Annotated in this window: 52 protein-coding genes (2 of these 52 only partly in view); 25 read left to right on the top strand and 27 right to left on the bottom strand. The window is 59.9% G+C overall.

What is annotated here, in order from left to right:
* The 4 genes from ACM6I6_RS20945 to ACM6I6_RS20930 all read left to right on the top strand — a co-directional run.
* Positions 1-373, top strand: partial view of a YgiQ family radical SAM protein gene (locus ACM6I6_RS20945; protein WP_274076807.1) — the 3' end only. Its footprint begins 1,931 nt before the window's first position; only the last 373 of its 2,304 coding nucleotides appear in the window; its start codon lies off the left edge, out of view; the stop codon is at positions 371-373.
* A gap of 381 nt (positions 374-754) precedes the next feature.
* Positions 755-4,030, top strand: coding sequence for a DUF2126 domain-containing protein (locus ACM6I6_RS20940; protein ID WP_414920662.1), 3,276 nt, complete (start codon positions 755-757; stop codon positions 4,028-4,030).
* 88 nt (positions 4,031-4,118) lie between these two features.
* A complete protein-coding gene (locus tag ACM6I6_RS20935) occupies positions 4,119-6,605 on the top strand; it encodes a circularly permuted type 2 ATP-grasp protein (protein WP_323607456.1) in 2,487 nt (828 codons plus the stop codon).
* Positions 6,605-7,492 carry a transglutaminase family protein gene (locus ACM6I6_RS20930; RefSeq protein WP_323607455.1) on the top strand — a complete coding sequence of 296 codons (888 nt, stop codon included), beginning with the start codon at positions 6,605-6,607 and terminating at the stop codon, positions 7,490-7,492. The genes ACM6I6_RS20935 and ACM6I6_RS20930 overlap by 1 nt, the downstream gene beginning before the upstream one ends.
* A gap of 78 nt (positions 7,493-7,570) precedes the next feature.
* Here the strand turns inward: ACM6I6_RS20930 and ACM6I6_RS20925 are convergent, their stop codons facing one another.
* Both ACM6I6_RS20925 and ACM6I6_RS20920 read right to left on the bottom strand, forming a co-directional pair.
* Positions 7,571-7,750 (bottom strand): hypothetical protein, encoded by a 180-nt coding sequence (locus ACM6I6_RS20925; protein ID WP_046819824.1) that lies wholly within the window; start codon positions 7,748-7,750, stop codon positions 7,571-7,573.
* A 69-nt stretch (positions 7,751-7,819) separates the two neighbouring features.
* Entirely contained in the window at positions 7,820-8,407 is a 588-nt protein-coding gene (locus ACM6I6_RS20920; RefSeq protein WP_274076811.1) for a TIGR00730 family Rossman fold protein, read from the bottom strand.
* A gap of 344 nt (positions 8,408-8,751) precedes the next feature.
* Between ACM6I6_RS20920 and azu the strand changes: the two genes are divergently transcribed.
* Entirely contained in the window at positions 8,752-9,198 is a 447-nt protein-coding gene (gene azu, locus ACM6I6_RS20915) for an azurin (RefSeq protein ID WP_274076812.1), read from the top strand.
* 151 nt (positions 9,199-9,349) lie between these two features.
* Here the strand turns inward: azu and nadE are convergent, their stop codons facing one another.
* The 3 genes from nadE to ACM6I6_RS20900 form a co-directional block, all read right to left on the bottom strand.
* The gene (gene nadE / locus ACM6I6_RS20910; protein WP_323607454.1) at positions 9,350-10,177 is read right to left on the bottom strand and encodes an ammonia-dependent NAD(+) synthetase; all 828 of its coding nucleotides are present in this window, start codon (positions 10,175-10,177) and stop codon (positions 9,350-9,352) included.
* A 4-nt stretch (positions 10,178-10,181) separates the two neighbouring features.
* Positions 10,182-11,396 carry a nicotinate phosphoribosyltransferase gene (pncB, locus tag ACM6I6_RS20905; protein WP_414920661.1) on the bottom strand — a complete coding sequence of 405 codons (1,215 nt, stop codon included), beginning with the start codon at positions 11,394-11,396 and terminating at the stop codon, positions 10,182-10,184.
* A 193-nt stretch (positions 11,397-11,589) separates the two neighbouring features.
* The gene (locus ACM6I6_RS20900) at positions 11,590-12,492 is read right to left on the bottom strand and encodes a LysR family transcriptional regulator (protein WP_274076815.1); all 903 of its coding nucleotides are present in this window, start codon (positions 12,490-12,492) and stop codon (positions 11,590-11,592) included.
* Positions 12,493-12,667: 175 nt separating this feature from the next.
* Here ACM6I6_RS20900 and ACM6I6_RS20895 point away from each other — a divergent pair, with 175 nt between their 5' ends.
* The 9 genes from ACM6I6_RS20895 (at position 12,668) to ACM6I6_RS20855 (ending at position 23,813) form a co-directional block, all read left to right on the top strand.
* Entirely contained in the window at positions 12,668-14,158 is a 1,491-nt protein-coding gene (locus tag ACM6I6_RS20895) for an aldehyde dehydrogenase family protein (protein ID WP_406592553.1), read from the top strand.
* A gap of 154 nt (positions 14,159-14,312) precedes the next feature.
* Entirely contained in the window at positions 14,313-15,596 is a 1,284-nt protein-coding gene (locus ACM6I6_RS20890; RefSeq protein ID WP_274076817.1) for an NAD(P)/FAD-dependent oxidoreductase, read from the top strand.
* Positions 15,597-15,958: 362 nt separating this feature from the next.
* Positions 15,959-17,092, top strand: coding sequence for a branched-chain amino acid ABC transporter substrate-binding protein (locus ACM6I6_RS20885; RefSeq protein ID WP_274076818.1), 1,134 nt, complete (start codon positions 15,959-15,961; stop codon positions 17,090-17,092).
* A 255-nt stretch (positions 17,093-17,347) separates the two neighbouring features.
* The gene (locus ACM6I6_RS20880) at positions 17,348-18,262 is read left to right on the top strand and encodes an ABC transporter permease subunit (protein WP_046819754.1); all 915 of its coding nucleotides are present in this window, start codon (positions 17,348-17,350) and stop codon (positions 18,260-18,262) included.
* A gap of 3 nt (positions 18,263-18,265) precedes the next feature.
* The gene (livM, locus tag ACM6I6_RS20875; protein WP_274076819.1) at positions 18,266-19,549 is read left to right on the top strand and encodes a high-affinity branched-chain amino acid ABC transporter permease LivM; all 1,284 of its coding nucleotides are present in this window, start codon (positions 18,266-18,268) and stop codon (positions 19,547-19,549) included.
* On the top strand, positions 19,546-20,418 hold the full coding sequence (locus ACM6I6_RS20870) for an ABC transporter ATP-binding protein (protein WP_274076820.1): 873 nt from the start codon (positions 19,546-19,548) through the stop codon (positions 20,416-20,418). The genes livM and ACM6I6_RS20870 overlap by 4 nt, the downstream gene beginning before the upstream one ends.
* On the top strand, positions 20,415-21,131 hold the full coding sequence (locus tag ACM6I6_RS20865; protein ID WP_274076821.1) for an ABC transporter ATP-binding protein: 717 nt from the start codon (positions 20,415-20,417) through the stop codon (positions 21,129-21,131). Before ACM6I6_RS20870 ends, ACM6I6_RS20865 begins: the two co-directional genes overlap by 4 nt.
* A gap of 835 nt (positions 21,132-21,966) precedes the next feature.
* Positions 21,967-22,737, top strand: a complete 771-nt coding sequence (locus ACM6I6_RS20860) for an SDR family oxidoreductase (protein WP_274076822.1) — start codon at positions 21,967-21,969, stop codon at positions 22,735-22,737.
* A gap of 170 nt (positions 22,738-22,907) precedes the next feature.
* The gene (locus tag ACM6I6_RS20855) at positions 22,908-23,813 is read left to right on the top strand and encodes a cation diffusion facilitator family transporter (protein ID WP_414920660.1); all 906 of its coding nucleotides are present in this window, start codon (positions 22,908-22,910) and stop codon (positions 23,811-23,813) included.
* 39 nt (positions 23,814-23,852) lie between these two features.
* Here ACM6I6_RS20855 and ACM6I6_RS20850 read toward each other — a convergent pair whose 3' ends face one another.
* The 7 genes from ACM6I6_RS20850 to ACM6I6_RS20820 form a co-directional block, all read right to left on the bottom strand.
* Positions 23,853-24,986, bottom strand: a complete 1,134-nt coding sequence (locus ACM6I6_RS20850; protein ID WP_414920659.1) for an AGE family epimerase/isomerase — start codon at positions 24,984-24,986, stop codon at positions 23,853-23,855.
* A gap of 158 nt (positions 24,987-25,144) precedes the next feature.
* On the bottom strand, positions 25,145-25,717 hold the full coding sequence (locus ACM6I6_RS20845; protein WP_323607446.1) for a HupE/UreJ family protein: 573 nt from the start codon (positions 25,715-25,717) through the stop codon (positions 25,145-25,147).
* Between the two features lie 29 nt (positions 25,718-25,746).
* Complete coding sequence (gene ureG / locus ACM6I6_RS20840) at positions 25,747-26,361, bottom strand: urease accessory protein UreG (protein WP_274076826.1); 615 nt, start codon at positions 26,359-26,361, stop codon at positions 25,747-25,749.
* Between the two features lie 23 nt (positions 26,362-26,384).
* Complete coding sequence (locus tag ACM6I6_RS20835; RefSeq protein WP_274076827.1) at positions 26,385-27,059, bottom strand: urease accessory protein UreF; 675 nt, start codon at positions 27,057-27,059, stop codon at positions 26,385-26,387.
* On the bottom strand, positions 27,056-27,556 hold the full coding sequence (ureE, locus tag ACM6I6_RS20830) for an urease accessory protein UreE (protein ID WP_323607445.1): 501 nt from the start codon (positions 27,554-27,556) through the stop codon (positions 27,056-27,058). Before ureE ends, ACM6I6_RS20835 begins: the two co-directional genes overlap by 4 nt.
* A gap of 187 nt (positions 27,557-27,743) precedes the next feature.
* Positions 27,744-28,376, bottom strand: coding sequence for a TetR family transcriptional regulator (locus ACM6I6_RS20825; protein ID WP_274076829.1), 633 nt, complete (start codon positions 28,374-28,376; stop codon positions 27,744-27,746).
* Between the two features lie 169 nt (positions 28,377-28,545).
* On the bottom strand, positions 28,546-28,926 hold the full coding sequence (locus ACM6I6_RS20820) for a hypothetical protein (protein ID WP_274076830.1): 381 nt from the start codon (positions 28,924-28,926) through the stop codon (positions 28,546-28,548).
* Between the two features lie 376 nt (positions 28,927-29,302).
* On the opposite strand from ACM6I6_RS20820, the gene ACM6I6_RS20815 reads away from it, so the two are divergent.
* Complete coding sequence (locus ACM6I6_RS20815; RefSeq protein WP_323607444.1) at positions 29,303-31,372, top strand: AsmA family protein; 2,070 nt, start codon at positions 29,303-29,305, stop codon at positions 31,370-31,372.
* Positions 31,373-31,444: 72 nt separating this feature from the next.
* On the opposite strand, the gene ACM6I6_RS20810 is transcribed toward ACM6I6_RS20815, so the two are convergent.
* The 3 genes from ACM6I6_RS20810 to ACM6I6_RS20800 form a co-directional block, all read right to left on the bottom strand.
* Positions 31,445-32,125 carry a hypothetical protein gene (locus ACM6I6_RS20810; RefSeq protein WP_274076832.1) on the bottom strand — a complete coding sequence of 227 codons (681 nt, stop codon included), beginning with the start codon at positions 32,123-32,125 and terminating at the stop codon, positions 31,445-31,447.
* Between the two features lie 70 nt (positions 32,126-32,195).
* Positions 32,196-32,957: a hypothetical protein gene (locus ACM6I6_RS20805; protein WP_323607443.1), complete on the bottom strand. Its 762-nt coding sequence runs from the start codon at positions 32,955-32,957 to the stop codon at positions 32,196-32,198.
* A 216-nt stretch (positions 32,958-33,173) separates the two neighbouring features.
* Positions 33,174-34,121 carry a LysR substrate-binding domain-containing protein gene (locus ACM6I6_RS20800; protein WP_414920658.1) on the bottom strand — a complete coding sequence of 316 codons (948 nt, stop codon included), beginning with the start codon at positions 34,119-34,121 and terminating at the stop codon, positions 33,174-33,176.
* A 119-nt stretch (positions 34,122-34,240) separates the two neighbouring features.
* On the opposite strand from ACM6I6_RS20800, the gene ACM6I6_RS20795 reads away from it, so the two are divergent.
* The 3 genes from ACM6I6_RS20795 to ACM6I6_RS20785 all read left to right on the top strand — a co-directional run bounded on the left by ACM6I6_RS20795 (position 34,241) and on the right by ACM6I6_RS20785 (position 36,183).
* The gene (locus ACM6I6_RS20795) at positions 34,241-34,879 is read left to right on the top strand and encodes an FMN-dependent NADH-azoreductase (protein ID WP_323607441.1); all 639 of its coding nucleotides are present in this window, start codon (positions 34,241-34,243) and stop codon (positions 34,877-34,879) included.
* Positions 34,880-35,185, top strand: a complete 306-nt coding sequence (locus tag ACM6I6_RS20790) for a DMT family transporter (RefSeq protein ID WP_046819737.1) — start codon at positions 34,880-34,882, stop codon at positions 35,183-35,185.
* Positions 35,186-35,292: 107 nt separating this feature from the next.
* Positions 35,293-36,183: a triacylglycerol lipase gene (locus tag ACM6I6_RS20785; protein ID WP_323607440.1), complete on the top strand. Its 891-nt coding sequence runs from the start codon at positions 35,293-35,295 to the stop codon at positions 36,181-36,183.
* 77 nt (positions 36,184-36,260) lie between these two features.
* On the opposite strand, the gene ACM6I6_RS20780 is transcribed toward ACM6I6_RS20785, so the two are convergent.
* Positions 36,261-37,148, bottom strand: coding sequence for a DMT family transporter (locus ACM6I6_RS20780; protein WP_323607439.1), 888 nt, complete (start codon positions 37,146-37,148; stop codon positions 36,261-36,263).
* Positions 37,149-37,243: 95 nt separating this feature from the next.
* On the opposite strand from ACM6I6_RS20780, the gene ACM6I6_RS20775 reads away from it, so the two are divergent.
* From ACM6I6_RS20775 to ACM6I6_RS20765, 3 genes are all read left to right on the top strand, one after another.
* Complete coding sequence (locus ACM6I6_RS20775) at positions 37,244-38,032, top strand: AraC family transcriptional regulator (RefSeq protein ID WP_274076838.1); 789 nt, start codon at positions 37,244-37,246, stop codon at positions 38,030-38,032.
* 73 nt (positions 38,033-38,105) lie between these two features.
* On the top strand, positions 38,106-38,414 hold the full coding sequence (locus ACM6I6_RS20770; RefSeq protein ID WP_323607438.1) for a PsiF family protein: 309 nt from the start codon (positions 38,106-38,108) through the stop codon (positions 38,412-38,414).
* A gap of 134 nt (positions 38,415-38,548) precedes the next feature.
* Positions 38,549-39,562, top strand: a complete 1,014-nt coding sequence (locus tag ACM6I6_RS20765) for an AI-2E family transporter (RefSeq protein WP_274076840.1) — start codon at positions 38,549-38,551, stop codon at positions 39,560-39,562.
* 114 nt (positions 39,563-39,676) lie between these two features.
* Here the strand turns inward: ACM6I6_RS20765 and ACM6I6_RS20760 are convergent, their stop codons facing one another.
* The gene (locus ACM6I6_RS20760) at positions 39,677-40,951 is read right to left on the bottom strand and encodes an Hsp70 family protein (protein ID WP_274076841.1); all 1,275 of its coding nucleotides are present in this window, start codon (positions 40,949-40,951) and stop codon (positions 39,677-39,679) included.
* 296 nt (positions 40,952-41,247) lie between these two features.
* Between ACM6I6_RS20760 and ACM6I6_RS20755 the strand changes: the two genes are divergently transcribed.
* Both ACM6I6_RS20755 and ACM6I6_RS20750 read left to right on the top strand, forming a co-directional pair.
* The gene (locus ACM6I6_RS20755; protein ID WP_274076842.1) at positions 41,248-42,192 is read left to right on the top strand and encodes a DnaJ C-terminal domain-containing protein; all 945 of its coding nucleotides are present in this window, start codon (positions 41,248-41,250) and stop codon (positions 42,190-42,192) included.
* Positions 42,193-42,215: 23 nt separating this feature from the next.
* A complete protein-coding gene (locus tag ACM6I6_RS20750) occupies positions 42,216-42,521 on the top strand; it encodes a chaperone modulator CbpM (RefSeq protein ID WP_274076843.1) in 306 nt (101 codons plus the stop codon).
* 29 nt (positions 42,522-42,550) lie between these two features.
* Here ACM6I6_RS20750 and ACM6I6_RS20745 read toward each other — a convergent pair whose 3' ends face one another.
* On the bottom strand, positions 42,551-43,345 hold the full coding sequence (locus ACM6I6_RS20745; protein WP_274076844.1) for an RHS repeat-associated core domain-containing protein: 795 nt from the start codon (positions 43,343-43,345) through the stop codon (positions 42,551-42,553).
* A 197-nt stretch (positions 43,346-43,542) separates the two neighbouring features.
* Positions 43,543-44,673 carry a sensor histidine kinase gene (locus ACM6I6_RS20740; protein ID WP_274076845.1) on the bottom strand — a complete coding sequence of 377 codons (1,131 nt, stop codon included), beginning with the start codon at positions 44,671-44,673 and terminating at the stop codon, positions 43,543-43,545.
* A gap of 239 nt (positions 44,674-44,912) precedes the next feature.
* On the opposite strand from ACM6I6_RS20740, the gene ACM6I6_RS20735 reads away from it, so the two are divergent.
* Together ACM6I6_RS20735 and ACM6I6_RS20730 are read left to right on the top strand one after the other, a co-directional pair.
* On the top strand, positions 44,913-50,132 hold the full coding sequence (locus ACM6I6_RS20735) for an NEL-type E3 ubiquitin ligase domain-containing protein (RefSeq protein WP_414920657.1): 5,220 nt from the start codon (positions 44,913-44,915) through the stop codon (positions 50,130-50,132).
* A 62-nt stretch (positions 50,133-50,194) separates the two neighbouring features.
* A complete protein-coding gene (locus ACM6I6_RS20730; protein WP_406591823.1) occupies positions 50,195-50,557 on the top strand; it encodes a hypothetical protein in 363 nt (120 codons plus the stop codon).
* Positions 50,558-50,638: 81 nt separating this feature from the next.
* Here ACM6I6_RS20730 and ureC read toward each other — a convergent pair whose 3' ends face one another.
* The 8 genes from ureC to urtD form a co-directional block, all read right to left on the bottom strand.
* Positions 50,639-52,339 (bottom strand): urease subunit alpha, encoded by a 1,701-nt coding sequence (ureC, locus tag ACM6I6_RS20725; RefSeq protein ID WP_274077513.1) that lies wholly within the window; start codon positions 52,337-52,339, stop codon positions 50,639-50,641.
* Between the two features lie 165 nt (positions 52,340-52,504).
* Positions 52,505-52,810 carry an urease subunit beta gene (locus tag ACM6I6_RS20720; protein WP_046819725.1) on the bottom strand — a complete coding sequence of 102 codons (306 nt, stop codon included), beginning with the start codon at positions 52,808-52,810 and terminating at the stop codon, positions 52,505-52,507.
* Positions 52,810-53,343: a GNAT family N-acetyltransferase gene (locus tag ACM6I6_RS20715; RefSeq protein WP_274077512.1), complete on the bottom strand. Its 534-nt coding sequence runs from the start codon at positions 53,341-53,343 to the stop codon at positions 52,810-52,812. Before ACM6I6_RS20715 ends, ACM6I6_RS20720 begins: the two co-directional genes overlap by 1 nt.
* A 4-nt stretch (positions 53,344-53,347) precedes the next feature.
* Complete coding sequence (locus tag ACM6I6_RS20710) at positions 53,348-53,881, bottom strand: GNAT family N-acetyltransferase (RefSeq protein WP_274077511.1); 534 nt, start codon at positions 53,879-53,881, stop codon at positions 53,348-53,350.
* Positions 53,882-53,890: 9 nt separating this feature from the next.
* Entirely contained in the window at positions 53,891-54,193 is a 303-nt protein-coding gene (ureA, locus tag ACM6I6_RS20705) for an urease subunit gamma (protein WP_007907366.1), read from the bottom strand.
* 137 nt (positions 54,194-54,330) lie between these two features.
* Positions 54,331-55,170: an urease accessory protein UreD gene (locus ACM6I6_RS20700; protein WP_406591820.1), complete on the bottom strand. Its 840-nt coding sequence runs from the start codon at positions 55,168-55,170 to the stop codon at positions 54,331-54,333.
* Between the two features lie 30 nt (positions 55,171-55,200).
* A complete protein-coding gene (urtE, locus tag ACM6I6_RS20695) occupies positions 55,201-55,899 on the bottom strand; it encodes an urea ABC transporter ATP-binding subunit UrtE (RefSeq protein WP_274077509.1) in 699 nt (232 codons plus the stop codon).
* 113 nt (positions 55,900-56,012) lie between these two features.
* Positions 56,013-56,709: the 3' portion of an urea ABC transporter ATP-binding protein UrtD gene (gene urtD, locus ACM6I6_RS20690; protein ID WP_274077508.1), read on the bottom strand. Its footprint extends 173 nt past the window's final position; only the last 697 of its 870 coding nucleotides appear in the window; its start codon lies off the right edge, out of view; it ends in the stop codon at positions 56,013-56,015.

Here is a 56,709-nt window from a genome sequence, read left to right as displayed (position 1 = left end):
TTATCACGACCCGAAGGGCTGGCCGATGCTGCGTGAAGCATTGACCCGCATGGGCCGCGCCGACCTGATCGGGCCGGGCAAGAACCAGCTTATCCCGCTGCACCAGCCGTCCACCGACAGCTACCAGAGCGCCCGTCGCAAGAACTCGACGCCGGCCGGCAGCCACAAGGTTGCAGGGGAAAAGACCACCAAGATCCTGACCCAGCACACCGGCCTGCCACCACGCGCCAGCGATGGCGGCAACCCGTGGGACAAGCGTGAGCAAGCCAAGGCGGCGGCATTCGCCCGCAACCAGCAGGCGGCCAAGGAGCGCAAGGAAGCGGCCAAAGGCAAAGGGCCCAAGCCTGCGCGCAAGCCGGTTGTGCCGCGCTAAGCTGCGCTTGAGCTGAACAGAACGCCAACCTTCGGGTTGGCGTTTTGCATTGCGTACTGCACTGATCCCTGAAATGTGTCGGGCGACTGGCCTCTTCGCGAGCAAGCCCGCTCCCACAGGTTCTGTTGCGAACACATAATCGCAGGCAAGCTCAACCACTGTGGGAGCGGGCTTGCTCGCGAAGAGGCCGGTACAGCCAACGCTGAAGCAGGGTGACTACCCCGATCGCCACATTTACGTGCAACTCTCTCAAACCAATTTCCCGCATCGCCCGATTTTGGTGCTGTACTGCCTCCTGCAACGGGAGAAAGCGCCAGCACTGCGCGATGGCATAAGTCTTGCGCGCTTTCCAATACGCTTAGGGCTCGCAGGAGGCACGCCGTGTCGATTCATGTCGCATTGCATCACGTCACACATTATCGCTATGACCGCGCTGTCGAGCTGGGTCCGCAGATTGTTCGCCTGCGTCCGGCCGCCCACAGTCGCACGCGGATACTCTCCTATGCGCTGAAAGTCTCGCCCGAACAGCATTTCATCAACTGGCAGCAGGACCCCCAGGGTAATTACCTGGCGCGGTTGGTGTTCCCTGAGAAAACCGACGAGCTGCGCATCGAAGTCGATCTGCTGGCAGAAATGGCGGTGTTCAATCCGTTCGACTTTTTCCTCGAGCCCTACGCCGAAAAGATCCCATTCGCCTACGCCAGCGACGAGCGCAAGGAATTGGCCCCGTACCTGGAAACCCTGCCCCTGACGCCGAAGTTCCAGGCTTATCTGGACGGCATCGACCGCACACCATTGCCGGCCGTGGATTTCCTCGTCGCGCTCAACCAGCGCCTGAGCGAAGACATCAACTACCTGATCCGCATGGAGCCGGGGGTGCAAACGCCCGAGCACACCCTGGAGCAGGCTTCCGGCTCCTGCCGCGATTCGGCATGGCTGCTGGTACAACTGCTGCGCAACCTGGGGCTGGCCGCGCGTTTTGTGTCGGGTTACCTGATTCAACTGACCGCTGACCTGAAAAGTCTCGATGGTCCTTCCGGGACCGACGTGGATTTCACCGACCTGCACGCCTGGTGCGAGGTGTATCTGCCCGGTGCCGGCTGGATCGGCCTGGATGCGACCTCGGGGCTGTTTGCCGGTGAAGGACACATACCATTGGCCTGTAGTCCCGATCCGTCCTCTGCGGCACCGATCAGCGGCTTGGTGGAACCGTGCGAGTGCGAATTCAGCCACGAAATGTCGGTGGAACGGATCTGGGAAGCTCCGCGGGTCACCAAGCCTTACACCGAAGAGCAGTGGCAGGCGATCCAGGCCCTTGGCCGGCAGATCGACGCCGACCTGCTGGCGGGCGATGTGCGCCTGACCATGGGCGGTGAGCCGACGTTCGTGTCCATCGATGACCCGGATGGCGCCGAGTGGAACACCGCGGCACTGGGGCCGACCAAGCGCCAGCTGTCCGCCGAACTGTTCCAGCGCATGCGTAAACGTTATGCCCCGCAAGGCCTGGTGCATTTTGGCCAGGGCAAGTGGTACCCCGGCGAGCAACTGCCACGCTGGTCGCTCAATTGCTATTGGCGCCGCGACGGTGTGCCGATCTGGCACAACAGCGCGCTGATCGCCGACGAGCAGCAGGATTATGGCGCCAATGGCGAATTGGCCGGGCGTTTCCTGGCGAGTGTCGCCGAGCGGTTGAAAATTCCGACACGTTTTGTGTTCCCTGCGTACGAAGACAATTTCTATTACCTCTGGCGCGAAGGCACTTTGCCGCAGAACGTCAGCGCCGAAGACTCGCGACTCGAGGAGCCCCTGGAGCGCGCGCGGTTGCGCAAAGTCTTCAGCCAGGGCCTGGACAAGGTGATTGGCCAGGTCCTGCCGCTCGCGCGCACCGCCAAGGGCGATCAATGGCAAAGCGGGCGCTGGTATCTGCGTGACGAGCACTGCCGGCTGGTGCCGGGCGACTCGCCGCTGGGGTATCGCCTGCCACTGGGTTCACAACCGTGGGTGAAGGCGGCGGAGTATCCGTTCATTCACCCCAACGATCCGAACCAGGATTTCCCGCCGCTGCCTGACACCGGGCAACTGCAGCGCCAGGGCACGGCGGCGCTGACTGAAGATCGGGTGCCGAAGGTCGATGAGTCCGCCGACTGGCTGACCCGCACCGCGTTCTGCGCCGAAGCGCGGGAAGGCCGGTTGTACCTGTTCCTGCCGCCGCTGGAGCGGGTCGAAGACTATCTGGAACTCGTCGCAGCCATCGAAGCCACCGCCGAGGAGCTGCATTGCCCGGTGTTGCTGGAAGGTTACGAGCCGCCGAGCGATCCGCGCCTGAGCAACTTTCGCATCACCCCTGATCCGGGCGTGATCGAAGTCAACGTGCAGCCTTCGGCGACCTGGGACGAACTGGTTGAACGCACCGAGTTTCTATATGAGGAAGCGCGCCAGACCCGACTCACCACCGAGAAATTCATGATCGACGGCCGGCATACCGGCACCGGTGGGGGCAACCACTTCGTACTGGGTGGCGCGACTCCGGCTGACTCACCGTTTTTGCGGCGTCCGGATTTGCTGCGCAGCCTGATCAGCTACTGGCATAACCATCCGTCGCTGTCCTACCTGTTTTCCGGGCTGTTCATCGGGCCCACCTCCCAGGCCCCGCGTATCGACGAAGCACGCAACGACGCCTTGTATGAACTGGAAATTGCCTTCGCCCAGATGCCCGAGGTGGGCGAGGAGTGCGCGCCCTGGCTGGTGGATCGATTGCTGCGCAACCTGTTGATCGACGTGACCGGCAATACCCATCGCGCCGAGTTCTGCATCGACAAACTTTATTCGCCGGATGGCGCGACCGGTCGCCTGGGCTTGCTGGAGTTGCGGGCCTTTGAAATGCCGCCCCATGCACGCATGAGCCTGGCCCAGCAGCTATTGCTGCGGGCGTTGGTCGCACGGTTCTGGCGCGAGCCTTATGCGCCGCCGAAACTGGCGCGCTGGGGCACGGAGTTGCACGACCGATTCCTGTTGCCGCACTTTATCGAACAGGATTTCGCCGACGTTATCGTCGACCTCAATGCCGCCGGTTATCAGGTGCGGGCCGAGTGGTTTGCGGCGCACCTGCAATTCCGCTTTCCCAGGGTCGGCGACTACGCCGTCAATGGCATCGAGCTGGAACTGCGCCAGGCCCTTGAGCCGTGGCATGTGCTGGGCGAGGAGGGCGCGGTCGGTGGCACGGTGCGTTACGTGGACTCGTCCCTGGAGCGCCTGCAGGTAAAGCTCAGCGGACTGCCGCCGCAACGCTACCTGCTGACCTGCAACGGCATACCTGTGCCGTTGCAGCCCACCGGGCGGGTTGGCGAGTTCGTCGCCGGGGTGCGCTTCCGTGCCTGGCAACCGGCCAACTGTCTGCAACCGACCATCCCGGTCCATGCGCCGCTGGTGTTCGACCTGCTCGACACCTGGATGGGCCGTTCGCTGGGCGGTTGCCAGTACCACGTCGCCCATCCGGGCGGGCGCAATTACGAGACCTTGCCCGTCAACGCCAATGAAGCCGAGAGTCGGCGAATGGCGCGTTTTTTCCGTATCGGACACACGCCGGGGAAACTTCCGATACCGAATATGGAAATTAACGACGAGCTTCCGATGACACTCGATTTGCGACGTTTCTAATTCGTACGCGACGCCCGGATTTTTCGTCTATCCGGGTGTCATGAGCGTGCGTTAGTCTGACCGTTCATTGCTGTCTGCCGAGCTTTCCATGCCAGACCTGCTAGACCGCTACCCGCTGACGGCGGGCACCTATCACGAATTGCTCGACGACAGCGGGGCCGTACGGCCGCACTGGCGTCGGCTGTTCGACCAGTTGCAGCGCAGCACGCCCGCGCAGTTGGTGCAGCGTCAGGCGCTGCTGGCCCGGCAGATCCAGGAAAACGGCGTCACCTATAACGTCTATGCCGATCCCAAGGGCGCCGATCGACCCTGGGAGCTGGACTTGCTGCCCCATGTGATTGCCGCCGATGAGTGGGAGCAATTGTCCGCCGGCATCGCCCAGCGTGCGCGCCTGCTCAATGCCGTGCTGGCCGATCTCTATGGCCCGCAACGCTTGATCGCCGAGGGGCTGCTGCCGGCCGAGCTGGTCTTTGGCCACAACAATTTCCTCTGGCCCTGTCAGGGCATCCAGCCGCCTGACGGCGCCTTTTTACATCTGTACGCCGTGGATCTGGCGCGTACGCCCGATGGCCGCTGGTGGGTAACGGCGGACCGCACTCAGGCGCCGTCCGGAGCTGGCTACGCCCTGGAAAACCGCACTATCGTGTCCCGGGCCTTCCCCGAGTTGTACCGTGACCTGAAGGTGCAGCACCTGGCCGGATTTTTCCGCACCCTTCAGGAGACCCTGGCCCGCCAGGCGCCCAGCGATGAAGAGGCGCCCCTGGTGGTCCTGCTGACGCCGGGGCGTTTCAACGAAAGCTATTTCGAACACCTGTACCTGGCGCGGCAGCTCGGCTATCCGCTGGTGGAGGGCGGCGACCTGACGGTGCGTGATGCCACGGTCTACCTGAAGACCCTGAGCGGCCTGCGTCGGGTCCACGCGATCATGCGCCGGCTCGACGACGACTTCTGCGACCCGCTGGAATTGCGCACCGACTCCGCCCTGGGTGTACCAGGGCTGCTTGAGGCCGTGCGGCAGGGGCGGGTGCTGGTGGCCAACGCCCTCGGCAGCGGGGTGCTGGAGTCGCCGGGATTGCTGGGTTTCCTGCCGAAGATCAATCAATTCCTGTTTGGCGAAGAGCTGATCCTGCCGTCCATCGCCACCTGGTGGTGCGGTGAAGCGCCTGTGCTGGCCCAGGCCCTGGAAAAACTGCCGGAACTGCTGATAAAGCCAGCCTTTCCGTCCCAGAGCTTTGCACCGGTGTTTGGTAGGGATTTGAGTGAATTACAGCGCGATGAGCTCGCCGAGCGCATGCAGGCGCGCCCTTATGCCTATGTTGCGCAAGAACTTGCCCAGCTGTCCCAGGCGCCTGTCTGGCAGGCCGAGGATGGGCAATTGCAACCCCGGGCCATCGGCATGCGTGTGTATGCGGTGGCCAGTCACGAAGGTTATCGGGTGTTGCCAGGTGGTTTAACCCGTGTGGCCGCCGAGGCGGATGCCGAAGTGGTGTCGATGCAGCGGGGCGGTGCAAGCAAAGACACCTGGGTGCTGGGGAATCGCCCACCCAGCGGCGAACAGTGGAAAACCCAACGCAACATCGGCGTGCATGATCTGGTGCGTCGCGATCCGTATCTGCCCTCGCGAGTCGTGGAAAACCTGTTCTGGTTCGGCCGCTACTGCGAACGCTGCGATGACAGTGCACGGTTGCTGCGCATCATGCTGGCGCGGTATGTCGACGGCGATGACCCACAGGCCCTGGACGCCGCGGTTGATCTTGGCGAGCGACTGAACCTGCTACCCGATGAAGGTGAACTGCCCGAACGGTTGCTGGCCGCGATACTCGGTGCTGACTGGCCGTTCAGCCTGCGTTCCAACCTGCAGCGTTTGCAATGGGCGGCCTCGCAGGTGCGGGGCAAACTCTCGCGGGAAAACTGGCAGGCGCTGGTGGAGTTGCAACGCGAAGCGATGGAACTCGAGACCGAGGAGCCAGACTTCGGTGAGCTGCTGGACTTCCTCAACCGGCTGGTGATGTCCCTGGCGGCACTGTCCGGTTTTGCCCTGGACGACATGACCCGGGACGAGGGCTGGCGATTCCTGATGATCGGCCGGCGCATCGAGCGCCTGCAGTTTCTCAGTGGCAGCCTGGCGGCGTTCCTGCGAGGCGCCGGGGCTTTCGATCAGGCGGGGCTGGAATGGTTGCTGGAGCTGGGCAACAGCAGCATCACCTATCGTTCGAGGTACCTCGCGGTGGCGCAATTGATCCCGGTGCTCGACCTGTTGTTGCTCGATGAGCAAAACCCGCATGCGGTACTGTTCCAGTTGAAATTGGTGACCCGCACGCTCAAGCACCTGTGCGACGATTTTGGTACCCCTCGCGAGGCGGGCCTGGCGCAGTTGGTGGAGCGTCTGGCGCGTTTCGACCTGGCCTGCCTGGAGAACCCGTTGTTTGGCGCCACCAGCGTGCGCGCCGCCATCGAAGGGCTGGCCGATCTGCTGCAAGAAATCGCCGATGCCAGCGGGCAGGTTTCGGATCGCCTGGCCTTGCGTCACTTTGCCCACGTTGATGATGTCAGCCAGCGCACGGTGTCCGTCTGATGAGCGCTCGCTACCAGATTTTCCACGATACCCATTATCACTACGACAGCCCGGTGTCCCTGGCCCAGCAGCTGGCGCATCTGTGGCCCAGGCCTTGTGCGTGGCAGCATTGCTCCGATCAGCAACTGCAGATCAGCCCGGACCCGACGTCGCGCCGCGATGAACTGGATGTGTTCGGCAATCCGCTGACCCGCCTGGCGTTCGAACGTCCCCATGATGAACTGCTGGTCAACGCCAGCCTGACGATCGAAGTGCTGCCCCGCCCCGTGGTCGACTTCAATCGGTCTCCAGCGTGGGAAGCCACCCGCAGCGCGCTGACCTACAGCAGCCAGCCGCTTGCGCCCGAAATGCTCGAAGCCTGCCGTTACCGGTTCGAATCCCCTTATGTGCATCTGAAGCGCAACTTCGTCGAGTTTTCCGAGAGCTGCTTTCCGGCAGGAAGGCCGCTGTTGCTCGGCGTCCAGGCCTTGATGGAGAAAATCTTCAGCGAGTTTACTTTCGATGCCGAAGCGACGCAGGTCGCGACACCTTTGGTGGAAGTGCTGGAACGCCGGCGTGGGGTGTGCCAGGACTTCGCGCACCTGATGCTCGCTTGCGTGCGCTCCCGTGGATTGGCCGCGCGTTATATCAGCGGCTACCTGCTGACCCAGCCACCACCCGGCCAACCGCGATTGATCGGTGCCGATGCTTCCCATGCCTGGGTGTCGGTGTATTGCCCGGTGTCGGGATGGGTGGATTTCGATCCGACCAACAATGTACAACCGGCGCTGGAGCACATCACCCTGGCCTGGGGCCGGGATTTCTCCGATGTGTCGCCGTTGCGTGGGGTCATTCTGGGGGGCGGCAACCATGATCCGGAAGTCCGCGTCACAGTGATGCCATTGTAGGAGCGGGGGTCAGCAGCAAAGCTGCCAACCCCGGTCACAGATCCGTGGGCCTGATCAGATCATCCGGCCCGGAGGGACTCAGGCGTCTGGCGCCTGATCTTTCGGTGCGTCAACATCGTCATCTGCCGCAACTTCACCGTCAGGGTTCAGTGCCGCTTCGTCAGCCATTGCTTTCTTGCGCTGAAGTTTTTCCTCTTTCTTCTGTTCCTTGGCCAGGTCTCTCTGACGTTTGGCGAAGGAGTAATTGGGTTTGGCCATGGGCGATCCTCTGGGGTCGAAGGTGAGGTTTGAGCGGCGCGTATTCTGCCCTGTATCGGTGCCAAGTCGTTAGTCGGGTTTTTGCTCGACCCACTTGGGCGGTACAGTCGGCTGCCAGCGATCGAGGGCGTCGAGCAGCGTCTGCGGCGATTCGCTCACCTGCAGCATGTCACGGTGTGCTGCGCGAACGAAGCCTTCGCCGACGATGTGATCGAGAAAACCGGTGAGTTTGCTGTAGAAACCATTCACTTCCAGCAAACCCAGCGGTTTGCCGTGGTAGCCCAATTGGCCCCAGGTCCAGACTTCGAACAATTCTTCCAGGGTGCCCAGGCCGCCGGGCAGAGCGATGAAGGCATCGCTGAGTTCGGCCATCCGCGCCTTGCGCGCATGCATGCCGTCGACCACTTCCAGGCGGGTCAGGCCGCTGTGGCCGATTTCCTTGTCCTTGAGACTCTGCGGGATGATGCCGATCACTTCGCCGCCGGCCGCCAATGCCGCGTCGGCAACAATGCCCATCAGCCCCACGGCGCCACCGCCGTAGACCAGGGTCAGCTTGCGTTCGGCCAGTGCCTGGCCGAGGGCCACGGCTGCTTCACGATAAGCCGGGTTGGTGCCAGTGCTGGCGCCGCAGAAAACACAAACGGATGCTAGAGACATGCTTTACTCCAGGGTCGATCAGGGCCACAGAGTAAAGGCAGGCGCGCTGCGCTCCAAGGGCTAAACTTCGCGCCTGGGCGTTTCGCAGGTTCCGCTGGCACCGCAGGCATAGGCGGCGAGCAAGCTGCACAACAGGCTGTTGATGGACATGACAGACGCTCCGAAAAATGAGGACGGTCTGATGATAGGGCCGGGGCAGACGCCTGGCTGGTAGATTGTCTCGATCGGTCTCATAGCCCGAAAGTTGTATACAATTTTTGCTTCAGGTCATAGGAACTTGCGAAGTTTTCAGGCAGTCTTCTGTTCATTCGCATTTTTCATTCACCCTGCCTTGGAGATTCACCATGTTTGCCAAACTTGTTGCGGTATCCCTGCTGACACTGGCCAGCAGCCAATTGATGGCTGCCGAGTGCGAGACCACCATTGATTCCACCGATCAAATGTCCTTCAGCACCAAGGCCATGGAAATCGACAAGAGCTGCAAGACCTTTACCGTCAAGCTGACTCACTCCGGCAACCTGCCGAAGAACGTCATGGGCCATAACTGGGTGTTGAGCAAAGAAGCCGACATGCAGCCGATCGCCACCGACGGCCTGAGCGCGGGCATCGACAAGAACTACCTGAAGGAAGGTGACGCGCGCGTTATCGCCCACACCAAGGTCATCGGCGCCAAGGAAACCGATTCTGTGACCTTCGATGTGTCGAAGCTCGATGCCAATGAAAAATACGGTTTCTTCTGCTCGTTCCCAGGCCACATCTCGATGATGAAAGGTACGGTTACCCTGAAGTAATCGAAATGCGTACAAAAAAAGCGTCCACCTGGGACGCTTTTTTTGTACTTGTAGGAGCTGCCGAAGGCTGCGATCTTTTGATCTTGCTCTTGAACAAAGTCAAAAGATCGCAGCCTCGTTTCACTCGACAGCTCCTACAGGTGTCGGCAGCTTACGGCGCAAACGGCATCACCCGCTTGTGATGGGTCTTGTTGTACGTATTGACGATGATCTTGAACGCTTCCTCACGCACCGGCTCACCGTGCAGGAAGGCGTCAATCTCGGCATAGGTCACGCCATGGGACGCTTCATCTGGTTTGCCCGGTGACAGGTCTTCGAGGTCGGCCGTCGGGATTTTCTCCACCAGCGATTCCGGCGCACCGAAGCTGCGGGCGATGGCGCGGACCTGGTTTTTCACCAGGCCGCTCAAAGGTGCCAGGTCGCAGGCACCGTCACCGAATTTGGTGAAGAAACCCATCACCGCTTCCGCCGCGTGGTCGGTGCCGATCACCAGGCCATGGGCTGCGCCAGCGATGGTGTACTGGGCGACCATGCGCATGCGCGCCTTGGTGTTGCCGAGCACGAAATCCACCGACACCGCGTGCTTGCCTTCGAACGCCGCGACTTCGTTGGCCAGGGATTTGACCGCCGGGCCGATGTTCACCGTGTGGCGCTCGTCCGGTTTGATGAAGTCCACAGAGGCCTGGGCGTCATGTTCATCGAACTGGGTTTCGTACGGCAGGCGCACGGCGATGAACTTGTAACTGTCGTCACCGCTACGCTCGCGCAGTTCACGCATGGCGCGCTGGGCCAAGAGGCCGGCGGTCAGTGAGTCGACACCGCCACTGATGCCCAGCACCAGGGTCTTGAGCCCGGAATTGACCAGGCAATCCTGGATGAAGGTAATCCGCCTTGCGACTTCCGCTTCGAGGGCGGCTTCGTCGGCGAACGGCGGTTGTACCTTGAGCTGTTCAGCAATCTCACGCTGTACGGCTTGCATGAATTCACTCCTTGCTAGAGGGGGCAGGAACTTGGAAAACATGTCGCAAATAGGCGACGAAATTCGGGTCTTTGCAGTGAGTCTTGCCGGGCTCGTCGGAGATTTTTGCCACCGGCGCGCCGTTGCAGGCGGTCATTTTAAGCACGATGCTCATGGGTTCAACACCTGGAATGTCACAGGTCAGGTTGGTGCCGATGCCGAAGCTGACATTGATACGACCCCGCAGCGCGCGGAATATTTCCAGTGCCCTGGGCAGCGTCAGGCTGTCGGAGAAGGTCAGGGTCTTGCTCATCGGGTCGATGCCGAGCTTGTGATAGTGGGCGATGGCCTTCTCTGCCCAGAGCACCGGATCACCGGAATCGTGGCGCAAACCGTCGAAGAGCTTGGCGAAAAACAGGTCGAAGTCGCCGAGGAAGGCATCGAGGGTAATGCAGTCGGTCAGGGCGATCCCCAGCAGGCCGCGGTATTCGCGGACCCAGCAATCGAGGGCGGCAATCTGGCTGTCGATCAGCCGCGGGCCGAGTTGCTGGTGGGCCATGATCCATTCGTGGGCCATTGTGCCCAGCGGCTTCATCTCCAGCTCCCGGGACAGGTGCACGTTGCTGGTGCCGACGAAACGCCCGGGGAAGTCGTGCTTGAGCACGTTCACAACCTCTTCCTGCACCCGGTACGAAAAGCGCCGGCGCGTGCCGAAGTCGGCTACCTGAAACTCGGACAATTCGTCGCCGCTGGCGTTGGCGGTCAGCCAGTCGAACTTGCGATAGAGCTGCTCGCGGGCCTGCTCCAGGACGATTTCCCGATAGCGATAGCGGTTACGCACTTCGCTGACGATCGCCAATATTGGCACTTCGAAGAGGATCACATGCAACCACGGGCCACGCAGGCGGATGAACAGTTCACCGTTTTCGATACCGGTGTGGAGGTAGCGCAGGTTGAAGCGAAACAGCCCGAGAAAGCGCAGGAAGTCCGGCTTGAGGAAGCTGATGCGCTCCAGGAAACCCAATTGGTCGGCGCTCAGGCTCAGCTCGGCCAGCCGTTCGATCTGGAAACGGATCTCCGCCAGATAGGGGCGCAAATCCTCGCTGTTACGGCAACGAAACTCCCATTCGACTTCTACGTTCGGGTAGTTGTGCAGCACCGCCTGCATCATCGTCAGTTTGTAGAAGTCGGTGTCGAGCAGGTTCTGCACGATGCGATCGGCAAACACACTCTCGCTCATAACGGGGGTTCTCCACATGGAATAAGGCTAGTGGCGCATAACGATGATAGGGATTGCCAGTAATTTTTTAGTCTGCATCGGATCCCAGTGGGAGCGAGCTTGCTCGCGATAGCGGACTGACAGTCAATTAAAGTGTTGAGTGTAAGTGACGTCATCGCGAGCAAGCTCGCTCCCACAGGGATGGCGTGCAACGCTAAATTTCCGGGCTATCAACCTGCTCCAGCATCCACTTCACGAAATCGCGCACCTTGGGCACTTCCGCCGAATGTTCGGGATACGCCAGGTAATAGGCGTCGGTGCTAGGCATTGCATGCTGCCAGGGAATGACCAGTTTGCCGTCGGCCAGTTCCTCTTCCACCAGGAACCGTGGCAGCAGCGCCACCCCGCAGCCGACCTGCGCCGCGCGGATGCACATGTAGAAAGTTTCAAAACGCGGGCCGTGGTAGCTGTGTTCAGTGTGGTAGCCCTGGCTGTCGAACCAGTCGTGCCAGGCCTGGGGGCGGGAGGCGTTTTGCAGCAGGACCAGGTCGGTGAGTTGCGTCGGGTCGGTGAACGGCGTGTCGGGCAGGCTGCCTGGCGCACACACGGGCACCAGCTCTTCGCTGAACAGTTTCAGGCATTCTGTACCGGGGCGTGAACCCTGGCCGAAGTAGAACGCCAGGTCGCTGCGCCCTTGCAGCAGGTCGTCGGCTTCCTGTTCGTTGCACAGGTCCAGGTGGATCGACGGATGACGCAGGCGCCAACCCTTGAGGCGAGGCACCAGCCAGCGTGCGCCGAAGGTCGAGGGTGTGGAGACGCGCAGGACTTCGGTTTCACCCCCGTAGGAACGCAGGTAATGGGTCGACATCTCGACCTGGGTGAGGATTTTTCGTACTTCCACCAGGTACAGATCACCGGCTGGCGTCATTTGCAGGCGTCGGCGAACCCGGCGAAACAGCAGGTGCTGCAACAGCTCTTCCAGTTGCGCCACCTGTTTACTGACGGCGCTCTGGGTCAGGTTCAGCTCTTCCGCGGCCCGGGTGAAGCTCAGGTGGCGGGTCACGGCCTCGAAACACTGCAGCGCAGCGATCGAGGGCAAATAGCGTTTGTTCAGCATGGGCGATCCTTTTTGCTTGTCTCTTTATTGCCAGCAATGCACAGCATGAATAAACGGAATGATATCTCTCTTAATGGTCGTTTGTTGAGTAACCTCGGGAGCGCTAAAACTACAGGTCTGATCAGTCGTGATTCGGCGGCTGCACACGTTCCGTTTTTTGCTTGAGGAGTGACCCATGGTTGCCGCATTGCTTGATCGTCTTGGTGTAAACCCGGCCCTGTACCAGAACGGCAAGGTGCCGGTGCATTCGCCGATCGATGGCAGCACCATTGCCAGTGTGAACTGGGAAGGTGCCGCTGAAGTCGAGCAGCACATCAGTCGTGCAGATCATGCATTCGAACTGTGGCGCAAGGTGCCGGCACCGCGTCGCGGCGAGCTGGTGCGTCAACTGGGTGACATCCTGCGCGAATACAAGGCCGATCTCGGCGAGCTGGTTTCCTGGGAAGCGGGCAAGATCACCCAGGAAGGCCTGGGTGAAGTTCAGGAAATGATCGACATCTGCGACTTCGCCGTCGGCCTGTCCCGTCAACTGTACGGCTTGACCATCGCCTCCGAGCGTCCTGGCCACCATATGCGTGAAACCTGGCACCCGCTGGGCGTCGTCGGCGTGATCAGCGCCTTCAACTTCCCGGTTGCGGTCTGGGCTTGGAACGCTGCCCTGGCGCTGGTTTGCGGCAACCCGGTGATCTGGAAACCGTCGGAAAAGACTCCGCTGACCGCACTGGCCTGCCAGGCGCTGTTCGACCGCGTGCTGAAGAACTTCAGCGATGCGCCGGCGGGTCTGAGCCAGGTCATCATCGGCGGTCGTGATGCGGGCGAAGCCCTGGTCGATGACCCGCGTGTCGCGCTGGTCAGCGCCACGGGCAGCACCCGCATGGGCCGTGAAGTGGCGCCGAAAATCGCTGCGCGTTTCGCTCGCAGCATCCTCGAATTGGGCGGCAACAACGCGATGATCCTCGGCCCAAGCGCCGATCTGGACATGGCCGTTCGCGCGATTCTGTTCAGCGCCGTCGGCACTGCCGGCCAGCGCTGCACCACGCTGCGTCGCCTGATCGCCCACGAGTCGGTGAAAGAAGAAATCGTCACCCGCCTCAAGGCCGCCTACTCCAAGGTGCGCATCGGCCATCCGCTGGAAGGCAACCTGATCGGTCCGCTGATCGACAAGCAAAGCTTCGACAACATGCAGGACGCGCTGGAGCAGGCACTGAGCGAAGGCGGCCGGGTGTTCGGCGGCAAGCGTCAGCTGGAAGACAAATTCCCCAATGCCTACTACGTTTCGCCGGCCATCGTCGAAATGCCGGAGCAGAGCGATGTGGTCTGCCATGAAACCTTCGCACCGATCCTGTACGTGGTCGGCTACAGCGATTTCAACGAAGCCCTTCGCTTGAACAACGCCGTGCCGCAAGGCCTGTCGTCGTGCATCTTCACCACCGACGTGCGTGAAGCCGAGCAGTTCATGTCGGCAGTGGGCAGTGACTGCGGCATCGCCAACGTCAACATCGGCCCGAGCGGGGCGGAAATCGGTGGTGCCTTTGGTGGCGAGAAAGAGACCGGTGGTGGTCGTGAGTCCGGTTCGGATGCATGGCGCGGGTACATGCGCCGTCAGACCAATACCGTGAACTACTCGCTGGAGTTGCCGTTGGCGCAGGGTATTACGTTTGACTGAATCTCGAGTCAAACAATGATCCCCTGTGGGAGCGGGCTTGCTCGCGAATGCAATCTGTCAGTCGACATTATTGGTGGCTGACATACCGCTTTCGCGAGCAAGCCCGCTCCCACACTGATTTGTGTGTTGGTTAGGTTTCTGTTGGAGTCTGGCAATGCCGTTACGCGAAGAGTGTCTGTGGGAAAAATTGACGCCACAAAGGCCCGACAATACGGCGCTCAAGGGTGAAGTGAAAGTCGATGTCTGCGTCATAGGCGCCGGTTTTACCGGGCTGTCGGCGGCGGTGCATCTGCTGGAACAGGGCAAGACAGTGTGTGTGCTCGAAGCCCATCGCGCCGGGCATGGCGGCTCGGGGCGCAACGTCGGGCTGGTCAATGCCGGCATGTGGATTCCACCGGACGAGATCGAAGCCGGGTTTGGCGAGGCGGTGGGCAGCCAGCTCAACCGCATGCTCGGTGCAGCACCGTCCCTGGTGTTCAGCCTTGTGGACAAATACAACATCGATTGCCAATTGCGCCGCGAAGGCACGCTGCACATGGCGCACAACGCCCGTGGCGAAGCGGATCTGCGCAGTCGTGAAGAACAATGGAAACGCCGTGGCGCGCCCGTCGAGCTGCTGACCGGGCAAGCTTGCGAGCAAGCGACGGGGACCAAAAAAATTGCCGCGGCATTGCTCGATCGCCGTGCCGGCACGCTTAACCCAATGGCCTACACAACGGGATTGGCCAAGGCGGCCATCGGCCTGGGCGGTCAGTTGTTCGATCATTCCCCGGTCACCCGCCTCGAACGCCAGGGACAGCGCTGGTCGGTGCAAACCGCGCAGGGTTCCGTCCTGGCCGAACAGGTGGTGATCGCTTCCAACGCCTACACCGAAGGCGACTGGACCGAGTTGCGGCGCAATTTCTTCCCCGGTTATTACTATCAGGTGGCCTCGGTGCCTCTGACCGAAGACGCCGCGCAACAAATCCTGCCCGGTGGCCAGGGGTCCTGGGACACCCGCCAGGTGCTCAGCAGCATTCGCCGGGACAAAGACGGGCGCCTGCTGCTCGGCAGTCTCGGCAATGGCAACCAGAAGCCGGCCTGGTTTCTCAAGGCCTGGGCCGACCGGGTGCAGCAGCACTACTTCCCCTACCTCAAACCGGTGGAATGGGAGTGCACCTGGACCGGGTGCATCGCCTTCACCCCCGATCATTTGATGCGCCTGTTCGAACCGGCGCCCGGTTTAGTGGCAGTCACCGGTTACAACGGCAGGGGTGTGACCACGGGGACGGTGGTCGGCAAGGCCTTTGCCGATTACTTGTGTAACGGAAATCCTCAAGCGCTACCGATTCCCTTCGCGCCCATGCAGCCATTGGCCGGGGTGGGGTTGCGCAGCTGTCTGTACGAGGCGGGATTTTCGCTGTATCACGCGGGCCAGTGCTTGCGGATCGTAATCTGAATGTTGATTTTTGTAGTCGAAAGCGGCGCTTTTTCGATCAGCAGCTAGCCTGTAATGGTGCGGGTTGTAGCAGTCCCGCACCAGTAGTGTGCACTTCGGTGACGCACGTTGTTACAGGCTGGTTGCACGTCGTTTACTGCCGCGGTTGCAATGATGGCGCAGGCGGGTTGCGCCTCAAAAAAATAATGGTTTTACCTTCCGCGGTTTAGACGGTTGCACGCCCAATGAAAATGGGCCCGAGACAGTCGAAATAATAATAAAGCAGCGACTTTTTTCAGAATAAAAAACCGATGGCACGGCCCTTGCTCTGAGCAGTCAGTGAAGTCGCAGTGCCAATTAAAAAAACCATGGAGCACCACCTCATGTCCCAGACGTTTTACAAGAAAGGTTTTCTGGCCCTCGCAGTGGCAGCTGCGTTGGGTGTTTCTGCGTTTGCTCAGGCCGACATCAAGATCGGCGTAGCGGGACCCATGACGGGCGCCAACGCGGCATTTGGCGAGCAGTACATGAAGGGTGCACAGGCAGCAGCCGATGCGGTGAACGCAGCGGGCGGCGTCAACGGGGAAAAAATCGTACTGGTCAAGGGCGATGACGCCTGCGAACCGAAACAGGCTGTGACGGTCGCCAAAGACCTGACCAACCAGAAAGTCGCCGGCGTGGTCGGTCACTTCTGCTCCTCCTCGACCATCCCGGCTTCCGAGATCTACGACGAAGCAGGCATCATCGCCATCACTCCAGGTTCCACCAACCCACAGGTAACCGAACGCGGCCTGAGCGCCATGTTCCGCATGTGCGGTCGTGACGACCAGCAAGGCATCGTGGCCGGCGACTACATCGTCGACGTGCTCAAGGGCAAGAAGGTTGTCGTGCTGCACGACAAGGACACCTACGGCCAAGGCCTGGCTGATGCCACCAAGGCCCAGCTGGTCAAGCGCGGCGTAACGCCAGTGCTGTACGAAGGCCTGACCCGTGGCGAGAAAGACTTCAGCACCATCGTGACCAAGATCCGCGGTGCCGGCGCCGACGTCGTCTACTTCGGTGGCCTGCACCCGGAAGCCGGTCCTCTGGTTCGCCAACTGCGTGAACAAGGCCTGAAAGACGTCAAGTTCATGTCCGACGACGGCATCGTGACCGACGAGCTGGTGACCACCGCTGGCGGTCCGCAATTCGTCGACGGCGTGCTGATGACCTTCGGTGCCGACCCACGCCTGCTGCCAGACAGCAAGACCGTGGTAGACGCCTTCCGCAAGGCCGGTACCGAGCCTGAAGGCTACACCCTGTACGCCTACGCTTCGGTCCAGACCCTCGCGGCGGCCTTCAACGGCGCCAAGTCCAACAAGGGCGAAGAAGCGGCTGCGTGGCTGAAGAAGAACACGGTCAAGACCGTCATGGGCGATAAGACCTGGGACAGCAAGGGCGACCTGAAAGTCTCCGACTACGTGGTTTACCAGTGGGACAAGGATGGCAAATACCACCAGCTGGAAAAACAGAAGTAAGGGCTGACCCGATCAGCTGAACCCCACTGATCCTTTGTAGGAGCGGGCTTGCCCGCGAATGCGCCCGTTCAGTCGACATCAATGTTGGCTGGAACACCGCTTTCGCTGCGATGCGGCGACCCGACAAGCCAGCTCCCACAGGGGGACGTGGTGTCCAGCCTGATCGTGATTGACATTGCTCCGACGTAAATCTGTATTTTCCTTAGAAGAACCGCACAGCCACATGTGCAGGTTCTCATTGCGTGAGATTGCGTTATGGATGGTATTTTCCTGCAGCAACTGGTCAACGGCCTCACCCTCGGGTCGGTCTATGGCCTGATCGCCATCGGCTACACAATGGTCTATGGCATCATCGGCATGATCAACTTCGCCCACGGCGAGGTTTACATGATTTCCGCTTACCTCGCGGCAATCAGTCTGGCTCTGCTGGCATACTTCGGGATTGAATCCTTCCCTCTGCTGATGCTCGGCACACTGATCTTCACCATCGTCGTCACGGCGGTGTATGGCTGGGTCATCGAGCGCGTCGCCTACAAACCCCTGCGTAACTCCACCCGACTGGCACCGCTGATCAGCGCCATCGGTATCTCGCTGATCCTGCAAAACTATGCGCAGATCGCCCAGGGCGCCAAGCAACAGGGCGTTCCCACGTTGCTCACGGGGGCCTGGCGTGTCGAGGTCGGCACAGGTTTTGTGCAGTTGACCTACACCAAGGTGTTCATTCTGGTCGCCGCGTTTGTCGGGATGGCCGCGCTGACCTACATCATCAAGTACACCAAGCTCGGCCGCATGTGCCGTGCAACCCAGCAAGACCGCAAGATGGCTTCGATCCTGGGGATCAACACCGACCGGGTGATTTCCTATGTGTTCATCATCGGTGCAGCGATGGCGGCCCTGGCCGGCGTGCTGATCACCATGAACTACGGCACGTTCGACTTCTATGCCGGCTTCATCATCGGCATCAAGGCGTTCACCGCCGCGGTGCTCGGCGGCATCGGGTCTCTGCCAGGCGCCATGCTCGGCGGGATCATCCTCGGGATTTCCGAGTCGCTGTTCTCGGGCCTGGTGAACTCGGACTACAAAGACGTTTTCAGTTTCTCGCTGCTGGTTCTCGTTCTGGTCTTTCGGCCCCAAGGCCTGCTCGGCCGTCCTCTTGTGTCGAAGGTGTAAGCGATGTCCTCAACCACTAAAAAAACCATTGATCTCAAGAAAAGTCTGGTTGACGCGATTCTTGCCGGCCTGATCGCCCTGATCGTGTTCGGGCCGATTGTCGGGGTTGTCCTCGATGGCTATGGCTTCAATCTGGAAACCAGCCGCGTGGCGTGGATTGTCGCCATCGTCATGGCCGGTCGTTTTGCCTTGAGCATGTTCCTGCAAACCCCCAAGGGCTTGAGCATCCTCGAAGGTTTTGAAAGCACCGGCTCTGGGGTGCATGTACTGGCACCCGACTACAAGTCGCGGTTGCGCTGGATCATCCCGCTGATGATCGTCCTCGCCGTGGTGTTCCCGTTTTTCTCCAACTCCTACCTGCTGGGCGTGGTCATCCTCGGGCTGATCTACGTGCTGCTGGGCCTGGGGCTGAACATCGTGGTCGGCCTGGCCGGCCTGCTCGACCTGGGTTACGTGGCGTTCTACGCCATCGGTGCCTACGGCCTGGCGCTCGGTTATCAGTACCTGGGGTTGGGCTTCTGGACGGTGCTGCCGCTGGCGGCGATCGCCGCCGGGCTGGCTGGTTGCATCCTCGGTTTCCCGGTACTGCGCCTGCACGGTGACTACCTGGCGATCGTGACCCTGGGTTTTGGTGAAATCATCCGGTTGATCCTCAACAACTGGCTGTCCCTGACCGGCGGCCCGAACGGCATGCCGGCACCCCTGCCGACCTTCTTCGGCCTGGAATTCGGCAAGCGCGCGAAGGATGGCGGCGTGCCGTTCCATGAGTTCTTCGGCATCGCCTACAACCCGGACGTGAAGTACTACTTCATCTACGCAGTGTTGTTCCTGGTGGTTCTGGCCGTGCTGTACATCAAGCATCGCCTGGTCAAGATGCCGGTTGGTCGCGCCTGGGAAGCCCTGCGTGAAGACGAAATCGCCTGCCGCTCCATGGGCCTGAACCACGTGCTGGTCAAGCTCTCGGCCTTCACCATCGGCGCCTCGACAGCCGGCCTGGCCGGCGTGTTCTTCGCCACCTACCAGGGTTTCGTCAACCCGACCTCGTTCACCTTCTTCGAATCGGCCCTGATCCTCGCCATCGTGGTCCTCGGCGGCATGGGTTCGACCATAGGCGTCGTCATTGCGGCCTTCGTCCTGACCGTGGCTCCGGAACTGCTGCGTGGCTTCGCCGAATACCGCGTGCTGCTGTTCGGCATCCTGATGGTGTTGATGATGATCTGGAGACCGCGTGGCCTGATTCGGATCAGCCGTACCGGTGTGACCCCGCGTAAAGGAGTAGCGCCATGAGCGAAGTCGTACTCTCGGTAGAGAAGCTGATGATGCACTTCGGCGGCATCAAGGCGTTGAATGATGTGAGCCTGAAGGTCAAGCGCAACTCGATCTTCGCCCTGATCGGCCCCAACGGTGCCGGTAAGACCACGGTGTTCAACTGCCTGACCGGATTCTACAAGGCCTCCGGCGGCAAGATCGAACTCAACGTACGCGGGCAGCGGACCAACGTCATCCAGTTGCTGGGCGAATCGTTCAAGCCGACCGATTTCGTCTCGCCAAAAAACTTCATCACCCGGCTGCGCTACAAAATGTTCGGCGGCACCCACCTGGTGAACCGGGCGGGCCTGGCGCGGACGTTCCAGAACATTCGCCTGTTCAAGGAAATGTCGGTGCTGGAAAACCTGCTGGTGGCCCAGCACATGTGGGTCAACCGCAACATGTTGGCCGGCATCCTCAATACCAAGGGCTACCGCAAGGCCGAAAGCGATGCGCTGGACCACGCCTTCTACTGGCTGGAAGTGGTAGACCTGGTGGACTGCGCCAACCGCCTGGCCGGTGAACTGTCCTACGGCCAGCAACGCCGCCTGGAAATCGCCCGGGCCATGTGCACCCGTCCGCAGATCATCTGCCTCGACGAACCGGCCGCCGGCCTCAACCCTCAGGAAACCGAAGCGCTGAGCGCGATGATCCGGCTGCTGCGCGACGAGCACGATCTGACCGTGGTGCTGATCGAACACGACATGGGTATGGTAATGAGTATTTCCGACCACATCGTGGTGCTGGACCACGGCGTCGTCATCGCCGAGGGCGGCCCCGACGACATCCGCAACGACCCGAAAGTGATTGCCGCCTACCTGGGCGCCGATGAAGAGGAAGTGGTATGAGCCAACCCATCCTCGAACTCAAGGACCTGGATGTGTTCTACGGGCCGATCCAGGCCCTGAAGAACGTTTCGCTGCACATCAACGAAGGGGAAACCGTCAGCCTGATCGGCTCCAACGGTGCCGGCAAGTCGACCCTGCTGATGTCGATCTTCGGTCAGCCGCGGGCGGCGGACGGGCAGATCCTCTACCAGGGCGTGGACATCACCCACAAATCATCGCACTACATCGCCTCCAACGGCATCGCACAGTCGCCGGAAGGGCGGCGGGTGTTCCCCGACATGACCGTCGAGGAAAACCTGCTGATGGGCACCATCCCTATCGGTGACAAGTACGCCAAGGAAGACATGCAGCGCATGTTCCAGCTGTTCCCGCGGCTCGAAGAGCGGCGCACCCAGCGTGCGATGACCATGTCCGGCGGCGAGCAGCAGATGCTGGCCATCGCCCGGGCCCTGATGAGCCGGCCGAAATTGCTCTTGCTCGATGAGCCGAGCCTCGGGCTGGCACCCATCGTGGTCAAGCAGATCTTCGCGACCCTGCGGGAACTGGCCAAGACCGGCATGACCATTTTCCTGGTCGAGCAGAACGCCAACCATGCGCTGCGGCTGTCGGACCGGGCCTATGTGATGGTCAATGGCGAGATTCGCATGACCGGTACCGGCAAGGAGCTGTTGGTCAATGAGGATGTGCGTAACGCGTATCTCGGCGGGCACTAGGCCTTAGCGTCCAATAAAAACGCCCTGACGAAACCAGGGCGTTTTTTTTCGCCCGCGCAAATCCTGTAGGAGCTGTCTCGTGCAACGAGGCTGCGATCTTTTGATCTTGTTTTTAAAGATCAAGATCAAAAGATCGCAGCCTTCGGCAGCTCCTACAAGAGCGGCGGTGTGAGGTAAAGGGAAATTGTGGAAAACAAAATTGAGGACCTCCGAAAGCGCGACATAAAGCCGCTGCAAATAGTTGTTTTGTCACGGTTTTGACTTGTCCCCGTTTGCTGTGGAACTGGCTGTGAATAACGTGGGAGTAGCTGTCTGAACGCCTTTGAATACGTGGCCTGCAGCGCTATGGTTGTTTTTTGACCAGGCGTTTTTTCTGGCCTTCAAGGCGGCTTTGTCAACCTTTTTCTTGGTGAGGAAAGTGTGGCCCAATCCAGTGAACAAGCCTGTGGATAAGTCTGTGGTTAAACTCTGGAAAGACTCGGCTGAGGGCCGTGGTTACTGGCTTGGAGCCACCGCGGGCTTGACCGCCCGGTCGGGAAATTGACCCCGGGCTACACAGCAGGCCAATGTGGGTCAAGCAAAAAAGTTTCAAATCAGCCCGCAAAGCCTTGTGGATAGCGGCTTTCAGCTTTTCCACTTGCCCCCAGAGGCTGTGGACCGGCTTGTGGATAACGTGCGCGCACATGTCTGCAGGCCACGGCCGGCAAGGCGTTGCAAGCTTTGCTCGTTTTTTGTACAGATAGCACGCAGGTTGCCGCTGTGCGCAAGGCCGGGCATGCTGCCTGCTGATTTTCTATTCCAATGGCTGCCGATCAGCCGTAGCAAGGAGAACACCATGTCCAACACCCTGTTTATCACCGGCGCGACTTCCGGTTTTGGTGAAGCCTGTGCCCGACGTTTTGCCGAGGCCGGCTGGAAACTGGTGCTGACGGGGCGTCGTGAAGAGCGCCTCAACGCCCTGTGCGCCGAGTTGTCGAAGCAGACCGAGGTGCATGGCCTGGTGCTCGATGTGCGCGACCGCAAGGCCATGGAGGAAGCCATTGCCAACCTGCCGCCGTCCTTCGCCAAGCTGCGCGGACTTATCAACAACGCAGGCCTGGCCCTGGGTGTCGACCCGGCGCCCAAGTGCGACCTGGACGATTGGGACACCATGGTCGATACCAACATCAAAGGCCTGATGTACAGCACGCGTCTGCTGCTGCCGCGCCTGATCGCCCATGGCCGTGGCGCCGGCATCGTCAACCTGGGATCCATCGCCGGCAACTACCCTTACCCGGGCAGCCATGTGTATGGCGCGAGCAAGGCGTTCGTCAAACAGTTCTCCCTGAACCTGCGCTGCGACCTTCAGGGAACCGGCGTGCGGGTCAGCAACATCGAACCGGGGCTGTGTGAGAGCGAGTTCTCCCTGGTGCGTTTCGCCGGTGACCAGGAGCGTTATAACGCCACCTACGCCGGTGCCGAGCCGATCCAGCCGCAAGACATTGCCGACACCATTTTCTGGGTCCTCAATGCGCCAGCGCATATCAACATCAACAGCCTGGAGCTGATGCCGGTGAGCCAGACCTGGGCCGGGTTTGCGATTGATCGCAGTGGTGGCAAGGCGTAAGACCGCGTTATGGCCAATCGCGAGCAAGCTCGCTCCCACAGGTATTGCGCCTAACCCTGTGGGAGCGGGCTTGCTCGCGAAGGGGGCGGAACAGACAGCGCCGGACATCAGCTAGACTCCTCATCCAACACCCCGCCGCACCCTGCGGCTCAAAGGTTCGAGGAGACCATGTGAGCAACCGAGGCGAGCAGGCGCTGCTCAAGCAATCGACCTTCCTGATGCTGGCCGTGGCGATCGCCGGTATCGTCACCGGCGTTGTCTCAGGCGCCCAATCCATCCTGTTCGATGGCTTCTTCTCGCTGATCGCGACCTTTATCAAGGTGCTGATGCTGATCACCGCAAAATTGATCGCCAAGGAAAGCAACCAGCGTTTCCAGTTTGGTTTCTGGCATCTGGAACCCATGGTGCTGCTGATCGAAGGCAGCTTCCTGTTGCTGATCGCCATCTACGCGTTTCTCAACGGTGTGTTCGGCATCATCAATGGTGGCCGCGAGATTGAGCTTGGGCTGGTGATCGTCTACGCGGCGGTGTTTACCGTCGTTGAGTTCGCCTATTTCTTCTACGTGCGCTATCGCAACCGCAAGCTGAAATCCACGCTGCTGCAATTCGACAACATCAGCTGGCTGGTAGACGCGATGCTGTCGGCAGGCTTGCTGGTGAGCTTTCTCGCCGCGCTGTTGCTCAAAACCCAGGGTTACGCCGAGTGGGCGGTTTATGTCGATCCGCTGATCCTGATCCTGCTGGCCCTGAGCATGCTCGCGCCGGCTTTCAGGATTCTTGGCCCGGCATTGCGTGATGTGCTGGGAATCGCCCCGGATCAGCTGGACGACAAGGTGAATCAGGTGCTGGCGGAGGCGAAGATCGAGCATGGTTTCGACGACTACGTTTCCTACGTGCAGAAACACGGCCGGGCCTGTTTTATCGAGATTCACATCGTGTTGCCGACGGATTACCGGCTGCACAGCGTGGTGCAGCTGGATGCGCTGCGAGAGGAAATTTCCGCGAAGCTCGGCAAGCCTGATGCGGCGAGGTGGCTGACCATCAGCTTTACCGGGGACAAGAAGTGGATCGCGTAAATCCTGTAGGAGCTGCCGCAGGCTGCGATCTTTTAGCTGTCAGTCGAGATACTCAGCCAAGCCACGGTAACAAGTCGCCAAGTGATAAGGCGTAGTCGACGGCATGTCCCGACGGCTCACTTCACCGTGCTCGTCCCGGCATTCATACCAGCCACCCGCGTGCAGCGAGCGCTGTTGCAACGCCTGCAACTGGCGAAGTACCGCAGCCTCGCTGCCCGGCCGCAGGGTCAATGCACGCAGGTACTCGGCCTGGGCCCAGATTCGCTGCGTCGCGTCCCGAGAACAGCCGTCCGGCCCCAGGTCGAGCATGGCCCGCACGGCACCGGTCTGTGGATCGACGCCCAATTGCTCGGTGAAGGCAAAGGCGCGCTCCAGCGAAGCGTGCAAGGGTGAACCGCGCAGCAACTCGGACGACTCCAGCAGGAAATACCACTCGAACTGATGCCCCGGTTCGAACCAGTTATCCACAGCGCCCAAGGGTTTTTCCATCAACACGCCGTGCTGCGGATCGATAAAACGCTGCTGCATCCCTGTGCATAAGTCGACAAGCGCCTGCTGCACGGCGAGGTCTTCACGCACTGCCAGCGTGGCTAGAAAAGCTTCAGCCAGGTGCATCAGCGGATTCTGCAGCGGTCCGCTGTTCAGCGATGACCAGTCACGATCCAGGCTTGCTTCGTAGAGGCCGTCGCCGATGGCGAAACGTTGCGCGATCACTTCCAGTGCGGCGTTGAGCACCGATTCCACCAGCGGCTCGCGGACTTTGTCCCAGTAATGGGCGCAGGCGAACAGAATGAAGGCGTGGGTGTAGAGGTCTTTACGCTGATCCAGCGGCGCGCCCTGGGGGTCGATGCTGTAGAACCAGCCCCCGTGCTCGGCATCGTGGAAGTGCCGCTGCAAGGAACGGAACAGTGCCGCCGCGCGTTCCTGCGCGCCGGGCACCTGGTCGATCAGGCTGGCGAACAGGTACAACTGCCGCGCGCAGGCCATGGCCCGGTAGCGTTGCGGGGGCAGCGGCGTGTGCTCGGCGTCCAGCGCCTCATAGGGCAGCGCCATGTCGGCATTCCAGCCGGGGCCTTGCCAAAGCGGCACGATCACGTCCTGGAAGTGCTGTTGCACCGAGGCAAACAGGGCGGTCAGTTCAGGCTGGGAGGCGGAGCGGGAAACAGGCGGCATTGGCTGGCGTCGTCACGGCAGGGTTGATTGCGCGACATGTTAGCAGGCCTGAGGGATGTGGTGTCTGTCCGGCCGCCTTCGCGAGCAAGCCCGCTCCCACATTGGAACTGTGTGGGAGCGGGCTTGCTCGCGAAGAGGCCAGCACAATCGATAGAGAGCTAGCCGGCCAACAACCAGACTCCGGTCGCCGCCGAAGCCGCACCCGCCAGTCGAACCAGCGGCGCCGCCACCTGAGGCAACACCCGCACCATCACATAACCGGCGGTATGCAGCGCTGCGGTCGCCGCCACAAACCCTGCCGCATACGCCCAAGGACTCGACATGTCCGGCAATTCCAGGCCATGGGCCACGCCATGGAACAATGCGAACAGTGCAGTGGCACCCATCGCCAGACTCAAAGGCGGACGCACCGCCAAGGCAACCGCCAGGCCCAACGCCAGCACAGACGCAGCAATCCCGCCTTCCATTACCGGCAGTTCCAACCCTTCAAACCCCAGCATCCCGCCAATCAGCATGGTGCCAACGAACGTGCACGGCAGCACCCAGCGCGCAGCACCTTGCTGCTGCGCCGCCCACAAGCCAACCGCGAGCATCGCCAACAGATGATCGAGGCCACCGATCGGGTGGCCAATACCGGCGATCAAGCCATTGTCACCGTGCCCCGGGTGGGCCAGCGCAATGGCCGGTGTCAACAGCAGGGCCATGGCGCCCAGAATGCGTTTGAGTGTCATGCAGAAGCTTCCTTGTTGATAAGTCATGGTCAGGCTGCCGTCAGCAGGCCCTGGCGTTCGATGAAGGCGATGATCTCTTCCAGGCCCTGGCCGGTCTTCTGGTTGCTGAACACGAACGGCTTGCCGTTGCGCATGCGCGTGGTGTCGCTGTCCATCAGGGTCAGCGACGCACCCACCAGCGGCGCCAGGTCGATTTTATTGATCACCAGCAGATCGGATTTGCAGATCCCCGGTCCGCCTTTGCGTGGCAGCTTGTCGCCCGCGGAAACGTCAATCACGTAGATGGTCAGGTCGGACAGCTCCGGGCTGAAGGTGGCCGAGAGATTGTCGCCACCGGATTCCACCAGGATCAGGTCGAGCCCCGGGAAGCGGCGGTTCAACTGATCCACGGCTTCGAGGTTGATCGAGGCGTCTTCGCGGATCGCCGTGTGTGGGCAGCCGCCGGTTTCCACGCCGATGATGCGTTCCGGCGCCAACGCTTCGTTGCGCACCAGGAAATCCGCGTCTTCGCGGGTGTAGATGTCGTTGGTCACCACGGCCAGGTTGTAGCGTTCGCGCAGGGCCAGGCACAGGGCCAGGGTCAGGGCGGTTTTGCCGGAACCGACCGGGCCGCCGATGCCGACGCGCAAAGGTTGGGTGTTCATGTGATTCTCCAAAATGAAAGGCCCTAGGAACGGAACAGGCGGCTGTACTGGCGCTCGTGGGCCATACACGCCAGGGACAGGCCAAACGCGGCGCTGCCATAGTGTTCGGGGTTGATTCGGGTAGCGTCCTGCTGGGCTTGTTGCAGCAGCGGCAGCAGTTCACTGGTCAGGCGCTGCGCGGCCTGCTGGCCCAATGGCAGGGTTTTCATCAGTACCGCCAGTTGGTTTTCCAGCCAGCTCCAAAGCCACGCGGCCAGCGCATCCTGCGGGCTGATCTGCCAGGCGCGAGCGGCCAGCGCCCAGCCCAGGGCCAGGTGGGGTTCGGGTCGTTGCTGGAGAAAGGCGCGCGCTGCTGAATCAAGCTCAGGCAGGCCGTTGAGCAACTGCTGCAAGGAGTAGCCCATTTGCCGGCTTTCCTGATGCAGCTCGCGGGTTTCCCGGCTGGCGCGGTGTTCTTCGCAGCGCTGCAGCAGTTCGCTCCAGTTTTCCTCGGCCGCCGCCACGCAATGGGCGAGTAGCAGCGGCGCCTCGAAACGGGCGAGATTGAGCAACAGCTGATCACTGATCCAGCGGCGCGCGCTGTCGGGATCGTGCACACGGCCGTTGTCCACGGCCATTTCCAGGCCCTGGGAATAGCTGTAGCCGCCAATCGGCAACTGCGGACTGGCCAGGCGCAGCAATGCCCATGCAGGGTTCATGGGCGCACGCCGAACTGGTGCAGTTTTGGCGGGTAGTTGAAGTCTTCATCACCGTGACGCGAATGATGATGGCCGCCGCCGTAGGCGCCGTGTTCAGGTTGAAACGCAGCTTCGATGGGCTCGGCCTCGGCGCCGAGTTGTTCGAGCATGGCCTTGAGCACGTAGTCGTCGAGCAGGCGCAACCAGCCGTCGCCCACTTGCAAGGCCACATGGCGATTGCCCAGGTGATAGGCGGCACGGGTCAGTTCGAAGGCATTGGCGCAGGTGACGTGCAGCAATTGCTCGGGACGGGCACAGACACGGACAACGCGGCCATCCTCGGCTTGCAGACATTCGCCGTCATACAAGGGCGATTGACCCCGCTCCAAAAACAACCCGACGTCTTCGCCCTGGGCACTGAAACAGCGCAAACGGCTTTTGCTCCGGGCTTCGAAGGTCAAGTGAAGTTCGGCGGCCCAGTCGGGTTGAGGGTCGATTCTGCGATGAATCACCAGCATCGGAAAGCTTCCAGCAATGGACAATGCTCAGGCTAGAGCAAGGGGCTTGCCAATCCGGGGATGCGTAGGAAATACCTGTAGGAGGCGTAGGAAAAGTTTCTGGGTGTCGAGGGTTTTGGCTGAAATTGGTGCACGGTTTTTTCCATGTGCACCAGGTTGAAGCCAGTCAGGTGTTCTTTCGCGGTGCTTACTCGGTACTGCCGAGCCCCTGCCAATGCTTGAGGCCGATAAAGATGAACCGCAGCTGTTGGGTAATCTTTGCCTGGGGCGTCAAGTGCTCGGGCAGCGCCTCGACCGGCGGATCGATAATGTCCGGCAAGGTGGCGAACACGCTTTTGACGATCAGGTCGGCCATGACGCTCAGGCCGGCCATGTCCAGGTGTTGCAGTTTCGGCATCAGGGACAGGTCGGCGGCCAGGTCCGAACTGATGTTTTCGCGCAGTCGACCGATGGCCAGGCGTACCGGTAACGAGCCACCATACTGTTCCCTGGCCAGGAACAGGAATTGCGAACGGTTGGCCGACACTACATCCAGAAAAATCCGCACGGACGCGTCGATGATGCCGCCCATGACGAACTCGTTGTGGCGCACCAGGCGAATGGTTTCACGGAAGGTCTGGCCGACCTCGCTCACCAGCACCAGGCCGAGTTCATCCATATCGGTAAAATGCCGGTAGAAACCGGTGGGGACGATTCCGGCGGTTTTCGCGACTTCGCGCAGGCTCAGGCTGCCGAATCCTCGGCCACCCTCCATCAAATGGCGGGCCGCGTCCATCAAGGCGTTACGGGTTTGTTGTTTCTGTTCGGCGCGGGGCAGCATCGCAAGGGCGTTTTCTGAAAAGGACTGCGGCGCACTCTAGCAAATCGGCTTTGCCGGCGTCGAATGACAGAGGGAATCAGGCGGGGAGGTACGGCTTCGATAAACGGAACAGCCAGAAAGTCAAAAGCCCAATCCGGTGATTGGGCTTTTTTTCGGGGCCGCCATGGGCTCAGCTCATAGCGCTGTTGCGTTCGATGACACGGTCACCACCGCCTTCGGCAACGGTTTGACCTGGGGTACGGTCGGAACCATCAGCGGCAACGGTTTGACCTTGTGGAGTCTGGTCGTAGCCGTCCTCTGCAACAGTTTGACCTTGTGGGGTTTGATCGTAGCCGTCTTCAGTGATCAGGCCTTTTTCTTTCAGGCGATCGTTACCACCTTCGGCAATGGTTTGACCTGGAGTGCGGTCGGAGCCATCAGCGGCGACGGTTTGGCTGAACACCGAGTGGGTGTCTTTGACTTGCGGGGTAGCCTGGTCAGCGGCTGGCAGTGCAAAAGCGGTGCTGGCCAGCATTGAAAGTGTAAGGCTAAGCAGAAGTTGGCGTTTCATGATGGGTGCTCCGTAGGAGTGCGATAAATTGGGTACGAGGGCAATGCTACTCTCGATAAGTCGATATAAAAGTTCATAAACGCAATGTTAATAATCAACGGAATTGATTGTTCTCTGCAGCCCTTGTAAACCGGGCCTTTGCGAAGCACTGCGGTGGGTATTTTCGACTCACCCACGCCACGCAAAAGTGCGTCGCCGGTAACGCCGGACGGGAGGAGGGGGCCGCGTTGAACACGTCAATTGCGGCAAAATCGGCTTTTCGATTAAACCTGCGGGCCATTTTCCAGTCGTAGACTGCATGACGGGCCGGTTCTGGCCCTGCGTTTCTCCTGAGCATCGCGATCGTGGCGCTCAGCCGTATCAGGAGCTCTGTGCAATGACGCGCACCCGTAAGATTCTCGCCTGGACCCTGGCCAGCTTCGTTGTGTTGTTGGCCGTGCTGGTGCTGATCATCGTGTTCTTCGACTGGAACCGGATCAAACCGCCCCTCAATGCCAAGGTGTCCGAAGAACTGCACCGCCCCTTCGCCATCAACGGCAATCTGGCGGTGGTCTGGCAGCGCGAGCCCGACGAGGGTGGCTGGCGGGCCTGGGTGCCCTGGCCGCACGTGGTGGCGGAAGACCTGAGCCTGGGCAACCCGGACTGGTCGAAGGCACCGCAGATGGCCAGCCTCAAGCGCGTCGAGCTGCGCATATCGCCCCTGGCCTTGTTGGCGCAGCGCGTGGTGATCCCCCGCATCGACCTCACCGAACCCAATGCCGAGTTGCAACGCCTGGCCGACGGTCGTGCCAACTGGACCTTCAAGTTCGACCCGAAAGACCCGAACGCCGAGCCCTCACCCTGGGTGTTGGATATCGGCGCGATCGGCTTCGACAAGGGACATGTCACCCTCGACGACCAGAGCCTGAAAACCCAACTGGACCTGCTGATCGACCCCCTGGGCAAGCCGATTCCCTTCAGCGAAATCGTCGGCGACAAAGCGGCGAAAACCGTGTCCGAGCAAGGCGCTGCGCCCCAGGATTACGCGTTTGCCCTGAAGGTCAAAGGCCAGTATCACGGCCAGAAACTCACGGGTCAGGGCAAGATCGGCGGCTTGCTGGCGCTGCAGGACGCGGCCCGGCCGTTTCCGCTGCAGGCGCAAGCGAAGATTGCCGATACCAGCGTCGAGCTGGCCGGCACGCTGACCGATCCACTGAATCTGGGCGCCCTGGATCTGCGCCTGAAACTGGCCGGCGCCAGCCTGGGCAACCTCTATCCCCTGACCGGCGTGACCCTGCCGGATACGCCGCCCTATGCCACCGACGGCCATCTGATCGCAAAGCTGCATGAGCCGGGCGGTGCGGTATTTCGTTATGAGGAATTCAACGGCACGATCGGCGCGAGCGACATCCATGGCAGCCTGACCTACGTCGCTGGCAAGCCACGGCCCAAACTCAGCGGTTCGCTGCTATCCAATCAATTGTTGTTTGCCGACCTGGCACCGTTGATCGGCGCCGACTCCAATGCCAAGCAGAAAGCCCGCGGCGGCGAGAGCAAACAGCCGGCGGACAAAGTACTGCCGGTCGAGGAGTTCAAGACGGATCGCTGGCGCGACATGGACGCGGATGTAGAATTCACCGGCAAGCGCATCGTCCATAGCGAAAAGTTGCCATTCAACGACCTCTACACGCACCTGGTGCTCACCGATGGCGTACTCAGTCTGGAACCGCTGCGATTCGGCGTGGCCGGTGGCAAGCTGGATGCGCAGATTCGCCTGAACGGGCACACCGAACCGCTGGAAGGCCAGGCAAAACTGACCGCCCGGGGCTTCAAGCTCAAGCAGTTGTTCCCGACCTTCGAGCCAATGAAAACCAGCTTCGGCGAACTCAATGGCGATGCCGACATTACCGGGCGCGGCAACTCGGTGGCCAAGTTGCTGGGCAGTGCCAATGGCAAGCTGAAAATGCTGATCAATGACGGCGCCATCAGTCGTGAGTTGATGGAGTTGGCCGGGTTGAACGTAGGCAACTATGTGGTTGGCAAGATCTTTGGCGACAAAGAAGTGAAGATCAACTGCGCCGCTGCCGATTTCGATATCAAGAGTGGTCTGGCCACTACGCGGTTGTTCGTCTTCGATACCGAGAACGCGATCATTTACATCGATGGCACGGCGAACATGGCCACCGAGCAGCTGGACTTGACCATCACGCCGGAATCCAAGGGCTGGCGGCTGATCTCACTGCGTTCGCCGCTGTATGTGCGAGGCAAGTTCATCAAGCCCGACGCTGGCGTGAAAGCCGTACCCTTGATGTTGCGTGGGGCCGGGATGGTTGCACTGGGTGTGATTGCCGCGCCGGCGGCGGGGTTGTTGGCGTTGGTTGCACCAAGTGGCGGAGAACCGAATCAGTGCGCGCCGTTGCTGGAGCAGATGAAGGCGGGTAAAGCACCGAAGTCCGTCGAAAGATAGAAGCCTGTTTAGGAGCGCACGCTAATGGTGTCGAGTTTGCCAATAGCGTGCGGGTCGTATGGCACATAAGTGCTAGTTTGACGAGGAGGCAGCATCAAGGTGAAATAGTCTTGTTTTAATTTTGCTGCCGAGCTTTTCAATTACGGTATTTCGAATGTTGGCATAGTTTTCTTCGCCCAGAAAAGTAATCCACTGGTTGATTTTCGGTGTGCCATTTATTTTACTCGATGGCAGTTCTTCGTCGAAAATGGAAACGTCAATGCGGCCACTAGTCTCGAAGCGAATCAGCGATGATATGACCATTCCGCCATCGCAAACAATGGTCAGAAGAGGGCAGATTGTCGTGGTTGTCTGTTTGACGCTGTTATCTGTTGTTTGGAGTCTTTTTTGTATTGCAGACAGGATTTCGGAATCATTTGGTAAGTGTTTTATTTCAGAGAGACATTCAGTCATCTTATCCAGCTGAGTGGCTGATAGATAACGGGATAAAGCAAGTTTTGCAAGGCTTGAGATGCTCGCTGATTGCACTTTGGGGTTTTGAGTGCCGTCGCTTTTAAGTAGCCATGATAGTGATCCCAAGAGTTTTTTGTACGAGTGGAACCAGTCATCTGTAGCAATGCCCTTCGGATTTGAAACCAGATGCGCTAGCAAGCTGGAATTCAAAATGTCACTTTTGAAAGAGTTTGAATGCTCTCCAAAAAACAAAGTGACGTTTCCATCGACAATATAGATGTCCAATGTAGTGTCGGTCATAGAGTTTTTCGCTTTCATTATAATTGAAATAGCTCGTGAGGACTCGCGAGCTACTATTCGAGAATATTTATCAGTCCATGTTCGGAATGTCGGCAAGTGCGTTTTTGGCGGTAGCGCCGATTTTATCAAGAACAGCTTGACGTATCCCCGCATAAACGTCCACGTTGAGGTATACGGCCTGTGCGGCTGTTTTTATTCTTGTTTCCTGGGTTGTTGACTTCCACCAAAGAATACCTCGACTGCTTTCACGTACGTTCAGGGTATTGCAGTTAAGAATCATCATTGGGTAGCCTTCCTTGGTCTCCCAAATCGGTGACATGTCAAATTTTGCGTCAGATCCGACATTGGCTGTACCGTTATAAATATCAACCAGGCCGTCACTTTGTTTGATTTTTGCCAAGCCTTTACCAGCCAGTTCCGCTAGTTTTGAAATGTTAGCGCCTACAAAGCCTTGCATCACATACAGAGCCACGGTGTCCATTGTCAAACCGCTACGTTTAATTGTCTGCTCTTTTAATTGTGAGGCTTGGGTAATCCAGCCGAGCTTTTGCAAAGTGTCGACGTAATACTTGTACCACTGGTATAGCTCTTTTTGCGGGTCGTAAAGTTTAGTGGCTGCATGTTGTACTAATTGCTTGCAGCTATTGACGTCTCTACGATTTTGTTCGCCAGTGCCCGCCATGAATAGGTTGACCATTTCATTTCCAACGGTTCCGCTTGGCTTGTTTGGATCAATCGGAACTTCAGGTGCGAAAGCTCGAATGGTTGGCATGCTGGCTGCGGGCAGAGGAGGCAGAGAGTCCAGAAGTTCAAGTCTTTGTTCGATGTGCATGTCTATAGTCCTTTATAGTTTTTGAACAGAGTGTTTGTCTGTTGGTTCAATATAAAGAACTACGTGTTGATGTCTAGCGAGTCTTTGTAACTCTATGCTGTTAGTTTTTTTATGCGGGTGCAGCAGGTGGTGAAGTAAACTTTGTGGAGGGTTTAAGCAAGCTGTCTAGTTGTTGAAGATTTTTTAATTTTCGTTGTATTCGGTCTGCAGGTTGCACTACGAGTGTGATATTTTATGTCCAGGGGACTCAAAGTCCAAGTTGCCGCCAGGCAATAGTCCGGACATTCGAGCTTCCTCCCGCAACCACGCAAAAAAATCACGCACCGGTGGATGTCGCTCACGTCCCGGTACACACAGTGCGCTGTAACCGGCACCATCAACCTGGATTTCCCCCCGATAAGCCATCAGCAACCCACTGGCCACGCTTTCTGAAATCAGGATATTACTCGCCAGCACCAGGCCCTGACCGGCAATCGCCGCTTGCAAGGCGTAATGTTCTTCATCGTATTCGCGCACGGTGGGCTGACCCGCCAACCAATCCTCGCCGGACTGTGCGCACCAGGCTTCCCAGCCATGGGCGTAGAGCTTGGAATTGTGCCAGCGCACGCTGATCAGCGTAGGCGTGTGATGGGTAGCCAAGGCCACTTGTTCCGGCGAGCCGTAAACTCCGAAAGACTCGTCGAACAGGCAAAGGCCATACAGCTTCGGATAGTCATCGAGGCTGTAGCGCACCACCAGGTCGACACTGGCGTCCTGATGCAGATCGATCACTTCGCAATGGGTGTCCAGGCGCAGGCTGATGTTGGGGTGTCGAGCATAGAATCGGCCCAGGCGCGGCACCAGCCACAGGGCGGCGAAGGCGGCGGTGGTGGAGATCGTCAGGTTCGTGCCGCTGCGGTGCGGACGCAGGGTGTCGACGCTTTGCGCCACTTCCAGCAAGGCGCCGTGCAGGCTGTGGAACAGCCGTTCGCCACCTTCGGTCAGGCGCACCTGGCGTGGCAAGCGTTCGAATAGCGCCACACCTAGCCAACTCTCGAGCGAGCGGATCTGGTGAGACACCGCCGTCGGTGTCACTGAAAGCTCCTCGGCGGCGGCCTTGAAACTCAGCAGGCGCGAGGCGGATTCGAAAGCGCGCAGGGCGGTCAATGGCAATGAGGCAAACATGATATCTCCATGGATGAAATAGATTCATCCGGACTGACTTTTGTTCAGTTGTAGTGGGCAGCAGTGAGTTACAAGCTGCAAGCCACCCGCAATTTGAGTTTAGTCCCAAGGAGAGTCAGATGAGCACAGTTCTTGCGATTCATGCCAGTCCACGAGGGGATCGTTCGCACTCCCGGCGTTTGGCGGAAGTGTTTCTGTCGGCTTGGCAGGCCCGTCACCCGCAATCGAAGCTGACCCGCCGCGAAGTCGGCCGAGCGTTGATCCCACCGGTCAACGAAGCGTTCGTGGCCGCCGCGTTCTATCCCGAACCCGACGCGCGGCCCCTGTCGATGCAAGCGGATCTGGCATTCAGCGACACGCTGGTCGGCGAGTTGCTCGGACATGACGTGCTGGTGATTTCCACGCCGATGCACAATTTCAGCGTGCCCAGCGGCTTGAAAGCCTGGATCGACCAGATCGTGCGGCTCGGGCTGACCTTCAATCACACCCTGGATAACGGCATCGCGCAGTACGAGCCACTGGTGCAGGGTAAAAAGGCCTTGATCGTGACCAGTCGCGGCGGTTTCGGCTTCGGTCCGGGCGGCGAGCTGGAGGCAATGAACCATGCCGATACGCTGCTGCGCACGGCGCTGGGATTCATCGGCATCACCGATGTCACGGTGGTCGCCGCCGAAGGCGAAGAGTCCGAGGCGCGCACGTTCCAGGTCTCCGCCGCCGAAGCAGAGCAGCGCTTGCTGGCGCTGGCCAGGGAGTTCTAGATGGCCTGGCTGTTTTTGCTGATCGCCGCCGGGTTCGAAGTGACCTTCGCCATGGGCATGAAGTACGCCGAGGGCTTTACCCGGCTCTGGCCCTCGCTGATGACCATCGTGGCCGCGGTGGGCGGGATTTATTTTTTGACCCTGGCCATGCGCGAGTTGCCGGTGAGCATCGCCTACCCGATCTGGACCGCCATCGGTTCCCTGGGCACGGTGTTTCTCGGCTTTGCCTTGCTCGGTGAGAGCCTGACCGCGGTCAAGCTGCTGTCGGTCGGGCTGATCGTGGCAGGTGTGGTGGGACTGAAGTAGGGCAGATGTCCTAGACTGGTCGTCGGTTTGTCATGTTCGCTGGCGAAGCTTGGCGGATGTCTTGCATCCGCTATGCATCACCTCACGATCACAAGGATGTCTCGCCCATGTCGCAAGGTTTGGCCACGCGTTACCCATTGGTGCTGGTCCCGGGAATGCTCGGGTTCATCCGTTTGGTGCTTTATCCGTACTGGTACGGGATCGCCGAGGCATTGCGCCGTGGTGGTGCGGTGGTGTTTGCGGTGCAGGTTTCGCCGCTCAACTCCGATGATGTGCGCGGTGAGCAACTGCTGGCGCGGATCGAGGAGATTCTGCGCGAGACCGGTGCCGGGAAGGTCAACCTGATTGGCCACAGCCAGGGGTCGCTGACCGCCCGCTACGCAGCAGCCAAACGCCCGGACCTGATCGCCTCGGTGACCTCGGTGGCGGGGCCCAATCATGGTTCGGAACTGGCGGACTATCTGCACAAGCACTATCCGCATGACAGTGCCATGGGGCGGCTGGTGAGCTTTTTCATACGGTGCGTCGCGGCGCTGATGTGCCTGCTGGAAACCGGCTATCGCGGACCGAAGTTGCCTGTGGATATCCACGCTTCCCATCATTCGCTCACCACTGAGGGCGTGGCGCTGTTCAATCAACGTTATCCACAGGGGCTGCCTGAAACCTGGGGCGGGCAGGGGCCGGAACAGGTGAACGGCGTGCGTTACTATTCCTGGTCCGGGACCTTGCAGCCGGGCAAGACCGATCGCGGGCGCAACCTGTTGGACGGTACCAACCGCAGTTGTCGTTTGTTTGCCAGAACCTTCGTTCGCGAGGCCGGGCATTGCGACGGGATGGTCGGGCGGTATTCCTCGCACCTGGGGACGGTGATTGGCGACGAGTATCCGCTGGACCATTTCGACATCGTCAATCAGTCGCTGGGGCTGGTGGGGAAGGGGGCGGAGCCGATCCGATTGTTTGTCGAGCATGCGGCTCGGTTAAAGGCTGCCGGTTTATAAGATCAAAATCAAAAGATCGCAGCCTGCGGCAGCTCCTACAGGGGGAATGCGTTCCCGCAGGCTGCGACCTTTTTGGCTCAGGCAACGCTGACCTTGCGGCCCAATACGGTGGTCCAGCGCTCGGAAAGAATCACCCCGCCCAACGTCAACATCCCGCCCACCAGGTGATAAAGCGCCAACTGCTCATGCAGCACCACCGCCGCAATCAGCGCGGTAATCAACGGCAGTAAATTGAAGAACAGCGTGGTCCGGCTCGGCCCCAAACGTACCACGGCCTGCATCCACGCCAGCGGTGCGACCATCGAGGCCAGCAGGCAGGCGTAAAGCACCAAGGGGATGTTCTGCAAGGTCAGGCCGGTTTTCGGTGAGGCGAGAAACAGCGGAAACAACACCACCACCGCGACCAGCACCTGCAAGTACAGCAGCACCAATGGCGGCAAGCGCAGCTGCCATTTTTTCAGCAAGGTGCTGTAGATCGCGTAGGCCAGGGTGGCGATCAGCATCATCGCGTCGCCCAGGTTCACCCCGTGTTCCAGCAGCACGCCCAGGCTACCGGACGAGACCACCACCAATACCCCGGCAAACGACAGCACCGCACCGGCCAATGCGCCGATAGTCAGGCGTTGGCCGAGGCTGATGATCGCCATGGCCAGCGACATCAAAGGCATCAACGACAGGATGATGCCCATGTTGGTGGCGGAGGTCAGGCTCGCGGCGAAGTACGCCAGGCTTTGGTAAACCGCCATGCCGAGCACGCCGAGGACAAAGATCTTGCCCAGGTTCGGGCGAATAGCCGGCCAGTGGGCAATCACCGATTTGAGCATGAAGGGCGTGAACAACAAGCCGGCCAGCAGCCAGCGGTAGAATCCGATCTCGGCGGGGAAGATCGCCCCGGCCGACATTTTGGTGATGACGGTGTTGCCGGCCCAGATGAAAATGGCCAGCAGGGGATAAGCGTATTGCATGGGGAAAACCAGAACGTTGATAAGGGGTAATTATCCCTTGTCTGGTTACAGGCCTATACTTCAATACAGACAACCGACCGCCAATTCCGGACAGCATGACCAGTAAACACATCGACCTGCTGGATTTCAGCGAGTTACCCGCCCCGGTGTACTTCCGCTACGCCGATTTCGATGCCCATCGCTTTGCCTCGGCCCATCGGCACCCGTGGGGCACGCTGGAGTATTCGGCCCATGGCGTACTGCACATGGAAATCGGCGGCAGTCGCTTCATGTCACCACCGCAATACGCCGTGTGGGTGCCCCCCGAGACCGAGCACAGCTTCTACAGCAACCAGCCGATCAATTATCGCGCAGTCTGCCTGGCGCCCACCCTTTGCGCTGATCTGCCACAAGAGGCTTGCACACTGGCCATCAGCGACATCCTCAAGGCAATTCTCAAGGACTTTGCCGCCCGGGACGTGAAGATCCCCAAGCAGGCCGCGGACCAGCGCCTGGCCCAGGTGTTGGTGGATCAACTGCAGCAAGCACCGGTGCATGAGTGTTATCTGCCCTATGCCAGCAGTAGCCGATTGCTTGGAGTCCTTGAGGCACTGCAAGCCGAGCCTGGGGATAACCGGCCCTTGGCAGACTGGGCCGCACAGATTCATGTCAGCGAACGCACGCTGGCGCGGCAGTTTGTCCGCGAGTTGGGCATGAGTTTCGGTGAGTGGCGCCAACGCCTGCGCTTTCTGACGGCGATCGAGGCGCTGGACAGTCACCGCAGCATTCAGGACGTCGCCTTCGACCTGGGCTACAGCACCGGCTCGGCGTTCATCGCCATGTTCCAGCGCCAGGCCGGGTGTACGCCGGAGCAGTATCGACGCAGCCACCTGGAGACAGGATGAAGGTGTTACAGGTGTTGTCTACACTCCAGTGCAAGACCGTTCCCCCTCGGTGCGGTGACAAGGAGAACACTCCATGACGATGTTGCGCGCCCCTTTGCTGCTGATCGGTTTGCTCCTGTGTTCCCAAGGTTTTGCCGCCACTGACCAACAGAACAAGATGACCACCTGCAACGCCGACGCCACGGCCAAAAGCCTCAAGGGCGATGAGCGCAAACTCTTCATGAGCAATTGCCTCAAGGCGACACCGGCGGCCACTGAAGCCGTCCCTGCCTTGACGCCACAGCAGGAGAAAATGAAAACCTGCAATGCCGACGCCACGACCAAGGCCCTCAAGGGCGATGAGCGCAAGGCGTTCATGAGTGATTGCCTGAAGAAAAAATAAACACTGGGCCGGGAATGCGAGCAGCGCAAATAACCGATCACTCTCCGACAAAGGTCGACCCACACATTCCCTAGTGCTGCCATCGGATCGCTGGCAGACTGCCAATCCTTTTACGCCGTTCGTTTTGAGGCTGTATGCCAACGTTTTCTCAACGTCATGTGTTGCTGGTCATTAGCTGGGTCATCATCTTTGGCGGACTGCTGCTGGTGATCCCGCTGCGGTTGTTGCCCAGCCTGCTGGCCGGGTTGCTGGTGTTCGAACTGGTCAACATGCTCACCCCGCAATTGCAGCGGCTGATCGAAGGCCGGCGTGCGCGGTGGCTGGCGGTGGCGTTGCTGGGCACATTGGTGGTCAGCGCGTTGACACTGATTTTCGCCGGTGCCATCAGCTTTCTGTTGCACGAAGCGGAAAACCCCGGGGCTTCCCTCGACAAGTTCATGGGCGTGGTCGATCGCGCGCGCGGGCAATTGCCGCCGTTCATCGATGCCTATCTGCCCGCCAGTGCAGCGGAGTTTCGCGTGGCGATCGGCGAGTGGGTGAGCAAGCACCTCAGTGACTTGCAGTTGGTGGGCAAGGATGCGGCGCACATGTTCGTGACGTTGCTGATCGGCATGGTGCTCGGGGCGATCATTGCCCTGCAACGCATCCCGGACCTGACCAAACGCAAACCGCTGGCCGCGGCCCTGTTCGACCGCCTGCACCTGCTGGTGCAGGCGTTTCGCAACATCGTGTTCGCGCAGATCAAGATTTCCCTGCTCAACACCTTCTTTACCGGGATTTTCCTCGCGGTGGTGCTGCCGATGTTCGGCATCAAGCTGCCCCTGACCAAGACCCTGATCGTGCTGACCTTCCTGCTCGGCCTGTTGCCGGTGATCGGCAACCTGATGTCCAACACGCTGATCACGATCGTCGGCCTGTCGCTGTCGATCTGGGTGGCGCTGGCCGCGCTGGGCTACCTGATTGTCATCCACAAGCTCGAGTATTTTCTCAACGCGCGGATCGTCGGTGGGCAGATCAGTGCCAAGTCCTGGGAGTTGCTCCTGGCAATGCTGGTGTTCGAAGCCGCGTTCGGCCTGCCGGGGGTGGTGGCAGGGCCGATTTATTATGCGTACCTGAAGAGCGAGTTGAAGCAGGTCGGGATGGTTTGATCCGAGAGATGTAGCGCCTGATCTGACGCCATCGCCAGCAGGCTAGCTCCCACATTGGAATGCATTTCACTGTGGGAGCTAGCCTGCTGGCGATGGGGGCGACTCGGTTTCGGATCAGCCCATCGAACCGTAACGCTTGGCCGCCTCAATCGCCAGGCCACTGCCGATGCTGCCAAAGATATTCCCTTCCACATGCCGCGCATTCGGCAACATCGCCGAGACGCTGTTGCGCAGCGCCGGAATACCACTCGAACCCCCAGTGAAGAACACCGTGTCCACCTGATCGACCCGCACATCGGCGTCGGTCAGCAGCTGGGTGACGCTGTTGCGCACGCGTTCGAGCAGGTTATCGATGGCCGATTCGAACAGGGCACGGCTGAGCTCCACACTCAAGCCGGCTTCGATGCGATCCAGCGGTACGTGGCGGTGGTCTGCATGGGTCAGCTGGATCTTGGTCTCTTCGACTTCCATGGCCAGCCAGTGCCCGGCGCGCTGTTCGATCAGCTTGAACAGACGATCGATGCCGCCGGTGTCTTCGATGTCGTAGCGCATGCTGCCCAGGGCCAGCTGGGACTTCTGCGAATACACCGAGTTGATGGTGTGCCAGGTCGCCAGGTTCATGTGGTGGCTGGTGGGCATGTAGGCGCCGCTCTTCATCCGGCTGCCATAGCCGAACAGCGGCATCAGGCCCTGCAGGCTTAATTGCTTGTCGAAATCGGTCCCGCCGATGTGCACGCCGCCGGTGGCGAGGATGTCATCCTGGCGGTTATCCATGCCCCGACGCTGCGGCGACAGACGCACCAGCGAGAAGTCGGAAGTACCACCGCCGATGTCGACGATCAGTACCAGCTCTTCCTTCTCGATGGTCGACTCATAGTCGAACGCGGCGGCAATCGGTTCGTACTGGAAGGAGACTTCCTTGAAGCCGATCTTGCGCGCGACGTCCACCAGGGTGTCTTCGGCCTCTTTGTCGGCCATCGGGTCATCGTCGACAAAAAACACCGGACGGCCCAGCACCACTTCTTCGAATTCCCGACCGGCGGCGGTTTCGGCTCGGCTCTTGAGCTGGCCGATGAACAGGCCGAGCAGGTCCTTGAACGGCATCGCCGTGCCCAGGACGCTGGTGTCGTGCTTGATCAGCTTGGAGCCCAGCAGGCTCTTGAGCGAGCGCATCAACCGCCCTTCATAACCTTCCAGGTACTCGTGCAGCGCCAGCCGGCCGTACACCGGGCGGCGTTCTTCGATGTTGAAGAAGACCACCGAAGGCAGGGTGATCTTGTCGTCCTCCAGCGCGATCAGCGTTTCCATGCCGGGGCGCAGCCAGCCGACGGTGGAGTTTGACGTGCCAAAGTCGATGCCCACGGCACGGGCTGGAGATGCGTTGTTCATGTCTTTGCGGTTCCGGTTAAAAAACGGCCGCGCAGTGTATGTCAGTGCGCGACAGATTCGAAGGCCGACTATCTGCTAATTCCGGGAAACAATGTCTTGAAAGATGGCTCAACACCCCCAAACTACCCTGCATCAAGCTGGTAGCCGCGGAGCACCCGTAAGTCGCACCGCCCGCTGCCGATAAACTTCTTACGCGCCGCCCGGTCACAACCTTGAGATCGGTCTAACCTTGTGCTGCAAACACGTGCATGCTGGGGCAGGTGGCGCGATTTCGATAACGGATGGTGATTCCCGCGATGGACTTCAAAGACTATTACAAGATTCTCGGCGTGGAGCCGACAGCAGACGACAAGGCGATCAAGGCGGCCTATCGCAAGCTGGCGCGTAAATACCACCCCGATGTCAGCAAGGAAAAGGACGCCGAAGCCAAGTTCAAGGACGCCTCTGAAGCCTATGAGGCGTTGAAAAGCGCTGACAAACGCGCCGAATACGATGAATTGCGCCGCTATGGTCAGCATGGTCAACCGTTCCAGGGACCACCGGGCTGGCAGAGCCGTGGCGGTTTTGGCGGCGGTGGCCAGGACACCGGTGACTTCTCGGATTTCTTCAGCTCGATCTTTGGTAATCGTGGCCCTGGCTTCGGCGGGGCGGAATCACGTCGCAGCACCGGACGCCGAGGGCAAGACGTGGAGATGGAACTGGGCGTTTTTCTCGAAGAAACCCTGTCGACCGAGTCGAAGAAGGTCACCTTCCAGGTGCCGCAGTACAACCCGGCCGGCCAGCATGTGAGCAACACCAGCAAAAGCCTGAACGTGAAGATCCCGGCGGGTGTGACCGATGGTGAACGCATTCGCCTCAAGGGCCAGGGCGCTCCGGGAGTCGGCGGTGGTGCCAATGGCGACCTGTACCTGACCATTCGCTTTGCGCCACACCCGAAATTCGACGTCGAAGGCGAGAACCTGATCATCACCTTGCCCTTGGCACCGTGGGAACTGGCGCTGGGCACCGAAGTCGCCGTGCCCACCCTGACCGGCAAGATCAACCTCAAGGTCCCGGCGGGCAGCCAGAACGGCCAACGCATGCGCGCCAAGGGCCACGGTCTGATGAACAAGGCCGGCGAACGCGGTTACCTGTTCATCCAGTTCAAGGCCGTGATGCCCAAGGCCGCAGACGATGACGTCAAGGCGTTGTGGCAGGAACTGGCCAAGAAAGCCGCTTTCAACCCGCGAGAAAACTTCTGAACCCAGCGACGGAGTAGCCCATCATGAGCAGCCCCCTGATCGTTCAACTGGACCTGGCAGAATTCTGTGAGGCGACCGACCTGTCGGACGTCTACGTGATCGAAATCGTCGAACACGGCATCCTCGAACCTCAGGGCGGGCAGCCCAAGGACTGGCGCTTCACCGATTACGAACTGACCCTGGCCAGACGCGCCGCCAAGCTGCGGCGCGATCTGGAACTGGAATGGGAAGGGGTTGCGCTGGCGCTGGATTTGCTCGAGGAGGTCCAGCAATTGCGGGCGGAGAACCGGATGTTGAGGCAGCGGTTGGGGCGGTTGGTGGTGGAGTAGTTTGCCTTCGGGGTCTTCGTTGTTTGCTCCTAATTCTGGCTTCTAAAATATTTGCTGAGTTTTTGCAGGCTCACTGGTTGCTGCCGGCGTTTCAAATGCTTACTAAGGTCCGCTAGCTCCACTAGCTCCACACCATCACGACCTATATCAACTCCTTTTTCAATTTGATCTGGAGGAGTAGGAAGAGGGCGGGTGACAGGGTTAAAATACGTGTTTAGTGGTCCTTGATGATCAATTGGAACATTCCGTGTTGCAGGGTTCGTCGGCTTAAGAGATCTATTTAAGGGGGGACCAGGCAAGGCGGGAGGGACTGAGGGCAGCGGCAAGCTAAATTCAGTGAGGACTTGAGGCGATTTACCTATAGGAATCAGCTCGACCGTAGAAGACGTACGTCTTGGAGGTGTTAAAACCAGTCGGTTGGTTGATCCCGCGAAAAAGTTTGTTATATTTCCCCACCACTTCGAGGGGTTAAAATGCCCCGTCGGATCCGACCCCATCACCGGTTCCCCTTCACAATACGTATACGCATTCAACCCACCCGCCCCAAACGGACTCCAACTGTCCGGGCTATGAAAGCGCATCAACCGAGGGTTATAGACCCGATAACCATTGCCCAGAAAGTACCAACGGGATGCCTCGCGCAATTCACCATTAAACCCCAGGCCCGATACAACCTCATGTTCGGCTGACTGATGCCCATAAGCGGAATACGCCATGGGATTGTTTCTGCCACTGATAATTTCGCTGAGCACCGAGTTTTGCTGATCGGTGGCTAACAGGACGGTACGTTGCTGTTTGGGGGTATCGAGATTTGAGCGGCTCATGAAAAAACCTTCCCTGGTTGCGCTTGAGGGATATTCGTCTTCTTTCTACTCGCTATGACCGGGATGGGGAACTGGCAGATCTGATAGTGCACCGCTCCCGTAGGAGCTGCCGCAGGCTGCGATCTTTTGATTTTGCCGCTGCATTTTGGCGGCTGATAGAACGTTGAAGATCAAAAGATCGCAGCCTGCGGCAGCTCCTACAGGGGATTGCGTGGCAGCACTACAGTGAATAACGTGCCATCGGCCTCGTTGGAACTGACTTCTATCGTTCCGTGATGCGCATCCACCACTTCCTTGACGATAAATAACCCCAGGCCCAGGCTGGTCGACGGCTGCCCAAGCTCTTCGTCGGCGCTGCGCACCAGTGGATCGAAGATCGTGCCGATGGCGTTCGCGGGAATCGGCGCTCCGTAGTTATGGACCGTTATGCGAACCGCGGCGGGCTCGCCGTTGAGCGTGACCGTCACATCACGTTTGTTCGCACCGTGCTGCAACGCATTGCCAATCAGGTTTTGCAGCAACTGACCCAGCCTCCCGGCATCCCAGACCCCTCGAGTATCTCCCTCTACCCTGACCGTTGGATCGCACTCCGGGTTACCGGCGCAGGCTTCGGCAATCGCCGCGTGTGCGGCATCGGCAAGGTCCATGGGCTTGGGATCGATTGGCAGGCTCTTGCCCAGTCGACTGCGTACCAGCTCCAGTAGATCGCTGACCATCACCGCCATGTGCCGGGCACTGCGCGTAATGTTGTTCGCGCAGGCCAGCGCATCGCCTTCCAGCGATGTTTTACGCATCAGCAATTCAGTGGACATGCTCAGCGCCTGCAACGGCGCGCGCAGGTCGTGGCCGAGTATCGCCAGGAAGATATCCCGCGAGCGGTTCACCTGTTCGGCATAGGCGGCCGTGGATTCGGCGAGTGCTTCATCGATGGCTTCGTTGAAGCGGATCATGTCCTGGAAATAGGTCAGGTCCGGTGATTCCAGGCTGTCGACCCACAGGCGAATCACACAGGCCCGCAGGTGGCGGAATTCGCTGGTCATCTGCACCAGGTCGAAACCCACGGTATGCCGCAGCTCGCCATGGCTGGCACCGGCTTCGTCCAGGCTCGGGGTTTTCTCGGGGCCTTCACCCTTGGCCTTGGCCAGCTGTTCGCTGGCGGTTTGCGCGGTGGTCATGTCACGCGCGGCGGCCAACAGAATCGCCTTGGCATGGTCGCGCAAGGCTGCACTGTCCATGTTTTCGGCCGCCGGCGTGATGGTACTGGCGAACTGTTCCCATTCATCAACGATACGGTCCACGTGTTGCCTGATGAAGTCGGGGAGGCGCATGACCGGTTTCCTGCTGGGAATGTAGGGGGGATCTTAGCCTCTTTACCGCCGGGCAAAAACTACCGCTGAGGGATGGATCAGGTCCGGGGGCGATAGGGTGGTATCTATTTACTTTTCCGGTTCTCGAATTCGATCTTGCCCTGGGTCTTTTCTGGGTTGTTCCAGCAGGATTTTAATCTTTTGTTTTAGAGGCGGTTGAATAAGCTGGGGCACTACTCATCGCATAAGGATTTGCGAAAATGACTGTACTTTATTCGGATTATTTCGCTGAGAAAGTGCCAGCCCTGATAAAAAATGCTTCGGCTTCAAGGTTGGCATCGGTTACGCAACTGACGCCCGGTTTTCCGGACTGGTACATCAAGGCATCGGCGATTGATCGTCAATACTTGCAACAACTCATACAGGAGCGCTGGCGTTTACAAGATGTTGTTTCTGATGCGGTCGGTAATCTGCAAACCGACATCAATGAGTTTGCCAAGCCGTTACTGACCCAAGCCCTCAGCGACGAGCTGAACGTCGAACTGGATGTCAGCACGACTTCATTGCGCCTCTATGTTCCCGCCCCGCTCGGCATTGGCCTCGACACCCAGGCCAGCCGGCTCAGGCAATCGTCGTTGCTGGAAGCCGCCCTGCATAACTTTGAGTTGTCTGAAACCCTCGAAGGCGCCTTTCGCGACGGTTCAGGCATTTTCATCAAAGACTCTGAGGGGGAACTTCAGCGTCATGAGTGCAGTGTCGAAAAGTTCACCGCGTTGTGTCGCAAACTCGATATCGGCGCGCAGTATCAGCAACACATCAAGTCTCTGCTCAAGCCAGCTGTCACTGCCGATCGACAACTACTTGAACAACGGTTCATGGCCCATGAAAGGGCTGCTTTCAGTGAGTCCATGCTCATTGCGCTATTAAAAAACGATATCGACTCCTATACCTTCGGAAAACTGATCGAGCTGCGGGATGACCAGGACAGCATCCTGTACGAGGGCCGTCCATTGCAATGTCACCGGCTCTCATTGATGGGCACGCGGCTGACGGGCATTGTGCTGTTCAGTGCGCTGGCCGATCCCACGCTAATAAAACAGGCTCTCGAGGAGCTGGTTCCGGAGCAGCTGCAACACCTGATCGACTGGTCTCGTCGCCTGAAAATTTTGCCGGGGTATGAATATGACCAGTTCAAGACACTCCAGGCCTTTTTTGCCAATGGCCCGACCGGGGTGGTCGAGGAAATGGTTCGCCGTAACGATATCCATGAACAAAGTCGGCTGGACGGGACATTGATCGCCTACATCCCCGGCGACCCGGATCATCCGCTCAGGCAATACGACTCTTTCACCGACTTCATGAAGGAACTGACGAGCCAGTTGCGCTCGGCTCAGTACCAGGAGTTCTTCAGCCGGTTCGTGCCGCACAAGGACAAAGGGCGCTTCTTTGCACGGGTCAACGAGCGCTTCAGCACCTTTACCTGGACACAGCGCGAGCCGCTGGACATGGGCCCGTGGTGGCGCGAGACCGCCGTCGAGAACCCGGATGCCGAACCCATCACCAACCTGATCGAAGGCGATTTCTGGGGGCATTTCTGTGCCTGGCGCAGAGACAAGGCGATTGCCGATGCGCGACAGATCGCCGTACCCACGGGCGATGAAGACGCCACCGCGCGCTGGAAACGCCTGACCAGTTACCTGGACATTGGCTGGAACCTGTTCAACTTCGGCGCCATGTTGGTGCCGGGATTAGGCGAAGCCGTGCTGGCGGTGATGGTCGGCCAGATGATGCTTGAGACCCTGGAGGGTATCGAAGACTGGAGCAAAGGCGACAAGGAAGAGGCCGCGTCTCATCTCACCGCGGTTCTGATCAATTTCGCCCAACTGGCACTCATGGGCGCCGGGCATGTGTTACCAGGCGGCACGCCGGTGGCGGTCAAAGTGTCGCCTTTTATCGACCAACTGAAAAAGGTCGAGCTGCCTGATGGCAAAACCCGTCTGTGGAACCCTGATCTGAGTCCCTACGATCACAAAGTGTCGTTGCCCAACGACTCCAAACCCAACGAACGAGGACTGCATCGACACAACGGCCAGGACATCCTGGCACTGGATGGCAGGCATCTTGAGGTCAAGGAAGATCCGCAGACCGGTCAACCGCGACTCAGGCACCCGAACCGGCCGACAGCCTATCAGCCAAGAGTGGAACATAACGGTGCCGGTGCCTGGCACACCGAGCTCGATCGCCCGGTCGAGTGGGACAAGACCGAACTGATGCGGCGTCTGGGCCCTTCTGTCGATGCATTTTCCGATCAGACGCTGGAACAGATCCGTATCGCCAGCGGTGTCCAGGAAGATGTGCTGCGCAAGCTGCAAGTAGAGACACAGCCGCCACCGGCGGTGTTGGCCGACACCCTCAAGCGCTTCAAGGCGTATGCCGATGTGCGCACGCTGGTGGATCAAATACGGCTCAATCAGGTCGCGCCGCAATGGGCGGATCACCTGCCACCCTTGATGACAGAATTGCCGCGATGGCCCGAGTACAAAGCCATCGAGCTGTTCCGCGGGCCGGAGTTGTGGGGCGATTCCATCGTGCACGGCAACCAGAAAACTGTGCCTGCACACCGCGTGAAGCTGACTTTTGCGCAATTGAAGGCCGGCGAATTATCTGATCGCGTGCTGGACGCTTTCAGCGAAGAGGAGATCCAGCAGGTACTCGGTCGGGATATCGGCGAAGACCGGCAGGTGCAAATCGATGCCTTGCAGGAACGTCTGGCCATGTACTCAGAGGAGCAGAAAAAGCGACTCTTCGAGTCATTCTACAAGCACGCAGCGGTCGAGACCGACGCTAACGTGGCCTGGCTTCAGGACGCATTCCCGCAACTGCCGACCAGTGTCGCCAGGGAGCTGTTGGCGCAAGCCTCGCCAGAGGAACTGGCGGTGATGGCCGAGCGCAAGCGCGTACCGTTGCATCTCAAACATCAGGCTCGGGCGGCGTTGCTGGAGGTGCGGCTGAACCGCGCTTATGAGGGGCTTTTCCACGATGAACTGCAAGACCCGGACACTGAGCGCCTGGTTCTGCGAACGCTTGAGTCGCTGCCGGGCTGGTCTGCAGACGTGCGTATCGAGGTGCGCAACGGTACCGCGACAGGCGCGCTGGATGACAGTATCGGCGCGGCTGACGCCCCCATCCGCAAGGTGCTGGTCAAGAACGAAGAGGGTCTGTATGAGGCGCGCAATGCAGACGATCATGAGCTTCACGGCCCGGATAACTTCTTTGCCGCTGCCCTGCATGCCTTGCCCGATGCCGAACGCGAAGCGCTGGGCTATCAGATCAATCAATGGGAAACCCTCAAGCAATCCGTTCTGCGTTCTCCACTGAGCCACGACAGGTTCAGGTCGATCCTGGCGGACAATCCTTTGCGAAAACCGAAGTACGATCCCGATACCATGAAGTTGCGGGGGGGTATGCAAGGCTTCTCCCAACAACTTCGTCGAGTCGGCGGCCACCTGACTGCGCAAGCACGGCTCCAGTCGCTTCGCCCCGGCTGGAGCGAAACCGACATTCAAACCTTTCTGGAGCACAGCGACAGCGGGAGCACACCCGAGGAGCGAGTGGGGGCTCTTGAAGCCGAGTTCAATCAACTCAACAGCAGCTTTCGACGCTGGCTGGATTCACCCCTCGACTCGTTCAGCCTGAGCGCGGATGGCGTTTCACAATGGCAGTCGCGCAATAGTGTCTACAGGGCGATCAGAAGCTGCTGGCAACGCAACTGCCCCGTGGAGCTCGACGCCATGGGAAACCAGCGTGGATGGATCCTTGATCTAAGCAACATGCCCATGGGGCGGCATCTGGAAACGATGCCCAGGCTGCAAGCCAGTTTTGAGCATGTCACCCAGCTGAATCTGGCTGATACCGGATTGACCGATGCCCATGCCGGGTTTATCGAGCATTTCCCAAGACTGCGTTCCCTGAACATGAACAACAATGGCCTGACCCGCCTGCCAACTGCAGTAGGTCGCATGCAATCGCTGATCGCGCTGTACCTGGGCCACAACCGGATCGAATTGACGGTAGAGGCCGCGAACGCGCTGCGCGACCTCATCCGGCTCGAATCCATCGACCTGCGGGGCAATCCTCTGGGCCGGGTGCCGGACATCGGTCGTATGCCTTTGCTGCACACGTTGATCCTGGCGGACACCGGGATCAATACCTGGCCCGCGGGCCTGTTTTCCTTGCCGCGTTTGCGGCATTTGTTCGTGAACCTGCAGCGCAATGTCATCAGCGTTGTGCCTGAGGTGGTACCCGGTTCCGGGGAGGCGGAGTTGCTGGCGAGGACGTTGTTGAACCGAGAGCCGGAGTGGCTATCGCCAGAAAACCTGAATCAGCTCAGGGATTACACCCACTCCGTGGGCCTGGACCCTGATCGGCCTTATCCGTCCCGTGGCGTGCGCGACAGTCTCGACTGGGAGGCAGGCATGACGCGAGCGCAATGGGTTGACCGCCAGCCAATATGGAATGAGGTGGAAGATGAGATCGGTTCAGTGCCGTTTTTCGATCACATCAGACTGCTCACCCAATCCAGCCACTTTCAAAATGACCGAGCCTTCAGGGTGGATTTGACGGCCAAGCTCTGGCGAATGCTGGAGGCCATGGAAAAGAACAGCGAACTGCGCAAGCAGATTTTCACCATGGCGCGAGAGCCGATCAACTGTGTCGACGCCGGGGCGGCGCTGTTCAATGCCATGGGCCTTGAAGTGCTGATTCACGAAGCCTACGAGCTGGCCAATCCGAGCCTGGTCGAAGCCGAACTGGTGTCGCTGGCCAGGGGCAAATCCCGTCTGGATGAGCTGAGCCGCATCGCCCATAAGGAAATTGCCCGGCGACTGGAGAGCGGTGACAGCTTCATGCGGCTCGATGCGCAAGGAGTGGTCACCGGGTCCATCGATGAAGTCGAGACTCACCTGGCGTACATGACGGACCTCGCAAGCCGGCTGGATCTTCCATGGCAATCGCGGGACTTGCAATTCAGAGCCCTGTCGGGTGTCACCCAGGCGATGATCGATGACGCCTGCGCCCGTGTGCTGGCGCTGGAGGAGGGTGATTTGCTACGCGATTCGATTGTCGAACAGCCCTTCTGGGCCTCTTACATCCAGGGTTCCAATCGCGCTGCATTCAAGGCCATCCGGCGTCGACTCGATGCGACAACCGAGTTTTACATGGCGCTGGAGAGACGGGCGACCGAGTCTCTTTCCGTGCAGGAAAAAGCCCGGTTGAAAGAGGAAATCAGGGTGCTTGCGGCAGAACTCGGCAAGCCGGAAAGTGCGATCGCCCCCGGATGCGTCATGACCACCGAGGAGTATGAAACGGAAATGAACCTGCTCAATGCGCAGAGGCTGACGTTGCTCAAGACCCTGACCCAACAGGCGATGGACCGGGCAAAACTGCAACGGGTAGAAATCCCTTTCACCGTGAAACCCTGATGGTTGTTCCGGCATGAAGACTGACGACCTTCGTGCCGGCCCACCAAGTCGTACATAAGGATATGTACCATGCGAAGCAACCACCAAAGCACCCCGGAAACGAGGGCAATGTCACAGCCAGGATGCTGGATGAGGCATACGCCAAGGTCGTGGCGCTGGACGGTTCTGCTGAAGAGTTTCAGTCGCTGGTGGCAAAAGACTTCTGGAAGGACTTCGTGACGAACAAATACCGGCCGCCATTCGAAGCGCAGCGCGAACCTTATCAGGATCGCCTGGCCAATTTGCGAGACAGCCAGCAGGCTGGGGAATTGTCAGAGGCGCAGTACGAGGCGCAATCCGACGAACTGGACGCTCAGCTCCAGATCGAAGAGGCGTCGCTGATCGAGAAGCTCACTCGCGAGGAGTTGACGAGGCACCCGCTCTGATGTTGCAGCCGTAGCCAACCGACGAACAAAGGCCTGGATCTGCGCAAGCATCCAGGCCTTTTTCTTTGCCCGCTCAACCGATCAGAACAGGAAATAACGCTGGGCCATCGGCAACACGTCCGCCGGTTCGCACCACAGCAAAATGCCGTCCGCCTTGACCTGATAAGTCTGCGGATCGACCTCGATCTCTGGCAGGTAATCGTTGTGGATCAGGTCGGTCTTCTGCACCTCGCGGCAACCCTTGACCACGGCGATTTTCTTCTTCAAACCCAGGGCTTCGGCAAGCCCGGCCTCCTGCGCCGCCTGGCTGATAAAGGTCAGGCTGGTGGCGTGCAGCGAGCCGCCATAACTGGCGAACATCGGACGGTAGTGCACAGGTTGCGGCGTTGGAATCGAGGCGTTGGCATCCCCCATCAGGCTGGCCGCGATGGCGCCGCCCTTGAGGATCAGCGTTGGCTTGACCCCGAAGAACGCCGGGCGCCAGAGCACCAGGTCAGCCCATTTACCCACCTCGATCGAGCCCACTTCATGGCTGATGCCATGGGTGATCGCCGGGTTGATCGTGTACTTGGCGATGTAACGTTTGGCGCGGAAGTTGTCGTTGCCTTCACCGTCCTGGGGCAACGGGCCGCGCTGCTTTTTCATCTTGTCGGCGGTTTGCCAGGTGCGCGTGATCACTTCACCGACGCGGCCCATGGCCTGGCTGTCGGAGCTGATCATCGAGAACGCGCCGAGGTCGTGGAGGATGTCTTCGGCGGCGATGGTTTCGCGGCGGATGCGGCTTTCGGCGAAGGCCACGTCCTCGGCAATGCTCGGGTCCAGGTGGTGGCAGACCATCAGCATGTCGAGGTGTTCGTCGATGGTGTTGCGGGTGAACGGCCGGGTCGGGTTGGTCGAACTCGGCAGCACGTTGGCAAAGCCGCAGGCCTTGATGATGTCCGGCGCGTGGCCGCCGCCCGCACCTTCGGTGTGGTAGGTGTGGATGGTACGGCCCTTGAAGGCGCCGAGGGTGGTTTCGACGAAGCCCGATTCGTTGAGGGTGTCGGTGTGGATCGCCACCTGCACGTCGTACTGATCGGCGACGCTCAGGCAGTTGTCGATACTGGCCGGGGTGGTGCCCCAGTCTTCGTGGAGCTTGAGGCCAATGGCGCCGGCCTTGACCTGTTCGATCAGCGGCTCGGGCAGGCTGGCGTTGCCCTTGCCGGTCAGGCCGATGTTCATCGGGAAGGCGTCGGCGGCCTGGAGCATGCGCGCCAGGTGCCACGGCCCCGAGGTGCAGGTGGTGGCGTTGGTCCCGGTGGCAGGCCCGGTGCCGCCGCCGATCATGGTGGTGACGCCGCTCATCAGCGCTTCTTCGATCTGCTGCGGGCAGATGAAGTGGATGTGTGTGTCGATGCCGCCGGCGGTGAGGATCATGCCTTCGCCGGCGATCACTTCGGTGCTGGCGCCGATGGCGATGTCGACGTTGGGCTGGATGTCCGGGTTGCCGGCTTTGCCGATCGCGGCGATGCGCCCGTCCTTGAGGCCGACGTCCGCCTTGACGATGCCCCAGTGGTCGATGATCAGCGCGTTGGTGATCAGGGTGTCGACCACTTCGGCAGCCAACAGTTGGCTCTGGCCCTGGCCGTCACGGATAACCTTGCCGCCACCGAACTTCACTTCTTCGCCGTAGGTGGTGAAGTCTTTTTCCACTTCGACCCATAGCTCGGTGTCGGCCAGGCGGACCTTGTCACCGACGGTGGGGCCGAACATGTCGGCGTAGGCTTGTCTGGAGATTTTCATGCGCTTGCCTTGGGATTCAATTGATTTCGAGACCGCTCGCGTTGCTCGCTATCGCTGGCAAGCCAGCTCCTACAATTGGCATTCCAACATGGAAATACCAATGAAATACGATCCCTTGTAGGAGCTGGCTTGCCAGCGAAGGGGCCGGTGCGTGCACTACATAATTCAGAGGTCGCCCATGATCCGCCCGGCAAAGCCGAACACCCGCCGATGCCCGGCCAGGTCGACCAGCTCGACTTCGCGGCTTTGCCCCGGCTCGAAGCGCACGGCGGTGCCGGCGGGAATGTTCAGGCGCATGCCGCGACTGCTGGCGCGGTCGAAGGTCAGGGCGTCGTTGGTTTCGAAGAAGTGGTAGTGCGAGCCGACCTGGATCGGTCGGTCGCCGCTGTTGGCCACCTTCAAGCTGACCGTGCGGCGGCCGACGTTGAGTTCGATGTCGCCGGGCTGGATCTGGTATTCACCGGGAATCATCAATGGGCTCCCTGGAGAATCTTGTAGTAAAGGGCGGTTGGCTTGTAGAGGCCGCTCGGATCGCAGGCGTAGTCGGGGATTTCGCCGGCGCGGGTGTAACCCAGGGCCTTGTAGAAATCCTCGGCAGGGGAGCCGGCCTCGGTATCGAGGTAGAGCATGCCGCGCTTGTGCTGCAGGGCCGCCTGCTCCAGCGCACTCATCAATTGCTGGCCCAGGCCACGGCGCCTGGCGTGCTCGCGCACCAGCAGTTTCTGCACTTCGGCGCGGTTCAGGCCATTGGCTTTCTGGCACAGGGTCAGCTGTACGCTGGCCTGCACCTGCTCGTCCTTGACCACCACCCACAGCAGGACGTTGCCCTTGTTCAGGTTCTCCTGGACTTCATCGAAATAGGCGCGGGCTTGCGTCGCGTCCAGATTCGCCATGAAACCGACACTGGCGCCATAGCCGACGGCGTCGAGCAGCAAATCGATCAAACCCTGACGATAGTGCGCAAAGCTTTCAATGTTGACGCGTCGCAATTGGGCGGCGTTCATCGCGTTACTCCTTGTTGGCGGGCGGCGGTTCGGCGCCAGGATTGAGCATCAGTTGCATGAAGGTCAGGTCCAGCCAGCGACCGAACTTGGTACCGACCTGCGGCATTTGACCTGTGGTTTTGAACCCGACGCGTTCATGCAGACGAATGGAAGCGGCGTTGCCGCTTTCGATGGCGGCGACCATCACATGTTTGTCGCAAAGCCTGGCGCGCTCGATCAGCACGTCCATCAATTGTGGGCCCAGGCCATTGCCGCGCTGGTCGCTGCGCACGTAGACAGAGTGCTCGACCGTGTGGCGGAAACCATCGAACGGCCGCCAGTCACCAAACGAAGCGTAGCCCAGCACGCTGTTCTCGCCGTCGACGATCACCAGGATCGGATAAGCCTGGGATTGCCGGGCGCTGAACCAGGCCTGGCGGTTGCCGAGGTCCACGGCCTGTTCGTTCCAGATCGCCGTGGTATTGAGCACTGCATCGTTGTAGATATCGCGGATCGCCGGCAGATCGGCATGCACCGCATCGCGGATGTGATAAGTCATGGCGCGTCCTCAGGCGATGGGTTGGTGGACGGTGACCAGTTTGGTGCCGTCGGGGAAGGTGGCTTCCACCTGGATCTCCGGGATCATTTCCGGGATGCCTTCCATCACTTGTTCGCGGCTGAGCAGGGTGGTGCCAAAGTGCATCAGCTCGGCCACGGTCTGGCCGTCACGGGCGCCTTCGAGCAGCGCCGCGGAAATGTAGGCCATGGCCTCCGGATAATTGAGTTTCACGCCGCGGGCCAAACGCCGCTCGGCGACGAGGCCGGCGGTGAAGATCAGCAGCTTGTCTTTTTCGCGTGGGGTCAGGTCCATCGTTGGAATCCATCTGGGCAGATAAAAAATCGGATCTGTAAATACATCACCTGTAGGAGCTGGCTTGCCAGCGAAGCTTTTTGGCGTCATTGAGTACGCCTTCGCTGGCAAGCCAGCTCCTACAGGGGGAGCGGTGTTCAGGTGCTCCATATTCTGGGTGGCATGGCTTCTCGGCCGAGCAGTGCAGGGCGCAACAAACGCCATAAATCAATCAGCCAGCCTCGTGCCAGCAGGGCTTCATTGGCCAGGCAACGGGCTACGAGCAAACCCGGCAACTGGGTCAAATCCCCGCGCACATCATTGGTCAAAGAACGGCAACGCTCCAGCAAATCACTATCGATTTCCCCGGTCACCAGCAGGGTGGCAAACACCGGTTGCCCATCCAGCCCGATCGGCGAATCGAGCAAACCGTCACCGCCCACAATGCGCTGGCGTTCGTGCCAGAGCAACTGGCCGTCGCGGCGGATGTCCAGTTGCGCCTGGAAATGCCCGAGATCGAAACGCTCGCCGCTGGCCGGGCGCCCCAACGCCACTACATCCCAATAGAACAGCCGCGCATCACCTTGCAGGTCAATGGAGGTGCTGAGCTCGGCCCGGGCATCGCTGAAGATGATCGTCTCTTGCGGCAGCCATTCCAGTGTCGCGCCGGGGGCCACTTTCAGGTCGAGTTTCTGATAAGCCGGCCCTGTCGCGCGATACCACTTGGCCGCGCCGGGGCTGGTGATTTGCGCCCACGCCGCGCGGCCGACGCTGGCGCTGATGTCCAGCCGGTCACCACCGGCAATTCCGCCTGGCGGATGCACGATGATGTGCTGGCACACCTCGGGCCCTTCGGCATACAAGTGCTTCTGCACCCGCAGCGGGCCTTTGTGCCGTCGCTGAACCGGGCGCGTGCTGTCGCCGAAGCGGGCGTAGCCCAGCTCCAGTTCGGCATGCCAGCTCGGGGTAAACAGGGCAGTGGGAAGTGGTAGATTCATGGCTTCTAATTATCGTTAGGACGCTACAGATTAGATCGTAACCAGGCCGCGTACACCTTCGGCTTCCATGTTTTCGCCGCGGCCCTGCTGCACGATTTCGCCGCGCGACATCACCAGGTACTGATCGGCCAGTTCGGCAGCGAAGTCGTAGAACTGCTCTACCAGCAGGATTGCCATGTCACCACGGGCGGCGAGCTTTTTGATCACGGCGCCGATTTCCTTGATCACCGACGGCTGGATGCCTTCGGTGGGCTCGTCGAGGATCAGCAGGCGTGGACGGCTGGCCAGCGCCCGGCCAATCGCCAGTTGTTGCTGCTGGCCGCCGGACAAGTCGCCGCCGCGCCGTTGCTTCATCTGCAACAGCACTGGAAACAGCTCATAGATGAACGCCGGGACTTCCTTGGCTTCACTGCCGGGAAAACGCGACAGGCCCATCAGCAGGTTTTCCTCCACGGTCAGCCGGCCGAAAATTTCCCGGCCCTGGGGCACATAGGCGATGCCGGCATGCACTCGCTGGTGCGGCTTGAACGTGGTGATCGGCTTGCCCTCCCAACTCACAGCGCCGTCCTTGGCCGGCAGCAGGCCCATCAGGCACTTGAGCAAGGTGGTCTTGCCCACGCCGTTACGGCCCAGCAGGCAGGTGACTTCGCCGACCTTCACGTCAAACGTCAGGCCGCGAAGGATGTGGCTACCGCCGTAGTATTGGTGCAGCTTGTCGACTTGCAGCATTCTCAAATCCTCCTCAATCCCTTGTAGGAGCTGGCTTGCCAGCGAAGCTTTTGGCGTCATTCAGTACGCCTTCGCTGGCAAGCCAGCTCCTACAGGTTCGGTGTTCGCAAAACTCAGCGACCGAGATACACGTCGATCACCCGTTCGTTTTCCTGCACCTGTTCCAGCGACCCTTCCGCCAACACGCTGCCCTGGTGCAATACGGTGACGTGGTCGGCGATCGAACCGACGAAGCCCATGTCGTGTTCCACCACCATCAGCGAATGCTTGCCGGCCAGGGTCTTGAACAGTTCGGCGGTGAATTCGGTTTCGGCGTCGGTCATGCCGGCCACCGGTTCATCGAGCAGCAGCAGTTGCGGGTCTTGCATCAACAGCATGCCGATTTCCAGGAACTGCTTCTGGCCGTGGGACAGCAAGCCGGCGGGACGATTGACCGAAGCGGTCAGGCGAATGGTGTCGAGCACCTCGGCGATACGGTCCTTCTGTTCGCCACTCAAGCGCGCCCGCAGACTGGCCCACACCGACTTGTCGGTTTTCTGCGCCAGCTCCAGGTTCTCGAACACACTCAAGGCCTCGAACACGGTCGGTTTCTGGAACTTGCGACCAATGCCGGCCTGGGCAATCTGCACTTCGCTCATTTGCGTCAGGTCCAGGGTCTCGCCGAACCAAGCCTTACCATGACTGGGGCGGGTCTTGCCGGTGATCACGTCCATCAGCGTGGTCTTGCCCGCGCCGTTGGGCCCGATGATGCAGCGCAATTCACCGACGCCGATGTACAGGTTCAAGTCGTTCAGTGCCTTGAAACCATCG

This window comes from Pseudomonas sp. IT-P218, from assembly GCF_949767605.1.
GTDB classification, from domain to species: Bacteria; Pseudomonadota; Gammaproteobacteria; order Pseudomonadales; family Pseudomonadaceae; genus Aquipseudomonas; species Aquipseudomonas putida_AE.
The sequence above is the reverse complement of the archived record's forward strand: the minus strand, read 5'-3'. Positions and strand labels throughout refer to the sequence as shown.

Bases quoted from the DNA above. Each gene is read 5' to 3' on its own strand.
- ACM6I6_RS20935 (WP_323607456.1), top strand. From the start codon at position 4,119: ATGCCAGACCTGCTAGACCGCTACCCGCTGACGGCGGGCACCTATCAC.
- ACM6I6_RS20930 (WP_323607455.1), top strand. From the start codon at position 6,605: ATGAGCGCTCGCTACCAGATTTTCCACGATACCCATTATCACTACGAC.
- ACM6I6_RS20925 (WP_046819824.1), bottom strand. From the start codon at position 7,750: ATGGCCAAACCCAATTACTCCTTCGCCAAACGTCAGAGAGACCTGGCC.
- ACM6I6_RS20920 (WP_274076811.1), bottom strand. From the start codon at position 8,407: ATGTCTCTAGCATCCGTTTGTGTTTTCTGCGGCGCCAGCACTGGCACC.
- azu (WP_274076812.1), top strand. From the start codon at position 8,752: ATGTTTGCCAAACTTGTTGCGGTATCCCTGCTGACACTGGCCAGCAGC.
- nadE (WP_323607454.1), bottom strand. From the start codon at position 10,177: ATGCAAGCCGTACAGCGTGAGATTGCTGAACAGCTCAAGGTACAACCG.
- pncB (WP_414920661.1), bottom strand. From the start codon at position 11,396: ATGAGCGAGAGTGTGTTTGCCGATCGCATCGTGCAGAACCTGCTCGAC.
- ACM6I6_RS20900 (WP_274076815.1), bottom strand. From the start codon at position 12,492: ATGCTGAACAAACGCTATTTGCCCTCGATCGCTGCGCTGCAGTGTTTC.
- ACM6I6_RS20895 (WP_406592553.1), top strand. From the start codon at position 12,668: ATGGTTGCCGCATTGCTTGATCGTCTTGGTGTAAACCCGGCCCTGTAC.
- ACM6I6_RS20890 (WP_274076817.1), top strand. From the start codon at position 14,313: ATGCCGTTACGCGAAGAGTGTCTGTGGGAAAAATTGACGCCACAAAGG.
- ACM6I6_RS20885 (WP_274076818.1), top strand. From the start codon at position 15,959: ATGTCCCAGACGTTTTACAAGAAAGGTTTTCTGGCCCTCGCAGTGGCA.
- ACM6I6_RS20880 (WP_046819754.1), top strand. From the start codon at position 17,348: ATGGATGGTATTTTCCTGCAGCAACTGGTCAACGGCCTCACCCTCGGG.
- livM (WP_274076819.1), top strand. From the start codon at position 18,266: ATGTCCTCAACCACTAAAAAAACCATTGATCTCAAGAAAAGTCTGGTT.
- ACM6I6_RS20870 (WP_274076820.1), top strand. From the start codon at position 19,546: ATGAGCGAAGTCGTACTCTCGGTAGAGAAGCTGATGATGCACTTCGGC.
- ACM6I6_RS20865 (WP_274076821.1), top strand. From the start codon at position 20,415: ATGAGCCAACCCATCCTCGAACTCAAGGACCTGGATGTGTTCTACGGG.
- ACM6I6_RS20860 (WP_274076822.1), top strand. From the start codon at position 21,967: ATGTCCAACACCCTGTTTATCACCGGCGCGACTTCCGGTTTTGGTGAA.
- ACM6I6_RS20850 (WP_414920659.1), bottom strand. From the start codon at position 24,986: ATGCCGCCTGTTTCCCGCTCCGCCTCCCAGCCTGAACTGACCGCCCTG.
- ACM6I6_RS20845 (WP_323607446.1), bottom strand. From the start codon at position 25,717: ATGACACTCAAACGCATTCTGGGCGCCATGGCCCTGCTGTTGACACCG.
- ureG (WP_274076826.1), bottom strand. From the start codon at position 26,361: ATGAACACCCAACCTTTGCGCGTCGGCATCGGCGGCCCGGTCGGTTCC.
- ACM6I6_RS20835 (WP_274076827.1), bottom strand. From the start codon at position 27,059: ATGAACCCTGCATGGGCATTGCTGCGCCTGGCCAGTCCGCAGTTGCCG.
- ureE (WP_323607445.1), bottom strand. From the start codon at position 27,556: ATGCTGGTGATTCATCGCAGAATCGACCCTCAACCCGACTGGGCCGCC.
- ACM6I6_RS20825 (WP_274076829.1), bottom strand. From the start codon at position 28,376: ATGCTGCCCCGCGCCGAACAGAAACAACAAACCCGTAACGCCTTGATG.
- ACM6I6_RS20820 (WP_274076830.1), bottom strand. From the start codon at position 28,926: ATGAAACGCCAACTTCTGCTTAGCCTTACACTTTCAATGCTGGCCAGC.
- ACM6I6_RS20815 (WP_323607444.1), top strand. From the start codon at position 29,303: ATGACGCGCACCCGTAAGATTCTCGCCTGGACCCTGGCCAGCTTCGTT.
- ACM6I6_RS20810 (WP_274076832.1), bottom strand. From the start codon at position 32,125: ATGACCGACACTACATTGGACATCTATATTGTCGATGGAAACGTCACT.
- ACM6I6_RS20805 (WP_323607443.1), bottom strand. From the start codon at position 32,957: ATGCACATCGAACAAAGACTTGAACTTCTGGACTCTCTGCCTCCTCTG.
- ACM6I6_RS20800 (WP_414920658.1), bottom strand. From the start codon at position 34,121: ATGTTTGCCTCATTGCCATTGACCGCCCTGCGCGCTTTCGAATCCGCC.
- ACM6I6_RS20795 (WP_323607441.1), top strand. From the start codon at position 34,241: ATGAGCACAGTTCTTGCGATTCATGCCAGTCCACGAGGGGATCGTTCG.
- ACM6I6_RS20790 (WP_046819737.1), top strand. From the start codon at position 34,880: ATGGCCTGGCTGTTTTTGCTGATCGCCGCCGGGTTCGAAGTGACCTTC.
- ACM6I6_RS20785 (WP_323607440.1), top strand. From the start codon at position 35,293: ATGTCGCAAGGTTTGGCCACGCGTTACCCATTGGTGCTGGTCCCGGGA.
- ACM6I6_RS20780 (WP_323607439.1), bottom strand. From the start codon at position 37,148: ATGCAATACGCTTATCCCCTGCTGGCCATTTTCATCTGGGCCGGCAAC.
- ACM6I6_RS20775 (WP_274076838.1), top strand. From the start codon at position 37,244: ATGACCAGTAAACACATCGACCTGCTGGATTTCAGCGAGTTACCCGCC.
- ACM6I6_RS20770 (WP_323607438.1), top strand. From the start codon at position 38,106: ATGACGATGTTGCGCGCCCCTTTGCTGCTGATCGGTTTGCTCCTGTGT.
- ACM6I6_RS20765 (WP_274076840.1), top strand. From the start codon at position 38,549: ATGCCAACGTTTTCTCAACGTCATGTGTTGCTGGTCATTAGCTGGGTC.
- ACM6I6_RS20760 (WP_274076841.1), bottom strand. From the start codon at position 40,951: ATGAACAACGCATCTCCAGCCCGTGCCGTGGGCATCGACTTTGGCACG.
- ACM6I6_RS20755 (WP_274076842.1), top strand. From the start codon at position 41,248: ATGGACTTCAAAGACTATTACAAGATTCTCGGCGTGGAGCCGACAGCA.
- ACM6I6_RS20750 (WP_274076843.1), top strand. From the start codon at position 42,216: ATGAGCAGCCCCCTGATCGTTCAACTGGACCTGGCAGAATTCTGTGAG.
- ACM6I6_RS20745 (WP_274076844.1), bottom strand. From the start codon at position 43,345: ATGAGCCGCTCAAATCTCGATACCCCCAAACAGCAACGTACCGTCCTG.
- ACM6I6_RS20740 (WP_274076845.1), bottom strand. From the start codon at position 44,673: ATGCGCCTCCCCGACTTCATCAGGCAACACGTGGACCGTATCGTTGAT.
- ACM6I6_RS20735 (WP_414920657.1), top strand. From the start codon at position 44,913: ATGACTGTACTTTATTCGGATTATTTCGCTGAGAAAGTGCCAGCCCTG.
- ACM6I6_RS20730 (WP_406591823.1), top strand. From the start codon at position 50,195: ATGTACCATGCGAAGCAACCACCAAAGCACCCCGGAAACGAGGGCAAT.
- ureC (WP_274077513.1), bottom strand. From the start codon at position 52,339: ATGAAAATCTCCAGACAAGCCTACGCCGACATGTTCGGCCCCACCGTC.
- ACM6I6_RS20720 (WP_046819725.1), bottom strand. From the start codon at position 52,810: ATGATTCCCGGTGAATACCAGATCCAGCCCGGCGACATCGAACTCAAC.
- ACM6I6_RS20715 (WP_274077512.1), bottom strand. From the start codon at position 53,343: ATGAACGCCGCCCAATTGCGACGCGTCAACATTGAAAGCTTTGCGCAC.
- ACM6I6_RS20710 (WP_274077511.1), bottom strand. From the start codon at position 53,881: ATGACTTATCACATCCGCGATGCGGTGCATGCCGATCTGCCGGCGATC.
- ureA (WP_007907366.1), bottom strand. From the start codon at position 54,193: ATGGACCTGACCCCACGCGAAAAAGACAAGCTGCTGATCTTCACCGCC.
- ACM6I6_RS20700 (WP_406591820.1), bottom strand. From the start codon at position 55,170: ATGAATCTACCACTTCCCACTGCCCTGTTTACCCCGAGCTGGCATGCC.
- urtE (WP_274077509.1), bottom strand. From the start codon at position 55,899: ATGCTGCAAGTCGACAAGCTGCACCAATACTACGGCGGTAGCCACATC.